A 54670-nucleotide genomic window follows, 5' to 3' on the forward strand; every position below is an offset into this window, starting at 1 on the left:
CCGCCGCGTCGAAGCCCGTGGACCGCGCCCAGCTCGCCTCGACCTCGGACAGCGAGGCGAGAACACGGTCGAGATCATCCGACGTCACGGCAAGAATCGGAACGGCGGCAGCAGAACTTTCGATCAGGCTTTCGATCAAGTCGAGGATCCTCGGCGGCGGTGAAACGGCGGGGATCATGGACCGTCGCGAGAGCGTCCGCAATCCGCCATGTCCGGGATCAGACGCTCTTGAGAGGCAGGTTTTAACCATCTGTTAGGGTTAACCAAATATTGATGGAACTCGATATCCACCCTCGTCGGACCGCCGGATCGAGCCATGAATTCCTTCGTCGAGATCGCGCCCGCCCGTGCCATCCGAGGGAGCCTGTCGATCGCCGCGCTGCTCCTTTGCGCCGGTCTCGCGGGTTGCTCGACGAGTTCCAGCGGGCTCGACCACACCACGACCGGCTCCGTGGCAAAGCCCCTGACAGCCAGCGATTTCCAGCAATCCGAGAGCTATTGGAGCCAGCGCTATACCAAGAACCCCAACGACAAGACGACCGCGCTGAACTATGCAGCGGCGCTGCGACGCGTGGGCAACAATGATCAGGCCGTCGCCGTACTGCAGAAGACGGCGATCCGCTATTCGACCGATCGCGACGTTCTCGCCGCCTATGGCAAGGCGCTCGCGGCCGACGGACAATTGGAACAGGCCCTCGACGCCGTGCGCCGGGCGCAGACACCCGATCAGCCCGACTGGCGCCTGCTCTCCGCCGAGGGGGCAATCCTCGATCAGCTGGGCCAGAACGACGCCGCGCGGGATCTTTACACCAAGGCGCTCGCCATCAAGCCGAACGACCCGACCATCCTCTCCAATCTCGGCATGTCCTATGTGCTGACACGGCAATTGCCCGAGGCCGAGCGCGTCCTGCGCCAGGCCGTGGCGCAGCCCGGAGCCGACAGTCGCGTTCGTCAGAACCTCGCCCTCGCCGTCGGGCTTCAAGGTCGCTTCGGCGAAGCCGAGAGCATCGCGAAATCCGAGATCTCCCCGGAACAAGCCCAGGCCAACGTCGCCTATCTGCAGGCCATGCTGGCGCAGCAGCAAGGGCGGCAGAGGGCGCAGGCCGGCACGGCCCGGTCGGCCGGCTGATCCGGCGCCAATGGCAACAGGCTGCTGAAGACGGCGATTATTGCCGGACGTGGATCACCTGGATGATCGCCGGGCCGAGGATCACGGCAAAGAGCACGGGCAGGAAGAACAGGATCATCGGAACGGTGAGCTTCGGCGGCAGCGCGGCCGCCTTCTTCTCCGCCTCGTTCATGCGCTGGTCGCGGCTTTCCTGCGCCATCACGCGCAATGAATCGCCGAGCGGCGTTCCGTAGCGCTCGGCCTGGATCAGCGCCGTGACGACGGCCTTGACGCTGTCGATGCCGGTGCGCGACGCGAGATTCTCATAGGCCTGCCTGCGTTCGGGCAGATAGGAGAGTTCCGCCGTCGTCAGCATCAGTTCCTCGGCCAGCGGCCCGGACTGGGCGCCGATCTCTTCCGAAACCTTGCGGAAGGCCGTCTCCACCGACATGCCGGCCTCGACGCAGATCAGGATCAGGTCGAGAGCATCGGGCCAAGCCTGACGGATCGAAGATTGACGCTTGGAAACGACATTGGCGACATAGAGGATCGGCAGATAGAAGCCGCTGGCGCCGACGAGCAGCGAGGCCCCGAGCTTGAACAGGAAGGGCTGCTCGAACTTGCCGATCACGAAGAAATATAGAAGGGCTGCGGCAAAAACGCAGAATGGCAGGACGAAGCGGGCAAACAGGAAAACGATGATGGGCGCCTGTCCGCGGAAACCTGCCATGCGCAGCCGGTTCAGCGTCTGCTCGTCCACCAGCGCCTCGCGCAGATTGAGGCCTTCAACGAGGCGCTTCATATAAGCGCGCGGCTCGTGGCGAAGCGAGATCCGGCTCTGCTCGGAAAGCCGGGCCCGCTCCCGCGCCCGGATCCGCTCGCGCTCGATGGCCACGGTTTTCATGCGCGCCGGCAACCGGTCACGCTCCAGCAGCGGCAGCGTCAACGACAGGATCGTAGCGATGACCGCAACGGCCGAGAAGACGGCGATCAGAAGCTGCGGATCGACCAGGCCCATGATCAACTGGAGCATCTTTCCCGCCTCAATATTTGAAATCGATCATGCGGCGCATGACGACAATGCCGATCGACATCCATAGGGCGGCGCCGCCCAGGATGACGTTGCCGAGCGGGTCGGTGAAAAGCAGCGTGATGTACTTCGGATTGGTGAAATAGGTGATCGTCACGACGAGCGGCGGCAGCGCGCCGATGATCCAGGCCGATGCCTTCGCCTCCATGCTCATCGCCTGGATCTTGCCCTTCATCTTGGCGCGCTCGCGCAGAATACGGGAGAGATTGCCAAGCGCCTCGCCGAGATTGCCGCCGGCCTTCTGCTGGATGGCGATGACGATGGCGAAGAAATTGGCCTCCGGCAGCGGCACGCGTTCCGGCAGTCGGGCCACCGCGTCGGTCAGCGGAAGGCCGAGGCCCTGCTGCTGATCGACGATCTTGCGGAACTCGGATCGCACCGGTTCGCGCGCTTCCGCCGCGATAATGCGCAGGCAGTCGCCCACGGGAAGGCCGGCACGGATGCCGCGGACGATGACGTCGACGGCATTCGGGAATTCGCTGGTGAACTGGCGGAAGCGGCGCTTGCGGAAATGGCTGACCACCCAGCGCGGCAACCCGAGCGCGCCCGCGACGCCAGCCGCCAAGACGGCATAAAGCGGCAGGCCGAAGAGCAGGGCGATCAGAAGCGCACCACCGCCACAGCCAGCGCTGATCAGCAGAAACTTGCGGTGGCTCCATTCAAGCCCCGCCTGCTGCAACCGCAGTACCAGCGGCGGAGATTTCGACTGCTTGGCCCTCGCCTTCTGCTTCTGCTCGATCTCCTTCAGCGTTTCCTGGATGGTCTTGCGGCGCTTGCCGGCATCCGTCTGGCGGACCTGCGTGAGCGCGCTCGCCTTGTTATTCAGCTGGGTCAGCCGCAGTTCCATCTGGCCTTCCTCGCGGATCCGATCGCGAAGAAAGGCATAGGCGAGCGCGCCCGCGCTGAAGGCGGCGAGAAGGACGATGGCGAAGAAAAGACCCGTCGACCCCAGCATGTCCGCTATCCCGGCTGAAGGGCGGCCTCGCCCTTGTCGGCAGCATCAAGCGCCGCGGCCAGACGATTTTCCTCGTTGAAATAGCGCGCCCGCTCCCAGAAGCGCGGACGGCCGATGCCGGTCGAGCGATGCCGGCCGAGGATCCGGCCATTGGCGTCTTCGCCGAGCATGTCGAACACGAAGATGTCCTGCATGGTGACGACGTCGCCCTCCATGCCCAGGATCTCGGTGACATGGGTTATGCGGCGCGATCCGTCGCGGAGCCGCATGACCTGGACCACGACGTCGACGGAATTGACGATCATTTCCTTGAGCGTCTTCGACGGCAGGTTGAAGCCACCCATGGTGATCATCGATTCGAGGCGTGAGATCGCCTCGCGCGGGCTGTTGGCGTGCAGCGTGCCCATCGAGCCGTCATGGCCCGTGTTCATCGCCTGCAACAGGTCGAACGCTTCCGGTCCGCGCACTTCGCCGACGATGATCCGCTCCGGCCGCATGCGCAGGCAATTGCGGACCAGATCGCGCATCGTGATCTCGCCCTCGCCCTCGAGATTGGGCGGCCGCGTCTCGAGGCGCACGACATGCGGCTGCTGCAATTGCAGCTCGGCCGCATCCTCGCAGGTGATGATGCGCTCCTGCTGCTCGATGAAGGCGGTGAGGCAGTTGAGCAGCGTCGTCTTGCCGGAGCCGGTGCCGCCGGAGATCACAACATTGCAGCGCGAGCGGCCGATGATCTCCAGCACGGTCGCGCCTTCCGCCGTGATCGTCCCGTATTTGACCAGTTGCCCCAGCGTCAGCTTGTCCTTGCGGAACTTGCGGATCGTCAGCGTCGGCCCGTCGATCGCCAGCGGCGGCGCAATGACGTTGACGCGGCTGCCGTCTGGAAGACGCGCGTCGCAGATCGGCGAGGATTCGTCGACCCGGCGGCCTACTTGGCTGACAATGCGCTGGCAGATGTTCATCAGCTGCGTGTTGTCGCGAAAATGGACGCCTGTGGCCTGCATCCGGCCCTGCACCTCGATGTAAGTCGAGTGGGCGCCGTTGACCATGATGTCGGTGATGTCGTCGCGCGCCAGCAGGGGCTCGAGCGGGCCATAGCCGAGCACGTCGTTGCAGATGTCGTCGAGCATGTCTTCCTGCTCGGCGATCGACATGACGATCGACTTCAGCGAGACGATATCGCCGACGATGTCACGAATTTCCTCACGCGCGGTTTCGACGTCGAGCTTGGAGAGCTGCGCCAGATCGATCGTCTCGATCAGCGCCGAGAAGATGCTTGCCTTGACCTCATAGAACTCCGTGGAGCGACGGATCGAACCGCCATCCTGGCTGACGAGCGAGGGCACAGCGGACGGGGCTGCCCGTCGCTCTGGCTGCGGGTTCGCCCGCACGGGAGCCGGGGCGATGGGCTTCGCCTCGGGTCTGGCGTCCAGGGTACCGCGCTTGCCGAACATCACGCCGCTCCGCTTTTGCGGCTCCGCAGACGTGCCAGCAGCGGCGCCAGAGCCGACGTTCTCTTCGGCTTCACGTCGACCCGCCCGGTGAGAATCTGCGCGATGTGATCGAAGGCCGCGGCAGCCGCGCTCTTCGGGTCGGTCTCGGCGATCATCTGCCCATTATTGGCGGCGGTGCCGAAAAGCTGAGGCTCGAAGCCGATGACGGCGATCGGCTCGATCGCCAGCGCGGCCGTGAAATCAGCAACCTTGATCTCGGGCCGCTTGGCCATGCCCTGTTTGTTGATGACGAGCCGCGGCGGCGCGTCGCCCTGCCGCAGCGTGCGGAGCATATCGAGAAGGTTCTTCGCGTTGCGCAGATTGGCAAGATCCGGCTCGGCGGTCAGCACGATCTCGTCGGCGGCGATGAGCACGCGGCGCGCCCAGGCCGTCCAGACATGCGGAATATCGAGGATCACCGCCGGGACGCCGTTCTGGGCGACTTCGATCATCGCCTCGAAGGTCGTCTCGTCATAGTCGCAGGTGCGATCGAGCGTCGCCGGCGCCGCGAGAAGGCTGAGATGGTCCGAGCAGCGCGCGAGAAGCCGGTCGAGAAAAGTATCGTCGAGACGCTCGGGCGAATGGATCGCATCGGAAATGCCCTGAGCCGGGTCCTGGTTGAAATCGAGCCCGGCCGTGCCGAACGCGACGTCCAGATCGGCGATCACGACTTCGTTCTGGAGGTTCCGGGCAATCGACCAGGCGACATTGTGCGCCACCATGGACGAGCCCGCGCCACCCTTGGCGCCGACAAAGGCGATCGAGCGGCCGAGCGGCGCCTTGCCGGTATCGAGATAGAGATCGGCGATCGACTTGATGATGTCGGGGGCGCTGACCGGGCCGACCAGATATTCGCTGACGCCGCGGCGGATCAGCAGGCGGTAGAGCTCGACATCGTTGGCGCGGCCAACAATGACGATCTTGGTGCCGGCGTCGCAGACTTCGGCCAGATGGTCGAGTTCGGCGATCAGCCTTTCGCCGGCCAGATGCGTCTCGGCGAGGATCAGGTTCGGCGTCGGCGCAGCGTGATAGAATTCAGCCGCCGCGGCGAGCCCACCCATCTGCACCTTGACATGGGCGCGGCTCATACGGCGATCGGTTGCCGCCTTCTCGACGATAGCCGCGAAATCGGCGCCCTCGCAGAAGGCCTGGATCGAGATGCGCGGGATCGGCCGCACATGGCCGAGATCGGCAGATCCGAGGCTGCCGGCTCGGGGAGTTGGAGCCTCCTGAAGCGCCAGCTGGATCATCACTGGCCTCCTACGCCGGTCGCGATATCGACCTTGTCGAGCCCCTTGTACTCGCCCGAGGGGTTCGTCCCCTTTTCGTAGTTGCCGAGCACCACCATGCGGCGCGTGGCATCGGCCGACGACATTCCCCGCGGATAGAGCAGGTCGAGCGGATTGGTGACCTGCGCGGCGAGGTTCTGCTGCGTGGCGCAGCCGAAATTGTAATAGCTGCGGTTCTCGGTCTTCATCCACATCTTGCCGTCTTCCATCGGCCACTGACCGCAGCCATCGACATGGGCGCCGATCCGCGCGAAGGCGAGGCGGACCGGCGCCTCCGCCTCTTCGGCGCCGGCGGGATAGCTGCGCACGTCGATCTGCTTGCGCGGGACACCGGCCGCGACGAGCGCATCCGCTGCCTGCCGGGCGATGCCGGTCGCGGCTCTGGCATTGGCAGAATTGCTCGGCACGATGATCGCCATCGCCGACGCATCCGCGATGGCATATTGCTGGGCGAAGCCAGTGATGTTGCCACGCATGCGCGTCGAGAGCTTCGGCACATCCGGGCCGACCGGCAGATCCATCGTTGCAATCTGCTGGTTGATCAGGATCGGATGGCGGACCCGATAATCGTCGGGACCGAGCGTCGCTCCCGTGACATCGTATTTCGTGTTCACGCAGCCGCCGAGCACCGTCAGGGCCAGCAGCGAGACGAGGATGCCGAGCGGTTTGCGGGCGCGGGGCGGATGCATGGCGGTTTCCTGAGTGGCGCGCGATGTCATGGAATGGGCTCCGCCCGTCCTAGTCGTAGATGAAGCCGTAGTAGCCGGCGTAAGAGCCGCGCGGCACCGGATGTCCGACCGTGCCGTAGATCCGGTTGAGCCGGCCGAGGAACGTCACCGACGCATCGCTCGGCGTCTCGAAGCCGTCATCGGGACGAGCCAGCGCCGTGCGGGCCGTGGGACGCGCCATATAGGGCGTCACGATGATGACGAGTTCGGTCTGGTTGCGCTTGAAGTCGCGGCTCTTGAACAACGAACCGAGGATCGGCACGTCCATCAGCACGGGAAACCCGGTTAGCGCCTGCTGGATATTGTCCTGCAGCAGCCCGCCAAGGACGAGCGAGCCGCCCGAGGGAAGCTCGAGGGTGCTCTCGGCACGGCGAACCTTGAGGCTCGGGATCTTGTAGTCGCCCATCGAGACCGCACCCTCGTTGGAGATGTCGGAGGCCTCGGTCTTGACCTTGAGGCTGATCCGTCCCTCCGACAGCACGATCGGGGTGAAGGCGAGCGACACGCCATAGGATTTGTAGGTGACGGTGAGCTGGTTGTTGGTCGCGTCATAGCTGGTCGGCACCGGGAACTCGCCGCCGGCCAGGAAGGTCGCGGGCTCGCCGGAAATCGCCGTCAGCGTCGGCTCGGCGAGGACGCGGACGACACCGTCCTGCTCCATGGCCTGAAGCTGCGCGGTGATCGAGGAATTGCCGCTGGTCGCACGTCCGACGGCCTGGTTGATCGGGTCGAACAGCGGGCCGGCGATGGCAAAGGGATTGTTGGTGGCCAGCGCCGCGATGCTGCCGCCGACGGCGTGGAGATTGACACCGAGCTGCTTGGCGACGTTGCGATCGATCTCGGCGACCGTGACCTTGAGCTGGACCTGGTCCTCGCCCTCGATCGTCAGGAGGTTGACGACATTACTGTTGCGGATCCCGCCAGGGCTGGTCGACACACCGCTTCCCGCGTCGTTTTCGCCGCTGGCACCGCCAGCGGTGCTGCTATTCGAGACGCCGGTATTCTGGCTGCCATTGGCGAACATGTTGGCAAGCTGCTGCGCCTTGTTCGAGTCGCCGGCGTTCTTCACCGTACCGGTCAGCACCAGATTGTCGTTGAGCACCTCGACCTTTATCCGGCCTTCCGGGATCATCCGGCGCAGAGCGCTCTCCAGCGCCGCCATGTCGCGCTCGACGAGCAGTGAAAGATGCAGGATCTGCTGGCCGGACTGGTCGAGCACGAAAAGGTCGGCTTGGCCGATGGTGACGCCGGTCAGGAAAATGCGCCGCGAATTACGCAGCACGGCGGTCGCGATCCTCGGATCGGACACGACGACGTCGCGCGCATTGCGCGGCAAATCGATGATCTTGGACTTGTGGTAGCCGAGCGACAGCGTCTCGGAGGCCCCCATCGGCAGGGAGACGGCATTATCTCCGGCGCTGGCTGCCGCCGGCATCGCGGCGACCAGCCCTAATCCGATAGCAATCGCCGCCGAGCGCCGGACAAGCTGGTTTCGCCACGAGGCGACGATGCGCGACCCGAGCGCCCTCAACTTCATGCTTCTTGTTCCCACGGTGATCATTGCAGCTCGACCTGCCTGGCGACGCCGTTGCGAACCAGCATGACGCCGTTGCCGGTTCGCTGATTGTTGAGAAGATGGCTCGCATCCGGGCTCGCCGTGTCGGAGGCATCGGCGAGGCTGCGCAGAGCGAGCGTGAGCTTCTGGCTCATCTGCTGGGCGATGGTGAGGATTTGCGCCTGCTCGGCGCTCAGCTCGAGCGTCGCGGTCTGTCCGACAACGACCTTCTCGCCGTCCTTCTCGCCGATGGTCTGGTCGATCGCCAGCACGCGGACATTGCCCAGCACGGTTTCGGTGACGTAGCGACCGCCCGGTTCGGAGCCGTTCTGGAGCTGGCGGGTCATGATCACGTCGACATGATCGTTGGGAAGGATGAAGCCGCCGGCCGAAGTATCGGCGCTGATCGCCGTGGCGACCGCGCGCTTGCCGGCCGGCAGTATTGCCGACATGAAGCCGCGATCCGATCGGATCAGCTTCGCCTCGTTGATCGGTTCCCCGGCGACGAAACTGGTACGAGCGATGGATCCCGCCAGCTCATCGGCGGCGTTGGGCTTGGCAGCCTGCGTGACATAGGCAGGAGCGACGCCGGCCTTCGGCCAGGATTGCCACTGGAAGGCGGCGGCATCGAGCGTCGTCCCCATCGGCAGGTCCCGCGTTGCAACCAGCACATTCGCGGTCTCGGTGACGGGCGCCGGAGCCGCGTCCTGCGTGACGACAACCTTCGGTGCCGTCAGATTGCGCGCCAGCATGGCAGCGGCAAGGCCAGCCACGAGGGCGACACCGATCACGACGACGCGCGCCGTCTTCATTGTATTTCCCCTGAGTGCTGACGATCCGAAACCCCGGACCCATCTCGCCACGCAAACGTGTAAGTATGGTTAACGAGACGTGAGAATACGTAGCTAACGATTTATGAACGCGGCGCTTTCAGCCGCCCAAGGCGAGTTGAACGAACGGCGTCGCCGGGAAGACGAAGAGGCCGCCGGCCGCGATCGCGACGCCGTAGGGGACGCCTTCGCTGCGGTCATGCAGCCGTGTCAGCCAGTCCTGCTGCAGGGCGAAGGCCGGAAGCGTCTGTCGGCGCAGGATCAGGATCATCAGCGTCAGGACGCCACCGAACACTGCCGAGGCGACGACGAACGGCATGAGCTGGTCGAATCCGAGCCAGATCGCGGCCGCCGCTGCCATCTTGGCATCGCCGCCACCGATCCAGCCGCGGGAGAAGAAGACGATCCCGACGCCAAGGACCAGAAGCCCGGCAAGAAGATGCGTGCCGAGCGCCTCAAGCGGAAATCCGTAGATCGGCGCGATGACGAAGAAGGACGCGGCGAGCAACAGAGAGACCCGGTTCGATATCGTCATCGTCGCGATGTCGGATATCGCGGTCCAGGCCATGATCGCCGGGAAAACCAGATAGAGCATCGATTGCAGTAGAGACGTCATCGCCGATCCCTGTCGCTGTGCTGGCGAAGCATCGCGTCCGCAGGAGATCGCGATGCTTCGATCTGTTCTTCAGCGGCGCCAGGGCGCCGCCGGGGAGTGCGTGCTGCGCGGACTACGGAACGACCGTGCCCGCCAGCTTGGTGCCGACCGTCGTGAAGAACGTCGAGATGTCGGTACCGAGCGTCGTCGCCGCGACGATGATGCCGCAGCCGACGAGCGAGGCGAGCATGCCGTATTCGATCGCGGTGGCGCCGGACTCATTCGCCGCGAAGCGGAGGAGAACAGTCTTCATGTCGAGCTTTCCAGTTCTGGTGGAAAAGGACGCAAAGTCGTCGCGGCGCTGGCTGCGTCCTTAGACGGCGGTGCCGGAGAGCTTGGTGCCGATATTGGTGAACAGCGTCGAGATGTCGGTGGCGAGCGTCGTGGCGGCGACGATGATGCCGCAGCCGACAAGCGCGGCCAGCAGGCCGTATTCGATCGCGGTGGCGCCGGACTCGTTGTTGGCGAAGCGGACGAGAAGCGTCTTCATGGCAGGTTTCCTGATGCGAATGAGGATGGATTGGGAGATGTGTCGGGTCCGCGGCGCCGCAAGGGCGCCGCGCTTCCTGAGCAGTTGCGCTTAGACGGCGGTGCCGGAAAGCTTGGTGCCGATGTTGGTGAACAGCGTCGAGATGTCGGTGGCGAGCGTCGTCGCGGCAACGATGATGCCGCAGCCGACCAGCGCGGCCAGCAGGCCGTACTCGATCGCGGTGGCGCCGGACTCGTTGTTGGCGAAGCGGACGAGGAGCATCTTCATGGCAGGTTTCCTGATGTGGATGGATTGGATTGGGAGGGTTGTCGGATCGGCGGCGCTACCAAAGCGCCGCGTCGCCGGTGCGGCCTTCGCTTAGACGGCGGTGCCGGAAAGCTTGGTGCCGATGTTGGTGAACAGCGTCGAGATGTCGGTGGCGAGCGTCGTCGCGGCGACGATGATGCCGCAGCCGACGAGCGCGGCCAGCAAGCCGTATTCGATCGCGGTGGCGCCGGACTCGTTGTTCACGAAACGGGTGACGAAAGACTTCATCATACTCTCCTGGATGCCAAGGAACAAAGGCGTTGACTTAGTTGAACTTTCCCGAGGTCCACTTCGTCTTTGCTTCGTGGCCCCAACGAGGATCAACGTAGCAGCCGGCTCCTGCGTCTTTATTAAATAAAATTCGAGTAAATCATGCATCGTTTTTCGATTTATTAACTATAAATCGGCGGTCCACTTCGATACAATTGTAAGATAACGTCTTTTCAAATCGCTATAGTATTTTTAACCTGAAATTAACCGCGTCCATTAGGATGGCATTCAGCATGCCCGCAAGAGCCACTGCAGGCGGGCCCATACGAAACGGCGAAAACACTCCGAATCGACGGTTCTGAACGAGGCGCGAGCGGGTCCAGCGGCACCGGCCGCCGCGGATTGAGGGCAATCGTTAACGCCGACCGGCCGTTTAAGCCTTCATTCACCATCGCACGGCACTATTGGTCCGGCGAAAAGGCCGGGATCGGGGTGTTTCATGGTGATGAACGGAAGCGACGCGCTGAGCAGGGCGCCCAGCCGTCTGGCTTGCCGGCGTCTCGCGCTTCTGGCCTTCGCGGTTCCGGCAGCGATCCTGATCGCGAACGGAATGGCGCATGCGAGCGAGGCGATCGACGTCCGGCTCGACCGCGCCAAGGTCATGCGCATCGCGCGCCCGGCGGCGACAGTGATCCTCGGCAATCCGGCGATCGCCGACGCCACTATTCAGGATCGCCTGACGCTCATCATCACCGGACGCAGCTTCGGCACGACCAATTTGATCGTGCTCGACCAGGCCGGCGAGCCGATCGCTGACCAGTTGATTACCGTTTCCTCCCCCAATGATGATGTCGTCACCGTCTATAGCGGCGACACGCGCCGCAGTTTCTCCTGTTCGCCGGATTGTCAGCCCACCCTCTCCATGGGCGATTCACCGCAGACCTTCGACATCGTGAAGGGCCAGTTCCAGAGCCGGTCGGATATCGTCCAGAATGCGACCAGCGGCGGACAGCCGGCGGCGGCCAACTGAGCGTTGGTTAGCGGAGCGTTACCCGGACCTCTCCGATTTTCGACAAAGCCAACAAACATTCCTCAATGCCTGTTTGCTAGCGGTTAACTCGGATGTGCGGCCGATCGGTTTCGGCGCCCAGGGACCCGCTTCATGCGACGCATAGAGGATGACAATCTGCCGACCCGGCGCGCGAGGCGGGGCTTCCGCAAGGACAGCAGCGGCGCCACGGCCGTGGAATTCGCGCTGATCGCGCTTCCCTTCATCGCGATGATGGGGGCGATCATCGAGACAGGCATTCTTTATTTCGCCGACAGCGCCCTCGACAATGCCACCAGCGAAGCCTCGCGGCTCATTCGAACCGGCCAGGCGCAGCAAAGCGGGTTCGATGCGGCGGCGTTCCGGCAGAAGGTCTGCGACGGCGTGACGCCTCTGTTTACCTGCTCGGGGATCAAGGTCGATGTCCGCACGACAACCGATTTTTCGAGCGCCGATGTCGGGACGCCGGTGAAGGCGGACGGAAGCTTCGATGATTCGAAGTTTAAATATGATGCCGGGCATGGCACCGACATCGTCGTCGTTCGCGTCTACTACGAGTGGCCCGCCATGCTGAATCTCCTGGCGAAGGACAGTTCGCTCAACGGCAACCACCTCCTCGCCGCCGTCACCGCCTTCCGCAACGAACCATTCTCCTGGTGAGATTTCCGATGCTCAACACGGCGCTGTCGGCCCGCCCCCCCTTCGCCTCCGTCCGGCGCTTTGCCCGCGCCGAATCCGGCATGGCAGCGCTGGAATTCGCGCTCATTCTTCCGGTCATGCTCGTGCTCTATGTCGGCGGCGTCGAGGTCACGGAGGGGCTTTCGGCCAAGCGCAAGGTCTCGCATGCCGCGAGCGCCATCTCCGATCTCGTCGCTCAGGATACGGCCATCGCCAACACAGCTGAAATGCAGGACATCTTCGAGGCGGGCTCAGCCATCCTGACGCCCTTCAGCGACACGCCGCTGAAGGTAACCGTCACCGCCATCACCATGGACGCCAACAAGAAGGCGACGGTGAGCTGGGCCCAGACCCTGCACGGCGCAACCTGCCCCGCCAAGGGAACCGCGGTCGCCGTGCCGGCCGCGCTCCAGGCGGCCAACGGGTTCCTCGTGCTCGTGAAGGCCGAATATGCCTACAAGCCGATGATCGGCTACGTGCTGCCGAAGTCGATCACCATCCACGACCAGCTCTACCAGGCGCCCCGCTCGGGCAAGGCGATCACCGGCCCGTCCTGCGGCTGATCTTCGGACGCCGATCCTCACGCACCATGCGGCCGCGCGAAGATCTCGGCCAGCATCTCGACAAAGCCGCGCGCATCGGCATGGAGCCCCAGATCGACGTTCGGCTTGCCGCCGGTGCGGAACTGGGTGTCGACATAGGTCGTACCGACCGAGAGCGGGCTTGCCGTCTCCACCTCGACGAAATAGGGCGTGGTCGAGACTATGGCGCGATCAACGAGATAGGCGACGCAGACGGCGTCATGTACCGGCGCCGCGCCGCCATGCTCGCCCATCTTCTGATAGGCGTCGTGGACGCCGATGCGGAAGCGCACGATATCGGCGGTCGCCTGGCCGGCCGGGGTACCGAGCGCGGCGAGACGGTCGCAATCGGCATTGGTCATCAGCGCCTCATGCGTGGCGTCGAGCGTGACCAGCGTGACCTTGGCAAAGCCCGCATTCAGAACACGCGCCGCCGCCTCGGCATCGGCCCAGATGTTGAACTCCGCCGTTGCCGTCACATTGCCGAAGGCATAGCCGCCGCCCATGATGATGAGCTCGGGCACGCGCCTGACGAAGTCCGGATCGGCGGCCAGCGCAGCGGCGACATTGGTGAGCGGGCCGACAGCCATCAGCGTGATCGGATCGGTCGCCTTGCGATAGGTCTCGATCAGGAACTCGGCCGCCGTCTTGTCGGCCTTCGTCGAGCGCGCCGGCGCGATCGGCAGCTCCTCAGGATGATACTTCTCGCCGCCCTCGTCATAGCGGTTGATCACCGGGTGGCCGGTGCGCACCAGCGGCCGATCCGCGCCCTGATAGACGGGGATGTCGGAGCGGCCGATGTGATCCAGCACGCGCAGCGAATTGTCGGTGCAATATTGAACCGCGACATTGCCGTTCACCGTCGTGACGCCGATCAGCTCGATCTCGGGATGCAGCGCCGCCAGCATGATCGCCACGGCATCGTCCGTGCCGGTATCGACGTCGAGAATGAGCTTCTTGGCCATGGCGGGCTTCCTTGCGGGCGCTGCGGAAAAATCGCCTCGAGCGAGGCGGCCGCAAGGTAGAAGCGCCTCGCGCGCGGCGTCAAGAAGCCATGCCGTGCAAAAGCGCAAGCAGCCCTTTCGGAGCGCCGGTCGTCATGCTTCCTTGCATGGCATGGCCTTCAAGTTCCGCCAGCTGCAATATTTCGTCGCCGTCGCCGATACGGGCTCGATCTCGGGCGCGGCACAGCAGCTTTCCGTGTCGCAATCGACCGTGACCGAGGCGGTCAAGGAACTGGAGGCCGATCTCGGCGTCGTGCTGATCGAGCGTTCGGGGCGTGGCATGGCGCTGACGCGGCCGGGCCAGATCTTCCTCCGGCGCGCCGAACGCGTCCTGGAGGCCGTTGCCGATGCCCGCCGATCGCTGGGCGACGAGGCAGATATATCGGGGCGGCTGATGATCGGCGTCACCGCGCTCGTCGCCGGTTATGTGCTCTCCGACCTTCTCGCCCGCTTCCGCCGCGCCCACCCTGCCGTCGACGTCGCGGCGATCGAGGATACGAGCGACTATCTGGAGCATCTGCTCATCAATGGCGAACTGGACGTCGCCGTGATGATCATGCCCGACCGTCCGGTCGACCCTGCCCTCAGAATGGAGATTCTCGGCGAAACGCCCTATCGAATCTGGCTGCCGCAGGGACATCGGCTCGCCGCGATGCGCGAGGTGCCGCTCAGCGAACTCGCCGAAGAGACACATGTGGTGCTTTCTATCGACGAGATCGAGGAGACCACCCGAGGCTTCTGGCGCGAACACGGCTTCCGGCCGCGCGTCGCCTTTCGCACGCGCTCGGTCGAGGCGGTGCGCAGCCTCGTGGGAACCGGCGCCGGCATCGCGATCCTGCCCGACCTCGTCTACCGGCCCTGGTCGCTGGAGGGAGACCGCATCGAGGCGCGCCCGGCGGTCGAGGCGCTGCCCATGGTCAAGAGCGGTATCGTCTGGCGCCGCGGCTCCGATGCCGGCCTCGCAACCACCGATTTTATCGCCTTGAGCCGCGCCCAGCGGCCGGATCGCCGCAGTTTCGGAATTTCCGATAATTAGGTTCTGTATTTTATATTGGCGAATACCGCGCGATTGACGCCATTCTGGCATCACCCCGGAGCAGGACGCCGCGACGAAGAGCTGCCGCCCGGACAACTCGCAGGGAGTTCAACATGCGCAGCATCGCTAGGATGGCCGCCGGTGTCGCCACGGCCGCATTGATCGTCTCGCAGACCGGAGCCGCCTTCTCGCAGGATGCGCTGAAGGCTGTCGGAGCCGGCGAGGGCGAAGTCGCCATCGTCGCCTGGGCCGGCTACATCGAGCGCGGCGAGACCGACAAGGCCTATGACTGGGTCACCGATTTCGAGAAGGAGACCGGCTGCAAGGTCACAGTGAAGACGGCCGGCACCTCCGACGAGATGGTGGCGCTGATGAACGAGGGCGGCTTCGACCTCGTCACCGCGTCGGGCGACGCCTCGCTCCGCCTCATCGCCGGCAAGACCGTGCAGCCGATCAATACCGACCTCGTGCCGAGCTGGAAGGAAGTCGATCCGCGCCTCCAGTCCGCGCCGTGGCACACGGTCGGCGGCGTCCATTATGGCGTGCCCTATCAGTGGGGCTCCAATGTGCTCATGTACAACAAGGACGTCTTCAAGAAGCCTCCGACAAGCTGGTCGGTCGTATTCGAGGAGCAGAACCTCCCCGACGGCAAGACCAACAAGGGCCGCGTGCAGGCCTTTGACGGACCGATCTACATCGCCGATGCCGCGCTCTACCTGATGACCCACAAGCCAGAGCTCGGCATCAAGGACCCCTATGAGCTGAACGAGGACCAGTACAAGGCTGCTCTGGAGCTTCTCCGCGCCCAGCGCCAGATCGTGCCGCGCTATTGGCACGACGCCATGGTCCAGGTCGACGATTTCACCAATGAGGGCTTCGTCGCCTCGTCGAGCTGGCCGTTCCAGGTCAATCTGCTCGTCGCCAATGGCAAGCCGATCGCCTCGACGATCCCCGAGGAAGGCGCCACCGGCTGGGCCGATACGACGATGATGCATGCCAACGCGCCGCATCCGAACTGCGCCTATAAGTGGATGGAACACTCCATCTCGCCGAAGGTTCAGGGCGACCTCGCGGCCTGGTTCGGCTCGGTGCCGTCCGTCCCCGCCGCTTGCAAGGGCAATGCGCTTCTCGGCGATTCCGGCTGCACCACCAACGGCGCCGACGAATTCGCCAAGATCCACTTCTGGCGCACGCCCGTCTCGAAATGCGAAAGCCAGGGCACCTGCGTTCCCTATTACCGCTGGGCGACGGATTACATCGCCATCCTCGGCGGAAGATAAGCGGGGCCGGCCCCAACGGGCGGAGTGCCGGACGGCGTTGATTGGCCCCAGCCCCTGTCATTGCCGGGCTTGACCCGGCAATCCAGTTCGTTGGCGGGGCCAGCAGCCGTCCGAAGCAAAAGGAAGGAAAGTCTGGATTGCCGGGTCAAGCCCGGCAATGACAGGACGAACGACACCCAATGACCGACACCACTGCCATCCCCGCCGTCCGCTTCCGCTCCGTTTCCCGCCATTTCGGCGAGACGCGGGCGGTGGACGGCGTCGATCTCGATATCGCGGCGGGTGAATTCTTCGCCATGCTCGGACCGTCCGGCTCGGGCAAGACGACGTGCCTGCGCCTCGTCGCCGGCTTCGAGCAACCCTCCTCCGGCACGATCGAGATCTTCGGCGAGCATGCCGAGGGCGTCCCGCCCTATCGGCGCAGCGTCAATACGGTGTTCCAGGACTACGCCCTCTTCCCGCATATGACGGTAGCCCAGAACGTCGCCTATGGGCTGATGGTCAAGGGCATCGATAGGGCGGAGCGGCTGGCGCGCGCCGCCGAGATGCTCGATCTCGTTCAGCTCTCCGGCTTCGGCGGCCGCAAGCCATCGCAGCTTTCCGGTGGCCAGCGCCAGCGCGTCGCGCTCGCGCGCGCCCTCATCAACCATCCGAAGGTGCTGCTGCTCGACGAGCCGCTCGGCGCGCTCGATTTGAAGCTGCGCGAGCAGATGCAGGTCGAACTGAAGACACTGCAGCGTCGGATCGGCATCACCTTCGTCTTCGTCACCCATGACCAGGGCGAGGCGCTGTCGATGGCCGACCGCGTCGCCGTGTTCAATGCCGGCAAGATCGTGCAGGTCGGACGGCCCGAGGAGGTCTATGAGCGGCCGGCAACGCGTTTCGTTGCCGATTTCGTCGGCGGATCGAATGTCATTGAGCCGGAGATGGCCGGACGTCTCGGCCTTCCCACCCGGCTGTGGAGCCTGCGTCCGGAAAAGATCCGGCTGGCGGTGGACGGCGCGGGCATCGAGGGGCGGATCGAAAGCCTGCAGTATCAAGGCGCCAACCGCCGCTATCAGATCGCCATTGGCAAGGACCGGCTCTCCGTGGTCACGCCAGCGAGTGAAGTGGCCCTTCCTGCAAATGCGGTCGTTCGCCTCGATTGGCCGGCCGACGCCGCCCAACCGCTGGAGGGCTGAGGCATGAGCCTCGCTCTGCCCAGCCCCGACGAAAAAGGCGGCTTGCTCCGCCGGCTGTCCGATCTGTTCATGCGGCGGCCGAAGCTCTTTCTCGCGCTCCTGCTGGCACCGCCGCTCGCCTGGCTCGGCATCGCCTATCTCGGATCGCTCGCGGCGCTGCTGGCGCAGAGCTTCTTCTCGATCGACGAATTCTCAGGGCTGATTGTCCGCGAATTCACGCTGAAGACCTATGGCGAACTGCTGGCCCCGGCCAATCTCGACATCATCATCCGCACGGTGACGATGGCGGCACTGGTCACGCTTCTGGGCGCGGTGATCGCCTTCCCGATCGCCTATTTCGCGGCCCGCTACGCCAGGGGCCGGCTGAAGGCCGTCTTCTACCTGCTGATCATGCTGCCGCTCTGGTCGAGCTATCTGGTGCGCGTCTATGCCTGGAAGCTGATCCTCGCCAAGGAAGGCGTCGTCACCTACCTCGCCGATCACACCGGCACGCGCGCCTTGCTCGATGCCTGGCTATCGCTGCCGATCGTCGGCGGCCCGTCGCTGTCGATCAGCTACACCGGCACCTTCCTCGTCTTCCTCTATCTCTGGCTACCCTTCATGATCCTGCCGATCCAGGCCTCGCTGGAGCGCGTGCCGAAATCACTGATCGAGGCGGCCGGAGACCTGGGCGCCGACCCGCGCAAAACCTTCACGACGGTGATCTTCCCTCTGGCGCTGCCCGGTATCGTCGCCGGATCGATCTTCACCTTCTCGCTGACGCTGGGCGACTACATCACGCCGCAGATCGTCGGCTCGTCGACACTCTTCCTCGGCCAGGCCGTCTACACGCAGCAGGGCGTCGCCGGAAACATCCCGCTCGCCGCCGCCTTCTCGGTCGTGCCGATCGTCATCATGGGAATCTACCTGACGGTCGCCAAGCGCATGGGAGCGTTCGATGCGCTCTAGGCCGCCCCTTTCCGTCACGATCGCCGCGATCGCGGGCCTCTTGTTCCTGCATCTGCCGCTGGCCTTCATCTTCCTCTACGCCTTCACGACGGAGGAGAAGAGCTACCAGTTCCCGCCGCCGGGCTTCACGCTCAACTGGTTCGCCGTCGCCTGGAACCGGCCGGACATCTGGCAGGCACTCGGCCTGTCGCTGCGTGTCGCCACGGTCGCGACCGGGATCGCCATCGTACTTGGGACGCTCGCTGCCGCGGCCGTCGCCCGCTACCGCTTTTTCGGCCGCGAAGCCGTGTCGCTGCTCATCACCTTGCCGATCGCCCTTCCCGGCATCGTCACCGGCATCGCGCTGCGCGCCGCGCTCAACCTCGCCGATATACCGTTCTCGTTCTGGACGATCGTCATCGGCCACGCGACCTTCTGCATCGTCGTCGTCTACAACAATGCCGTGGCGCGGCTGCGCCGCACGCAGGGTTCGCTGATCGAAGCGTCGATGGATCTCGGCGCCGACGGCTTCCAGACCTTTCGCTATGTCGTGCTTCCACAGCTCGGCACCGCGCTGCTCGCCGGCGGCATGCTGGCCTTCGCTCTGTCCTTCGACGAAGTGATCGTCACCACCTTCACCGCCGGCCAGCAGCAGACGCTGCCGATCTGGATGTTCTCCGAGCTGATCCGCCCGCGCCAGCGCCCGGTCACCAATGTCGTCGCCGTCATGGTCATCGCCGTGACGCTCATCCCCATCCTCGCAGCCTATTACCTGACCCGCGACGGCGATGCCGTCGAGGGCTCCAGCAAGTGAGACCCTAAGGGAGGTCACCATGACCGTCGATCTATCCATCGTCACTGAGCGGGACATGCTCATCGGCTCGTCCTTTGAGGGCGGGACCGAGACCGCCGAACGCGTGCTGGCGCCGAAGACCGGCGAGACGATCCTCGACCTGCCCGAAGCATCGCCCTCGCAGATCGACGCTGCCGTCGCCGCGGCAGACAAGGCCTTCGCAACGTGGTCGCGCACGCCGCCCGGAGTCCGCGCCGGCCTGCTGCTGAAGCTCGCCGACGCCATCGAGGCCGATGCCGCCTCCTTCGCCGCCCTCGAAGCGCTCAACTGCGGCAAGCCCTATCCGGCGGTGCTGCGCGACGAACTGCCGGCCGTCGTCGACTGCTTCCGCTTTTTTGCGGGCGCAGCCCGTGTCCAGACGGGAAGCGCGGCCGGCGAATATCTCCCCGGCCATACCTCGATGATCCGCCGCGATCCCATCGGCGTCGTCGCCTCGATCGCGCCGTGGAACTATCCGCTGATGATGGCCGCCTGGAAGCTGGCGCCGGCACTTGCCGCTGGCAATACCGTCGTCATCAAGCCTTCGGAGCAGACGCCGCTGACGACGCTGAAGCTGGCGAAGCTGGCCGCATCGATCCTGCCCGAGGGCGTCCTCAACGTCGTTGTCGGCCGCGGCGAGAGCGTCGGCAATGCGCTGATCCATCATCCGAAAGTGTCGATGATCTCGCTCACCGGCGATATCGCGACGGGCAAAAAAGTGCTGGCGGCCGCGACCAAGTCGATCAAGCGCACCCATCTGGAGCTCGGCGGCAAGGCGCCGGTCATCGTCTTCGACGATGCCGATCTGGACGCCGTCGTCGAGGGCGTGAAAATCTTCGGCTATTACAATGCCGGCCAGGATTGCACCGCCGCCTGCCGCATCTATGCCGGCGCCAAGATCTACGACAAACTCGTCGCCGACCTTTCCTCCGCCGTCGCCTCGCTCGGCTATGGCCATGAAGACGACGAGAAAAACGATATCGGCCCGCTGATCTCAGCCCGCCAGCGCGACCGCGTCGCGAGTTTCGTCGCGAGAGCCGCCGAGAACCAGCATGTCGAGGTCACGACGGGCGGCAGGCCCGCCCCAGGCTCGGGCTTCTTCTACGAGCCGACGGTCGTCGCCGGCGCGCTGCAATCCGACGAGATCGTCCGCCGCGAGGTGTTCGGCCCCGTCGTCTCGGTCACGCGTTTCGATGACGTCGACGACGCCGTGAGATGGGCCAATGATTCCGACTATGGCCTCGCTTCGTCGGTCTGGACCCGTGACGTCTCCAAGGCCATGGCCGCCGCCGCCGAGCTCCAATATGGCTGCACCTGGATCAATTGCCATTTCATGCTGGCCAACGAGATGCCGCATGGCGGGCTGAAGCAGTCGGGCTACGGCAAGGACCTGTCAGCCTATGCGCTGGAGGACTATTCGGTCGTCCGCCACGTCATGGTGAAATACGCCTGAACGAAAAGAGGCCGCCCCAAGCCGGGCGGCCCCTTCCACAACAAGTCGGTCAGCCTATTCGGCTTCGTCGGCCGGCGCCGACTGCAGCAGCGCGTAGCGCTCGGGGCCGAGGCTGGCGAGAAGGCCCAATTGGGTTTCGAGGAAGTCGATATGATCTTCCTCGTCCTTCATCAGTTCCTCGAACAGCGACATGGACACATAGTCGCCCGCCTCGTGGCAGATGTCGCGACCGTCCTTGTAATAATTGCGCGCCGTGTACTCGCCGCGCAGATCCGCCTCAAGAATTTCCTTGATGTTCTGCCCGATCTCCAGCGGGTCGAGCACCTGCATGTTCGGGAAGCCGTCGAGGAAGATGATGCGCGTCACCAACTTGTCGGCGTGCTGCATCTCCTCGATCGATTCGGCCCGCTCCTTCTTCGCGAGCTTCTTGAAGCCCATATCGTCGAGCAGACGAAAATGCAGCCAGTACTGGCTGACCGCCGTCAATTCGAGACGGAGGGCGCGGTTCAGATACTCGATGACCTTGGGGTCGCCCTTCATGAAATCCCTCGTTTTTGGAAATGTTCCAGACAGCAAACTAGGGAAGCATCGGGGCTCCGTCAAACCTGAATATGACGCTCATCAACCGAAAGCAGCGGGGTCGTACTCATCCTCGCTGCCGCTGCCGAGCGGTTCCGGGCAGGTGACCAGCAATCCGGATTCGGCGATCAGCTTGCGCACCAGCGCGAAGCAGAGCGTGCATTGCGCCTTGGTGCCGAGGGCGCGGTAGATGCGCGCCGGCGTGATCGGACGACCCGGCTGCTCCATGGCGAGCCGTTCGGCAACGTCGAGAATGTTGCGTTTGGTGAGGACGTTGCAGGAACAGACGATCATCGGGCCGATCAGACCAACGGGGCGGTGAGGAAGCAACATAGGGTCGGCCGCGCCGTATCGCCAGCCTCGACGGACAGTTGCGCTATGCCAGCAGGTCCGCGACGGCACGTTTCGCCATCACCTTGACGAGATTGGCGCGATAGGCGGCCGAGCCATGAAGATCCGATAGCATGGTCGCAGGGTCGACGACGATCGCCTCGATCTCGGCCGGATTGAGCTCGGCCGAAAGCGCGTCCTCCATCTCGCTGGCGCGGAAGACGCCGTCCTGTCCAGCGCCGGTCACGGCGACACGCACCTCGCCATCGCCGAGCATCGCGACGAAGACGCCTGCCATCGCATAGCGCGAAGCCGGGTTGGAGAACTTGCGATAGGCCGCCCGCTCGGGGATCGGGAAGCGGATACGCGTGACGATCTCGCCCTCTTCCAGAGCGGTCGAGAACATTCCCTGGAAGAATTCCTCTGCCGGGAGCGTCCGGCGGGAGGTCTCGATCGTCGCGCCAAGCGCCAGCACGGCGGCGGGATAGTCGGCAGCCGGATCATTGTTGGCAATGGACCCGCCGATCGTGCCGCGATGGCGCACATGGGGATCGCCGATCTGTCCGGCGAGATCGGCGAGCGCCGGAATGGCGTCCGCGACGATCGGCGAGGTCTGGACTTCGGTATGCGTGGTCGCTGCGCCGACGACGAGATAGCCGTCCTCGACAAGAAGCATCTTGAGTTCCGGCAGCCGCCCGAGGTCGACAAGATCGACCGGCGTCGCCAGTCCCTGCTTCATCGTTGGGATCAGCGTCATCCCGCCCGAAAGATAGCGCCCTTCGGCGGAAGCGGCGAAGAGGCGCTCGGCCTCCGCGAGGCTCAAAGGGCGGTGATAGACGAACTCACGCATCGACCTGGACCCCTTGCGACTTCGACGCCGCGATCGCGTCCGAGGCGGCCTGGATCGCCTTGACGATGTTGTGATAGCCGGTGCAGCGGCAGAGATTGCCCTCCAGCTCATGGCGGATCGTCGCCTCGTCGAGGCGCGCATCGTGGCGTTCGATCATGTCGACCGTGGCCATGATCATTCCCGGCGTGCAGAAGCCGCATTGCAGGGCATGATGCTCGTGGAACGCCGCCTGGATCGGGTGAAGCGCATCGCCGCTCGCCAGCCCCTCGATCGTGGTGACACTCTCGCCATCCGCCTGCACCGCCAGCAGCGTGCACGACTTCACCGCCTTGCCGGCCACGATCACGACGCAGGCACCGCATTGCGACGTATCACAGCCGACATGCGTGCCGGTGAGGCCGAGGCCATCGCGCAACAGTTCCACCAGCAAGGTCCGGCCTTCGACTTCGGCGCGGCGCGGCGTGCCGTTCACGGTCAACTCGATGTTCGGCATCTATTCCTCCGCGTCTCTTCGGATCTCAGTGCAGGACGGCCAGGATGACGATCACGATGAGCAACGCGATCAGACCCCAGACATAGGGTCCACCGAGAATGCCGCGGCCCGCCGCGACTTCCAGCTCCTCCTCGACCTCCTCCGCCACCTCCGCCAGATCCCCGGCGCGGTCCTCGACCCGGTGTTCGATGCGGTCGACCAACTCCTCATCCGCAGCTGCCTCGCCGCCAAGCGGCGCCAGCGGCGGCGCCGTGCCGATGGCAGGGACCTCGCCGCCGAAGGGAGCCGCGAGGGCGCCGAAGAACTCGTCGGCCATCTTCTTGGCAGTGGTATCAATCAGCCGCGAGCCGAGCTGCGCCAGCTTGCCGCCGACCTGGGCGTTCACGGCATAGGTCAGAAGCGTGCCGGCCGGATCATCGGCGAGCCTGACATCGGCCGCGCCCTTGGCAAAGCCGGCAGCGCCGCCCTTGCCCTCGCCGGAAATCGTGTAGCTCTCGGCCTCGACCACATTGGAGAACGCGACATTCCCGTCGAACGTAGCCTTGACCGGGCCGACCTTGACCACGACCTTCGCCGACATCGTGCCGTCGTCGTTGCGAACGAGTTCCTCACAGCCTGGGATCGCGGCCCTCAGGGTCTCTGGATCGTTGAGCGCGTTCCAGACCGCGGCGCGATCCGCCGGGATGCGATATTCGCCGGTCATTTCCATGGGCGTGCCTTCCATGAGCCGGACAGCCGACGTTCGCCGCCGGTCCGTCTTGTTGCCGAAACGCGTTGTTCCGCGCGGATGAATCTCTGCCGGGCCGGTGAGCGAAGCGCCCGAAACCTGCCTCCGAAGCCTTGCCATGGTCGCACGTCGGCGCGGGCGACGGCAAGCGGCCAAGCGAGCGGCGTTCTGCCATACGCGCCGATTGGCTTTCGCCGCGCCGAAGGCTATGTAGCGCGCATGCAGAACGCATCTTCCGAACCCGGCAACCGAACCGTCAACAGCGCACAGCCTGCCTCCGTCTGGCCGGTTATGCTGGAGACGGAAGGCTGGCGCGATTATGCGCTGATCGATTCCGGCCATGGCCGCAAGCTCGAACGCTACGGTCCCTATCGCATCGTTCGCCCGGAAGAACAGGCGCTGTGGGCGCCGCGCCGGTCCGAGGCCGAGTGGGAACGGGCCGACGCCGTCTTCACCGGCGCAAGGGATGAGGATTCCGACGGCCGCTGGCGCTATCCCCGCCCGCTCGGCGAGACATGGCCGATGAGTTGGCCGCTGCCGATCCACGTCAGCACCGGCGATGTACGCTTCCTTGGCCGCTTCACCGCCTTCCGCCATGTCGGCTTCTTCCCCGAGCAGGAAATGCACTGGGCCTGGTTCGCGTCGATCTGCCGGCAGGCGAAGAAGCCGCCCAAGGTCCTGAACCTCTTCGGCTATACCGGCATCGCCTCCTTCGTCGCCGCCATGGCCGGCGCGCAGGTGACCCATGTCGATGCGTCGAAAAAGGCGATCGGCTGGGCGCGCGAAAACCAGGAAATGTCCGGCATCGCCGACCTCCCCGTGCGCTGGATCGTCGAGGATGCCGTGAAGTTCGTACAGCGCGAGATCCGCCGCGGCTCGCGCTATGACGGCATCATCCTCGATCCGCCCAAGTTCGGCCGCGGCCCGAATGGCGAGGTCTGGGACCTGTTCGAGCGGCTGCCCGAGATGATGCGCCTCTGCCGGCAGCTTCTCGCTGACGACGCGCTGTTCCTCTGCCTTTCCGCCTATTCGATCCGCGCCTCTTTCATGGCGATTCACGAATTGACGGCCGAGGCGCTCGCCGGCCTGCCGGGCAAGCTCGAATCGGGCGAATTGCTGCTGCGCGAGGAAGGCGGCGGGCGATATCTTTCAACCTCCCTCTTCTCCCGGTGGTCGCGCCATGGCTGATGATTCCCCGATTGCGGCGCCCGGCGCGGTGCGCAGCGTCACCAGCCTCTCCAATCCGACGATCAAGGAGATCCGCTCGCTCGCCTTGCCGAAATATCGCAAGGAGAGCGGCCTCTTCGTCACCGAGGGCATGAAGCTGGTCGCCGACGCGGTCGAGGAAGACTGGCCGATCAAGATCCTCGTCTATGGCGCCAAGGTGGCCTCGCACCCGGTCGTGCGGCGCGTCGCGGTCCGAGCCCATGCGCGGGGCGGCGAAGTACTCGAAGTCTCGGACGCCGTGCTCTCCAAGATGACGCGCCGCGATAATCCGCAAATGGTCGTCGGCGTGTTCGAACAGCGCCTGACGCCCGCCGCCTCGATCCGCCCGAGCCCGCGCGGCGTCTGGGTGGCGCTGGAGGGTATCAAGGATCCTGGCAATCTCGGCACCATCATCCGCACCGTCGATGCTGTTGGCGCCGAGGGCGTGATCCTGGTCGGCGACACGGTCGACCCGTTCGGCATCGAGGCGGTACGAGCTACCATGGGTTCGATCTTCCACGTGCCGCTCGCGCGGCTTTCGGTGGCCGAATTCGCCGCCTGGCGGAAAAATTGGCCCGGCATAGTCGTCGGCACGCATCTATCCGGCCAGGAAGACTATCGCGAGGTTCCCTATGACCGGCCGGTACTGCTGCTCATGGGCAATGAGCAATCCGGCATCGACGACAGCTTCGCGGCGCTCTGCGACCATCTGGTCAAGATCCCGCAAGCGGGGCGCGCCGACTCGCTGAACCTAGCCATCGCCACCGGGGTCATGCTGTTCGAGATTCGGCGGACGGAGCTGAAGCTGGCATGACCGACACCGCCGCGCCCACCGCCGTTCCCGGCCCGATCTCCGCCTTCGGCCTGTCGATCATCGGCGCGGTGTTGGTGCTCGATCAGGCGAGCAAGTTCATCGCCGACCAGACACTCGAATTCGGCCGCTATATCGATCTGCTACCGATCCTGGCGCTGCTTCGCGTCAACAATACCGGCGTCGCCTTTTCCGTCGGCCATGGCCTCGGCAGCCTCGTTCTGGTTGCGGCGACGGCGATCATCACGCTGTTCGTATTCTATCTCTGGCATTCGGCCAAGGAAGGCGGACGGCTCGTCGCGGCGGGCTTCGCACTCATCATCGGCGGCGCGCTCGGCAATCTGATCGACCGCGTGCGGCTCGGCCACGTGATCGATTTCCTCTATCTCCATATCGGCGACCGCGGCTTCTTCGTCTTCAACCTCGCCGACGTGGCGCTCACGATCGGCCCGGTATTGCTCGCCTGGTTCTACCTCCTCGGCGGCCGGAAGGTCTGAACCTCAGAATACGGTGCCGTCGCTTTCGAGGCGAAGCGGCGGACCGCCACCGACGCGCTTCTCCCTGGCGATGCGGCGCCCGGCCGCCCAGGTCCCGCCTTCCAGCACCTTGGCGAGCGGCAGGGAGTTCGCATCGAGACCGAGGCGGGCGCGGATCAGTTCCGCCGTCCGGTCGAGCAAGGCCACGGTGAGCGCGCGCCACTCGACGATGAACTCGTCTCCCGCCTTCCAGACCTTCAGGAATGCATTCGGATCCTTCGGCGCCAGCACGCCGAAATCGATGAACAGCCCGCCATTGCGATATTCCGGCAGTCCGGTCAGCCCATCGAGGTCGACCACCTCGATGCCAGTCCAGATCAGCGGCTCCAGCAGCGAATAGGTCAGCCATTGCGATAGCTTGTGGAACGGCATGAGCCCGCTCGTCGCATCATCGGTGACGAGCTTGCCATGACGCCACGTATCGCCGAGCGACACGCCGTCGACGACGAGACGGCTCGGCCAGATCGGCCCCAGCCCCTCCAGCACCAACTCTAGCACGACGGGCGCCGCCACCTTGCCGTCAACGGCACGCCCGACGACAGTATCGAACAATCCGCCCGGCCGAGCCTCGTCCTCGCCGAAAATATCCGGCCGATCGGCGACCGCGAGACCCAGCGCGTTTAACAGCTTCACCCGGCCTTCGAGGCCGACGATCGGGTTGTCGGGCCCGACCTGAAATCCCTCCGCGAGTTCTTCTGTGCCGAGGGCTGCAAGCGCCGAAGCATCGGCGCGCAGTGGATCGGCCGGATCGGCGGAGAAGAGCCCCGAGGCGAACATCGCGAAGCTCGCGACGGCGAGCCCTTCCGAGCGGACGAACGTCTCGCCGGTCGCCGCCTCGACATATTTCCAGTCCGGCCCAGCGCCTGCATCGAGCAGGACGCTCAGGATCGCCAGATCATAGGCGGCGCGCCCGAAAACCATCGGATCCGTGATCCCCGCCGCATCGACGAGCCCGCCCCAACGATCGATCCCGCCAGCCTCGAAATGCCGCCAGCGCGAGTGGAACGGAATGTCGCCATCCGGATAGGCCGACTGCATGGTGTCGATCACATAATCGGCAACGGCGGGCAGGCGCGACAGGTCGACGCCGAAATGCTCCAGCTTTCCCTGGGACCCCAGATCGAGCAGCCGGTGCGCCCGTTCGCGAACGGCGGCGGAGGTGAGGAGGGAAGGTATATCCAAGATCAACTCCGTCTGGCACAGAGCCCCTTCTTCTTCCTCCCCCTTGCTGGGAGGACCGAGGAGGGGGTTCGCAAAATCGCTGGGGTGGAGGGCGGAAAAGCTGCGTATCCGGCGATATCTCGCCAGTATCTCCTCCCTGGCCCTCCCCGCAAGGGGGAGGGAATCGCCTGGACATTCGGCGCCAACCAGCAAGATCAGTCCGGCTAGTACTTCTCCAGCGACCGGCCGACGGTCTTCGTCAGATCTTCCGCCGTCGGCGGCGCGGCGGCCGAGAAATAGCCCGCGGCCTTCTTGGCGTCCATTTCCACCCGTGCATCGATCGGGATCAGATCCTCCGGGATCGGCACCCGTTCGACGATCTCGATTCCGGACCCCGTGATCGCGTCGTATTTCATGTCGGACATCGAGATGAACCGGTCGATCCGGCGAATTCCGAGCCAGTGCAATATGTCGGGCATTAATTGCTGGAAGCGCGCATCCTGCACGCCGGCGACGCATTCGGTGCGCTCGAAATAAGTCGCGGCCTGGTCGCCGCCCTCCTGGCGCTTGCGGGCGTTGTAGACGAGGAACTTCGTCACCTCGCCGAGCGCCCGACCCTCCTTGCGATTGTAAACGACGAGCCCGGCGCCGCCCTTCTGTGCTTCCTTGACCGCTTCCTCGATGCCCTGGATCAGATAGGGCCGGCAGGTGCAGATATCGGAGCCGAACACGTCCGAGCCGTTGCATTCGTCATGGACGCGGCAGGCCAGCGTGCGCTTCGGATCGGACAGCGCCGCGGGATCGCCGAATATATAGATCGTGATGCCGCCGATCGGCGGCAGAAACACGTCGAGATCGGGCCGCGTCACCAGTTCGGGATACATGCCGCCGGTCTGCTCGAACAGGGTCCGCCGAAGCTGATCCTCGGAGACGCTGAATCGCGCCGCGATGCCCGGCAGATACCAGACCGGATCGATCGCGGCCTTGGTCACCGACACATCGCCATTCTCGCGCACGATCTCGCCATCGATCGGAAGTCGCCCGCGGCGGATCGCGTCATGCAATTCGGCCATGGTGAGCCGCGCCTTGGTGATGGCGATCGTCGGCCGGATGTCGACGCCCTCGGCAATTTCCTTGGCGAAGATATCCGCCGCCAGATGCCCGAACGGATCCAGAGAGATGATCTTGCCGGGCTCCGACCATTGCGGATGCGGGCCGATCGAAACAACCGGCGAGGTGTTGCGCAGATCCGGCCGCTGGATGGGATTGAGTGCTCCCGAGGAAACGGCGAGCGCGCGATAGAGCGAATAGGAACCGCCATGCGTGCCGATCGTATTGCGGTCGGCCGGATGGACGACCGTGCCGATGATCGGGCCGCGCTTCAGCGGGTCGGCGTCTCCCCAGCGGATCGGAAAGCGGACGGGCGCCTGGGCGCCCGGATGGGAGGTCAGGCGAATATGGGTGGAGCGATTGCTGCTCATGGGTCCGAAGCCTTCTGCCGGGTTCATCCCGACAATTTATTCGAATGCGAAGAATGCGGCGCTCTGACGCGGAAAGGAAGCAGATTGTTGCAACATCGCCGCCATAGCCTGCTAGGAGCATGTCGCGAAAATCGCCGTTCGGGGACTGCGATCAGGGGAATGGAAATGGATGCCGAACCGCAGCGGCGGAGGCGGATACTCGTCGTCGGGGGCTATGGCCTCATAGGTGCGTATGTTCTGGCGCGCCTGCAAGCGCGGAACCTCGACATTGTCGGCTTCGGGCGGGAGATCGAGGTCGCCGCGCGGCGCTTTCCCTATGCGAAATGGATCGCCGGGGACATGGCGACCATGACCACGCCCGACGCCTGGCAGGAGGCACTGTCCGGCGTGGACGCGGTGGTGAACTGCGCCGGCGCGCTGCAGAACGGACCGCGGGACCATCTCGCTGTCGCGCATGTCGAGGGAACGCTCGCGCTGTATCGGGCCTGCGTCACCGCCGGGGTCCGCCGCGTCGTTCACGTCTCGGCGGCTGGCGTCGTCCCGGGCCGGCCAACCGCCTTCAACCGCACCAAGCAGGAGGCCGAGGACGGCCTCAAGGCCCTCGATCTCGACTGGCTGATCCTGCGGCCGGGCTTTGTTATCGCCCCATCCGCCTATGGCGGATCGGCGCTCCTGCGCGGCCTTGCGGCCTTCCCCCTGGTCATTCCGGTCGTGCATAGCCGCAGCATCGTGCAGCCCGTCTCGGTCGAGGACGTCGCCGAGGCAGTCATACGCGCGACGGAGCCATGGCGGCATGCCCGCCTGTCGATCGATATCGTCAGCACCGATACGCCGACATTTGCCGATATTCTGACGCGCATGCGCGGCTGGCTCGGTCTCGCACCGGCGCCCGTCCTGCGGATTCCGGCCTTTCTCGCCTGGCCCTTCGTGCTCATCGCCGATCTGGTCGGCGGGCTCGGCTGGCGCAGCCCGATGCGCTCGACGGCCATGCGCCAGCTGAAGGCCGGGATCACAGGCGATGGCGAGGCGGCGCAGCGCGTTCTTGGCATCAAGCCGCGCGATTTCACCTCGATGCTGGCCGCCTGGCCCTCCGGCGTGCAGGAGCGGTGGTTCGCGCGGCTCTATTTCCTGAAGCCGCTGGCGATCCTGACGCTGGCGCTGTTCTGGCTGGCGTCCGGCGCCATCGGCCTCGCGCGGCTCGACCTGGCGACAAGCACGCTGGACGTCATCGGATGGCCGCCGCTGGTCGCCACCGGCGCGATCGCTGTGGGCTCGCTGGCAGCGATCGCCCTCGGGCTGGCCGCCTGCGTACGCAGCCAAAGCCGAAGGGCGCTCAAGCTGATGGCCGTGCTGCCGGTCCTGTTCGGAGCGGCCGCGACAGCCATGCAGCCCGGGCTCTGGCTCAATCCGCTTGGCCCCCTCGTCAAGCTGGTACCGGCCGTCGTTCTGGCGCTGGTCGCGTCGGCGCTGATGGACGAGCGCTGATCAGATCCGGCCGAAGCTGAACAGCGTCTCCTGGCGATATTCCTCGCCGGGGCGTAGCAGCGCGCTCGGGAAATCGGCGTGGTTCGGCGCGTCGGGAAAGAGTTGCGCCTCGAGGCAGAGGCCGGCATTCGGCCCGTAGACCTCGCCATTGATGCCGGCGTCGCGGCAGCCGATCATCTGTCCGCCATAGAACTGCACACCCGGCTCGGTCGAGGTGACGTCGAGGAAGACGCCGCTCTTCGCCGAGACGAGACGGGCGAGCGGATGGATCTCGCCGGTCTTCGTGCGCTCGACGACGAGATTGTGGTCATAGAGATCGACGACGTCGTCGAAGCCCTCGCCAATCCGCCGCCCAGCTCGGAAGTCGAACGGCGTGCCTGAGACCGGCGCGAAGGCGCCTGTCGGGATTTTCCCTGAATCGACCGGAAGATAGGTCTCGGCTGGGATTGTCAGTTCGTGGTCGCGGATCGTGCCGGTGCCGTCGAGATTGAAATAGGAATGCTGCGCCAGATTGACGATCGTGGCCTTGTCGGTGGTCGCGCGGAGGCTGGTACACAGCGTCGCCGGCGCCTCGACGCTATAGGTCAGTTCGACCTCGACCCGGCCCGGATAGCCGTTCTCGCCATCCTCGCCGACGATCCCGAGCGTGACGCTCGACGGCGTCGATCCAACCAGCTTCCAGGAGCGGGTACCGAAGCCAGCGGCGCCGCCATGAAGATGATTGTCGCCATCATTGGTCGAAAGTTGCCAGGTCGCGCCGTCCAGCGTGAAGCGACCCTTGCCGATCCGGTTGGCGAAGCGGCCGGCGACAGCACCGAAATAGGAGGGATTGCGCAAATAGCCTTCGATCGAATCGAAACCCAACACCAGCGGATGCGGGACGCCGTCGAGGCGGATATCCTGGACCACGGCGCCATAGGTCAGGATCGTCGCCCGGAGGCCGCCATGGGCGATATCGACGGCGCGAATCGGGGTGCCGTCGGCGAGGGTGCCGAAAGGACGGTCGGTCATGGTCGGGGCGTCTCCATAGTCTCTTTTCGTCGGACGATAGAGCGTCCGGGAGCGCCCCGCCAGTGCCTCGATCAGATCGTCTGGTTGTAGGCGCCAACCTCGGGGTTTTCGCGCAGCACGTCGTCGACCGCATGGAACATCTCGTGCATGCGCGCCTCGGAGACGGGGCTCTCGACCACGACCACCATCTCCGGCTTGTTGGAGGATGCCCGCACCAGACCCCAGGTGCCGTCCTCGTTGACGACACGCACGCCGTTGACGGTGATCAGGTCGATGATCTTCTGACCGGCGACCGGCTCGCCCTTGGCCTTCATCGCTTCGAAGCGGGCGACGACCTTGTCGATGACGCCATATTTCTTCTCGTCGTCACAATGCGGCGACATGGTCGGCGAGCCCCAGGTCTTCGGCAGGGCCAGCTTCAGCTCCGACATCTTCTTCCCAGGATTGCGGTCAAGCATGTCGAGAATGGCGAGCGCCGAGACCAAGCCATCATCATAGCCGCGGCCGATCGGGGCGTTGAAGAAATAATGGCCCGACTTCTCGAAGCCGGCGAGCGCGTTCAGCGAATTGACCCGGCGCTTGATATAGGAATGGCCGGTCTTCCAGTAATCCGCCTTAACGCCATTGGCGATCAGCACGGGATCGGTGGCGAACAGGCCGGTCGACTTCACGTCAACGACGAAGGTCGCGCCGGGATGAAGAGCGGAAAGATCGCGTGCCAGCATGACGCCGACCTTGTCGGCGAAAATCTCGTCGCCCGTATCGTCAACCACGCCGCAACGATCGCCGTCGCCGTCGAAGCCAAGGCCGACCTCGGCGCCGTGCTCCAGCACCGCATCGCGGATCGCGTGCAGCATCTTCATGTCTTCGGGGTTGGGATTGTAGCGCGGGAAGGTGTAGTCGAGCTCGGCATCCATCGGGATGACGTCGGCGCCTATCATCTCCAGTGCCTTCGGCGCGAAGGCGCCAGCGGTGCCATTGCCGCAGGCGGCGATGACCTTGATCGGCCGGGAGAGCTTCGGCCGGTTGGTCATCTCGGCCATGTAGCGGGCCGGGAAATTCTCGTGGAACACATAGGAACCGCCACCGGAGAGGTCGAACGCCGCCGCCAGCACGATCTCCTTGAGCCGGCTCATCTCATCCGGCCCGAAGGTCAGCGGCCGCGCCGCGCCCATCTTGACGCCGGTCCAGCCATTCTCGTTGTGCGAGGCCGTGACCATCGCAACCGCCGGCACGTCGAGATCGAACTGCGCGAAATAGGCCATCGGCGTCACCGCGAGACCGATATCGTGCACCTTGACGCCGGCCGCCATCAGGCCGGTGATCAACGCCAGCTTGATCGCGGACGAATAGGACCGATAGTCGTGGCCGGTGACCAGTTCGCGCTTGACGCCCAGTTCGCCGAGCAAGGTGCCGAGGCCCATGCCGAGGGCCTGAACGCCCATCAGGTTGATTTCGTCACCGAACAGCCAGCGCGCGTCATATTCGCGAAAGCCCGTCGGCTTCACCATCGGCTTCGATTCGAAGTCATAGGTGTTGCGGAGGAGCTTGGGGACCGGCGTCGGAAACATAGGCAATACTCGCGTTTCAAATTTCATTCGGTTGGGATTTGCGCGGAAGCGGGCGTCAAAAGCAACAGCGGCTTTTCGCTTCCCTAGAAGACGCACATGTCGTGCCAAAGACGCGGCTCAAGGCGAAAGCGTCATCTGCCGGCCGCTCGACTGGAAGCTGCGCAGCCGCTTCAGGAAGCTCATGCCCAGCAGATCGACCGCGCTTGCCCCCTCGGGCAGCACGGCCGCATCGACGTCCCGAAGCCGGATCGATCCGATGCGGATTTCGTCAAGGCGCACCGGCGCGATCGCGACGATCCCATTCGCGGTCTGGCTGGCACCGCTGAAATCACCCGCCGCCGGGCGAATACCGATGCGTCGGGCCGTTTCGCCGGAAAGCACGACGACACTGGCCCCCGTATCGATCATGAAGCGAACCGGGCGGCCCGATACGCTGGCATCGACGAAGAAATGTCCGCTATCACCAGCCTGCAGCACGACCGGGCCGGTCGGCACCGTGCCAGCGGACGACACGGCCGGTGCGCCCGTCATGGCGACGAACCGGTCAAAGAAACCGTATTGGGCGGCCGCACCGGCGATGATCATCGTGACGGCGGCCAGGAGGATGAGGCGCATCAGCATCGAAACGACCTGCACAAGAAGGTCGCAGCCTGCCGCCGACGCGATAACATCGCGTCAAGCCGGAAGGCCGACATGAAACTATCGTCAACGCCGGCTTAATCCCCATGTGGGGCGGTGACGGTCATCACAGGTGGACCGCCCGGAATGCGCTAGACGCCACGGCTTGCCGAGACGAGGTATCGCCATGCATCCCCTGCCCCCCATTCTGCTGCTGATCGCTATCCTGGTTTCAGCTCCGGCGCTGCAGGCGCGCGCCGAGCCGCCGTCGAGCAAGACGATCCGCCAATGGACAGGATCTTGCGACAACCATCGCGCCTGCAGCGCCTTCGGCTTCGCCACGACGGTCGACGAGACGATGATCGGGGCCTGGATCCGGCTGGACCGCCAGGGCGATGCGGACGCGTTTCCGAGCCTCAGCCTCGGCTTCAGCCTGGCAGACGGCGGCGACGATACGCCGAAGACCCTGGTCCTCGCCGCGAAGGGCGGGCCGTCCTTCGGGCCATTTGCGATCGAGGAAGGTGACAATTTCTTCCGCGCGCCGGTCCCGGCCGACAATGTTCCGGCGATCCTCGCGCTCCTTCGCAAGGTGGATTTTCTCACGCTTGCAGTCACCAAAGCCGAGGGGTCTCCGATCGAGGCGACGCTGTCGCTCGATGGGGCCAGCGCCGCCATGCTGTGGCTTGATGACGAGCAGCAGCGGATCGGGACGAAGACGGCGCTGGTCAAGCGCGGCGCCAAGCCGGCATCGGCCATTCCCCCCGTCCCGGCGCTACCGGTGATCCAGGCGGCCGCATCCACCGCCGAAGTTCCACAAACCCTCCCGAACTCGGTCCTGGAACTCGCCAAGACCGGCGACTGCGCCGATGCGATGGACCAGATCGAGCCGATCGTCGCCGATCTGGGCGGCGGAAGGCGCCTCTATGGGGCGCTCTGCGGATCGGGCGCCTATAGTTTCAGCGCCCAATTCTGGATCGCAGGCTCGGACGGCGTCCCTGCAAAGGCCAGCTTCGTGCTTCCGCCGGCTCTGGCATCCAGCGACGATGAGGGCGGCGGTCTGGAGGAGCAGGGAATTCTCATTAACCCCTCCTTCGACGAAAAGACCATGACGCTCTCGGCCTTCGCCAAGGGCCGCGGCATCGCCGATTGCGGCGAAACCGAAGACTGGGTTTGGGACGGCGAGGCGTTTCGTCTGTCGAGCTACACCGCGATGACCGATTGCCAGGGCGTCCCGCCCGGCGAATGGCCGGTGATGTACCGGGCGGAGGTGAGATAGACCGAAGCCGCAGCCGCAGAGTCACGCCGGGCTTGCGCCGAACTCAGTTCTCCCGCATCGCCACGAAACGCGCGGCCTCGATCAGCGTCTCGGCCCGGCTCCCGAAAGGCTGCAGCACCGCCTCCGCCTCGCCAACCAGTTGGGCGAGCCGCTCGCGCGTGGCATCGATGCCATGGAGCGAGACCAGCGTGCCCTTGCCTCTCGCCGCGTCCTTGGCTGTCGCCTTGCCGACGGCTTCCGGGGTTGCGGTCACGTCGAGGAGATCGTCGGCAAGTTGGAAGGCGAGGCCGATGATCTCGCCGAAACGGCGGAGCGCGGCCCGTTCCCCGGCGTCGGCGCGGCCGAGAATGGCGCCGGCCTCGCAGGAGAAGCGGATGAGCGCGCCGGTCTTCATCGCCTGCAGCCGCCGAATACCGGCTTCGTCGGGCGCGACGCGCTCGGCATCAAGGTCGAGCATCTGCCCGCCGGCCATGCCGCCGAGGCCCGAGGCGCGGGCGAGATGGAGCACGAGATCGGCGCGGATCGCCGGATCGGGGTCGGTCGCGGGGTCGGCGAGGATGTCGAAGGCCAAGGTCTGCAAGGCATCGCCGGCCAGGATCGCCGTCGCCTCGTCATAGGCCTTGTGCACGGTCGGGCGGCCGCGGCGCAGATCATCATCGTCCATGGCCGGCAGATCGTCATGGACGAGACTGTAGCCGTGGAGGCATTCCACCGCCGCGCCGGCTCGCAGCACGCCGTCATCCTCGCGGCCCAGAAGCCTCGACGTCTCGACGATCAGCGCGGGACGCAGCCGCTTGCCGCCACCGAGAACGGCATGGCGCATGGCCGCGAGCAATCGAGCCGGACGGGCGATCTCGCCGTCCCGCAGTTCGGGCGACAGCAGGCTGTCGAGAAGGGCCTCGACCGCGTCGGCGGTCTCGGCAAGGCGGGTGGTGAAATCGGGCACGATGCGAACTCCGGCGCGCCGGTCCGAGTTCGCAGCTTGGCGGACGATCGTCAAGCGGCCTCAGCCGCCTCCAGAGCGATCGCGGCAGACTGGATGATGGCCGCGAAGCGCACAGCGGCCTGGATCGCCTCGACGGGAACATTGCCCTTGCGAACCACGGCCTCATGGCTGTCCATGCAGGCGCCGCAGCCATTGATGGCGGAGACAGCCAGCGCCCAGAGCTCGAAATCGATCTTGTCGACGCCCGGATTGCCGATCACGTTCATTCGGAGCTTGGCCGGCAGCGTGCGGTATTCGTCGTTCGAGACGAGATGGGTGAAGCGGTAGTAGATATTGTTCATGCCCATGATCGTCGCGGCGGCCTTGGCAGCAGCGAGCGCGACCGGGGTCAGATGCGGCGCTGCCTCGAGTTCGAGCGCGGCGCGCACCTCAGGATTGCGGCTGGCAATGCCGCAGGCGACCATTAGCCCGTATTTCTGTTGCTCGGTCAGCGTCTCGTCGGACGCGAGCGCAGATAGATTGAGCCGGACGTCCTTGGCAAAATCCGGAATGCGGGACTTCAGGCTATCGATCGACATGGGTGCCTCGGGCTTTTCACCTCCCCCCTGAGGGGGAGTCGACGGCGAAGCCGTCGGGAGAGGGTTTTGGGGGACCATCCGGAAAGGCTGCAAACCCTCTCCCGGCCTTGCGGCCGACCTCTCCCTCAGGGAGAGGTCGAGAAGGAATACGGCCCCCGGACGGGATCACGCCGCCAGCGTCTGGCCGCCGACTTCGCGGTTGCAGGCGCAGAGTTCGTCCGTCTGCAGCGCGTCGAGGACGCGGAGCGTGTCCTTCGGGTTGCGGCCGACATTGAGGTTGGTCGCATAGACGTGCTGGATGACATTGTCGGGATCGACGACGAAGGTCACGCGGTAGGCGACGCCGGCCGGCGAACGGACGCCCAGGCCATCGACCAGCGAGCCATTGGTATCGGCGAACGACCAGATCGGCAGCCGATCGAGATCCTTGTGGTCGCGGCGCCAGGCGAGCTTGACGAATTCATTGTCGGTCGAGCCGCCGAGCACGACCGCGTCGCGATCCTCGAACTCGCTGGCCAGCCGGGCGAATTCGGCGATCTCGGTCGGGCAGACGAAAGTGAAGTCCTTCGGATAGAAGAAGATGACCTTCCACTTGCCGGGGAAGCTGGCCTCGGTCACCGTCTCGAAGGCGCTCTCGCCATTTTCTTCATGGTTGTTGAAGCCCGGCTTGACGCCGGTTACGGAAAACGCAGGCAGCTTCTCGCCGATGCCGAACATGGTCGTCTCCATTCAGGTTGAATTCGAAAGAGGCCGTTGGCGCAACGCACACGGACAGGCCGCATGGCTGCTGCATATGCGAAGAGATCGCACGACGAACCCCATCGGTCAAACCGTAATATCCGAAGAAACCGATCGGATTTACCGATTGCGGCGTGATGCCGCGCCGTTTATGGCTTGAGCATGCAATTGCCCACGCTCCGACAGATGCAGTACTTCGTCGCCCTCGCCGATCAGGGATCGTTCAGCCGGGCAGCGGCCGTCTGCCATGTCACGCAGTCGACGCTTTCCGACGCGATCCGGCAGATCGAGGACATTATCGGCGTTGCACTCGTCGACCGATCCAACCGCATGACAAGCCTGACGCCGGCTGGCGAGCTGGCGCTTGTTCGGATGAAGACGCTGCTGGTCGATGCGCGCGATATGGTCGATGCCGCGCGCGCCGGCCATGCACCGCTGGCCGGGCGGCTGCGGCTCGGCGTCATCCCTTCGATCGCGCCCTATTTCCTGCCGCGCGCGCTGCCGCATCTGCGCCGCGCCTATCCGGAACTCCGGCTGCATCTTCGCGAGGACCTGACGCGGACCATGCTGGAAGATCTGCGCGCCGGGCGGCTCGACACCGTCCTCATCGCCTTTCCGATCGCGACCGAGGGGCTCGTGCACGAGATCGTGGCCGAGGACAGCCTGCTGCTCGCCGTCGATGGCGGCCATCGCCTCGCCGGTCGGCGCACCGTGAAGCCGGCCGAGCTTGCCGGCGAAACGCTGCTGCTGCTGGAGGACGGCCACTGCCTCTCCGATCACGTCCGCGCCGCCGCGCCTGAACTCGTCGATCGACAAAGCGAGGAGATCCGAGCCTCCAGCCTGTCGACGCTGGTCCAGATGGTCGACAACCGTCTCGGCATCACTTTCGTACCGCGCATCGCCGTCGAGGCGGGCCTCCTCGCCGGCACCGATATCTCGCTTTCCGAGATCGAGGCGCGACCGGCGCGCCGCTTGCTCGGTCTTGTCTGGCGCAAGGGCTCCAGCCGGGAAACCGATTTCCGTCTGCTCGCTCACTATCTGCGCCGCTTTGCTCTTGAGCCGGCGGCGGAGGCGGCATGAGCCTGTCCTGGCCCACGGCATGGACCAGCCGGCTCGCGGATCGCCGCGGCCTCGCGAAGGCGGCACTGAAAGTGCTGGTCGTCATTGCGGCGCTGCCGCTGGTGCTGACGCCGGTCTATGCGTTCATCCCGCCGGTCTCCACGCTGATGCTCTGGTCGGCTTTGACCTTCCAGGGCATGGACCGCGACTGGGTGTCGTTCGACCAGATCGCGCCGGCAATGGTCGCCTCGGTGGTGATGTCAGAGGATGGCCGCTTCTGCCAGCATTCGGGCGTCGACTGGCAGCAATTGAACCTCGTGCTCGATTCAAAGAAGGGCCCGTCGCGCGGCGCCAGCACGATCCCTATGCAGACGGTGAAGAACCTTTTCCTCTGGCAATCGCGCAGCTATGTGCGCAAGGGGCTCGAAATCCCCCTCGCCTATTATGCCGACTTCGTGCTGACCAAGCGGCGAATCCTGACGATCTATCTGAACATTGCAGAATGGGGCCCCGGCATCTTCGGCGTCGAGGCGGCCTCGCGGCACTATTTCAACAAATCGGCCAAGGACCTGACGGCCAGGCAGGCGGCGCTGCTGACCGCCGCCCTCCCTAACCCGATCGACCGGAACCCGGCCAAGCCGACTCGCTTCCTGCAATCGCGCGCCCGCACGATCGAAGGCATGGCCCGCCAGGCCGGCGATTATCTCGGCTGTCTGTAGATCAATAGCGCCGGACCGCGCCGCTGCGCCTAACGGTGTTGCCGTGCGGGCCGGTAACGGCACGGGTGCCGGCGCAGCCGCGCTGGCCGCAGGCGACGGCGCCGCTGGTCGTGACGCCACGCCCGTAATAGGAATTCCAGCTGCCATACCACGGCCGGCCGGCATAATAGCGGTCCCAATAGGCGCGGTTATACGCAACGACGCCAATGCCGACCGCGGTCGCAACCCCGGCGGTGACCACCACCGGGTTCCCGCGATAGACCGTCTGCATGTAGGAGGCGGCGATCCAGCCGCGCGCCGCGCCCCAGCCGACATCGCACCAGCTGTAGTCGGGCAGGCAGCCATAGGCCGTGATCCCGGCCCCCGCCGGCAGGACCGTAACGGCCGGGTAGTTGGTGCCCGGACCGGCCCGAAGGTTGACCTTGGTCGTGGTCACGGCTGTCGTCGCCGCGGCGGCAAGGCCCGGCACCAGCAAGGCGGCGCCGAACGCGAGAAGGGCAAGGATCCGGTTTCGCAAAGTTCTATCTCCGGGTGGCAGGTTGAATCAGCTGGAAGCTCGGCGGGAGTATAGCATCGCCCTCAACCTCGCGGTCGATCCTGATCGTGCGTCCGGCGGGCCCGATCAGCGTCGCGGTGATGGTGGTCTTGTCGCCGGAACGCCTGGCGAGGCCCGTGCCGGTCCATTTGTTGCCGAGCGGACCGACGCCGCTGCCGGAAAGATCGCAGCTGCGGGTTTCGGGGCGGCAGGTGCCGGATAGCGCATAGGCACCCTCTCGGCCATTCGGCAGCGTGAAGGTGCCGGATGTCTTGAACGTGCCGTCCGCCGGATCGAAGCTGGTCTTGAAGGTCTGAACGATCCTGCGGCCATCAATATCGATGGTCGTCGTGCCGCTGCGCTCGGCGGCGAAAGCAGTGCCCGCGTCCAGCGCGGCGACGAAGGCAAGTCCGAGGATAATGGAACGCATGAAGGTCTCCTGAAGGCGGTTGGTACAACGCCCCTTCCCGAGATCGAACATGGCCATTCGACGTTGCCCGCCGATTTCCGCCCAGCGGATTGTTGTTACGATTTGTATCAGGCGGAGATCGACCGAAGCACGCCGTCACCTCTGCGTGGAAGAATACAACAACCCGTGGGCATATTGCCTCTATCGGCCTTCGATATAGCGGTCGAAGGCTTCCTTGACGGTGCCAATATGGTCGCGCATCTCTCGAGTCGCGCCGTCGCGGTCGCCGGCCAGGATGGCGCGCACGATCCGGTCATGCTCATGGAACGAGTCGGCGACGCGGCCGCTCTGGCGGAACTGGGCGCGGCGGAAGGGCGCGAGGCGGGCGCGCGTGCCGAGCGTCAATTCGGCCAGATAGGCGTTGTGCGAGCCGGTATAGATGGCGCCGTGGAAGCGCTCATTGGCGAGGGCGTAACGTGTCGTATCGCCGATCTCGACCAGTTCGCCGAGCTGGCGATGCAGCTTGTCGAGTTCGCGCCGCTCCAGGATCGACATCGCCTCGGCCGCGAGCCCGGCGCAAAGGCCTTCGAGCTCGGCCATGACGATGAACATTTCAAGCAGGCGCGTCTCGGAGGGGCGCGTGACGATGGCGCCGCGATGCGGGCGAATCTCGACCAGGCCACTGGCGGAAAGCTGGCGCAGAGCCTCGCGCACCGGCGTGCGCGAAACGCCATAGCGTGTCGCCAGCCCGATCTCGTCCAGCGGATCGCCAGGCGCGAAGATGCCGCGCACGATGTCGTCCGCGAGTTGCAGCCGCAGATCTTCCGTCCGCGTCCGGCGAACCGGCGCCTGTCGTGGCTCGCTCTCGCGGACGGTCACGCCGGCCCTCCTCCGCTATCGGGATCTGCGATCACCGAGACATGGGCGGCGGCGACGCGCCAGCCCGCCTCCGTGCGCACCCAGCTCTGCATCTGCCGGCCGATCTTTCCCGGCGCATTGGAACGCCGGAACAAGGTCGAGGCGACGCCGAAATCCCGTCCATAGGTGGTGATGACCGTTCGCTCCAGGCTGCGCATCAATCCGGCTGGCGAGCGGCCGGCACGAAAGGCGGCGATCTCGGAATAGCCATAGAGGTTCTCCCCGCCGCCATAGCGGATCGTCGTCGGCTGATCGAGAAAGAGGCTGTCGAGCGCGTCGACGTCATTGTTGACCAACGCTTCTTCATAGACGCTGAAGGCCGCCTCAAGTTCCGCCTTCACCTCGGGAATATCGATTTCGTTCATCAGCGTTTCTCAGAAAGGGGCGCGACCGGCGCGGCCGTGACGCCGTCCGCATGGAGCATTTCGGCGACCCGTAGCGCGATATCCTCGCGCCAGGCCGGCGCGATGACCTGGACGCCGATCGGCAGCTTCGAACCCGGCAGCCAGACGGGCACGGCCACGACCGGCAGGCCTACAAAGGAGATCGGCTGCGTGAAAATGCCGATATTGGCCCGCGCCGGCAGGCTGACGCCGTCGAGTTCGACGGTCTTGGTGCCGGAGGGCAGCGCGAAGAACGGCGTCGCCGGCGCCAGAATGACGTCGACCGTCTCGAACAGGCGCCGCATTTCATCGCGGAAGAGGGAGCGGAAGCGCTGAGCCGCGATATACCAGGCCGCCGGCACCATGGCGCCGGAAAGGAAGCGGTCGCGCGTATCCGGATCGAAATCGGCGGCGCGCTGCCGGAGCCGGCCGAAATGCTGCGTCGACGATTCCGACGTCGTGATCAGATAGGCCGCCGCGCGGGCGCGGTGGGCCTCGAACAGCTCGACCTCGCGATCGGCGCCGAGCGCCTTCGCCACATGATCCACCGCCGCCAGCGCTTCCGGCTTGGCCTGCCGGCGGAAATAGCCGCCAGCGACGGCAACGCGGAGCCCGTCGACCCCCTGCGCGATCGCTTCCATGCCGGCGATCGACGGCCTTGCGATCTGCGCCGGATCATCGGGATCGGCACCCTGCAACGCATCCAGCACCAGTGCCAGATCGCGCGGCGAGCGCGCGAGCGGCCCCAGATGATCGAGGCTGCCGACGAAGGGGAAGGTGCGCGAGCGCGTCAGCCTTCCATAGGTCGGCTTCAGCCCGTAGAGGCCGCAGAACGACGAAGGCACGCGGATCGAGCCGTTGGTATCGGAGCCGAGCGAGACCGCGACCATGCCGGCGGCGACCGAGGTTCCCGATCCGCCCGACGAGCCGCCCGACATGCGCGATGGATCGTGTGGATTGAGCGAGGCACCGTCATGGGCGTTCTCGCCGGTGAAATCATAGGCATATTCGCCCATATTGACCGCGCCGAGCAGCACGCCGCCCGCAGCGCCCATGCGCTCGACCAGGCCGGCATCGCGGCCGGCCGGCGCATTGTCGCGGTTGATCTTCGAGCCGGCGCGGGTCGTGACGCCTTCGACGTCGAAGAGGTTCTTGACCGAATAGGGCAGCCCCGCCAGCGGCGGCGCCGCACCGCGCTTGACGAGATCGTCGACGCGGTCGGCTTCCAGCGTGGCGCGTTCATGGGTGATGTCGGTGAAGGCGTTCAGCGCCGGGTTAGTCGCCTCGATCGCATCGAGCGCGGCCTCCGCGACCTCGCGAGCGGAAAGCCGGCGCGCGGCGACATCGGCGACGATTTCGTGACCGGGGCGGAAGAGAATGTCGGCGAAATGGGTCACGGCTCGAACACCGGCGCTGGCTCGATGGCTTCTTCCAGCGGGAAATCGACGACAAGCGACGCAGCCCGCGCCGTGGCCGCCATATTGGCGACGACGCTCGCGCGCCATTCCGGCTGGATCTCCAGCCCCATCACACTTGCCATATGCGCGACATGCGCCTCGGCATCGAAGTCCTGCATTGCCATTTCCGCCCGCATCAGCCTGCCGCCGCCTTCAACGCCGCCAGCGGCGCGGTCCAGCCGACGATTCCGCCCTGCGCGCGGATCATGTCGAGCGTAGCCTGCTTGAAGGCCGGGAAGTAGCTCTCGGTTGCATCTTCCACCAAAAGGCACTCATAGCCGCGATCATTCGCCTCCCGCAAAGTCGTCTGCACGCAGACCTCGGTGGTGACGCCGGCCACGACGAGATGGGTGATGCCATTGGCTTCGAGATGGCCGGCAAGTCCCGTATTGTAGAACGATCCCTTGCCAGGCTTGTCGATCACCAGTTCGCCGGGAAGAGGATAGTTTTCGGGGATGATGTCATGGCCCGGCTCGCCCTGGATCAGGATACGGCCCATCGGGCCGGGATCGCCGATCTTCAGCGTCGGGCTGCCGCGATCGCGCTTGGCGAGGTGCAGGTCGGAAAGGTCCGCCTTGTGGCCCTCGCGCGTATGGATGACCATCCAGCCCTTGTCGCGGAACAGTGCCAGCAGATCGGCGACGGTTGGAATGATCGCCCGGAGCAGGCCGACATCATTGCCGAGCGTCTCACCGAAGCCGCCCGGCTCGACGAAGTCGCGCTGCATGTCGATGACGATCAGCGCCGTCCTATCTGGCGGAAAGGCATAGGCGAACGGCTTCGCTTCGACGGTGATCATCTTGGCACTCCTCTCCAGCGCTCCCGGAGGGAGAGGTCGAGCACGCAACGGGTGGGCGCAATTTCCTCCATCATCAATGCCCCGCCATCGCCTTGCCGATCGAATTGCGATCGGCCTCGGCGATCGGCACCACATAATGGATACCGCCGCCCGACATGACCGCGACGCGGTCGGAAAGCTCCAGGATCTCGTCCAGATCCTCGGAAACCAGCAGCACGGCGGCGCCGCGGTTGCGCTGGTCCATGATCTGCGAACGGATTTCGGAGACCGAGGCGAAGTCCAGGCCGAAACAGGGATTGGCCACGATCAGCACCTCGACCTCGCCCGAGAGTTCGCGCGCCAGGATCGCGCGCTGGACATTGCCGCCGGAGAGATTCTCGATCGGCTCCTCGGTCGACGGCGTCTTGATGCGATATTGCGCGATCAGTTCGCGTGCCTTCTTGCGCATCGGCTTCGGCGACATGAAGCCGAACTTGCCGGCGATCGGCGGCTCGTCGAAGGAGCGGAAGGCGATGTTCTCGGCCACCGTCATGCGCCGCACGGCCGCGTTCTTCAGCGGTTCCTCGGGAAGGCCGAACACCTTGAACTTGGCCATCTTCTGCCGGGTCGGCTCAAAATCCTTGCCGTCGATGAAGAGCTGGCCGTCGGTCATGTCGCGCTGGCCCGAAAGCACCTCGATCAACGTCGATTGTCCATTGCCCGAGACCCCGGCAATGCCGACGATCTCGCCGGCATGGACCTTCAGATTGACGCCCTCGACGGCCGGGAGCCCGCCATCGTCCTCGGCGAAGATGCCCGCGAGTTCCAGCACGACGGGCTGTTCCTCGAAGGTCTTTCGGGCGGCGCGCTCGCGGATCTTGGTGTCGCCGATCATCATGTGGCTCATGTCGTCGATGCTGAGCTCGCCGACGCGGCCGCCGCCGATCATCCGCCCGCGCCGAAGCACGCTGACGTCGTCGGCATAGGCCATGACCTCGCGGAACTTGTGGCTGATCATCAGAATGGTGAGATCGCCGGCCTGCGTCATGCCGCGCAAGAGCCCCAGCATCTCGTCGGCCTCGCCCGGCGTCAGCACGGAGGTCGGTTCGTCAAGGATCAGGAAGCGCTGGTCGAGATAGAGCTGCTTCAGGATTTCGAGCTTCTGCTTCTCGCCGGCCGAGAGATTGGCGATCGGAACCGTCAGTGGCACCTTGAACGGCATCTTGTCGAGAAACGCCTCGAGGCCCGCGATTTCCTTCTTCCAGTCGATCACCGCCGGGGGACGAGCGCGGGAGATGACGAGGTTCTCGGCGGCGGTGAGCGAGGGCACCAGCGTGAAGTGCTGGTAAACCATGCCGATTCCATGCGCATGCGCATCGCGCGGCGTCGCGATCACCGCTTCCTTGCCGTCGACGAGCACGGAACCCCGCGTCGGCTGGTAGAAGCCCATGATGCACTTGACCAGCGTCGACTTGCCGGCGCCGTTCTCGCCGAGCAGCGCATGCAGCGTGCCCGGCCGGACATGGATCGAAACATCCTCCAGCGCGATCAGCGGGCCGAAAATCTTGGTCATGCCGATCGTCTGCAACTCGACGGCGCGGCGGGGATGCGTCGGTGTGGCGGGAACGGCACTCATGGGTTCGTCCTCTTCGCTTCGATACGAATGGTATTCAGGATGGATCGAGCCAGTGTCGCCTTCCCCCTCATGATGGCAGCCTCGACCGATCGGCGATGAGGGCGACGGGGCCGCCGCCATCCGGGCCCTGGTGCTCGGCGCCGCCGGAAACGAAGATCTCGGCATGGCCGACGAGCGAGGCGAGCGCGCCGGCGACGAAGGCGCGGGCATGGCGGGTCGAGGCGATGTCGGAATCGTCGAGCATGGTGTGGCGCCGGCCGCGCAGCCTGCCGGTCGTGCCGGCCTCGGCCTTGGCAAGCAGACCGACGAGCGCCGGTCGCTCCTCCGGGTAGAGCTGGCCGGGTGCCTGGAAGCCGAGCCGCTTCAGCGCCAGGCGCACGGGCTCGACGTCGATCGCATCGTTCATGACGGCATGATCGATCACGAGCGGGCCGCTCCAGGCGCTGCTCATGCCCATGACCACGATCTCATGGTTTTCGAGCTCGACGCCGGCCGATGTGGAGGCGCGGCCGGACCAGAGCGAGGGATCGCGGCCGATCACGGCATCATCAATGGCGTCGATCGCGATCTCGCCAAGCGCCACGGCGACGCCGAGCGCCGAGGCGCCGCGCGAATAGCCCATGGATTTCAGCGTGTCGCGGATGGCGACGGACTTGCCCCGCGCCTCGACAGCGGCGATGCGCTCGGCCGTCAGTAGCGGGCACTTGATCTGCACGAAATGGACGTCGTCCGGATGGTCGATGCCGGCGTCATACATGGCCGCGCGCACGGCATCGGCAACGAGGCGGACCTGGCCGATGCGGCCGAGATCCTCGCCCGGCATCTTGGCGGTATGGGCGCCGCCGATCGCCAGCGCGGGCGAGGCGCCACTATCGCCGGCCGCCGTCCGGCCGAGCACCAGGAAATGCGGCGCGAGCGCGCCCTCCGTGCCACCCGACATCACATAGGAGATGCGCTCCACCGCGGCTTCATCGAGATGCGCGCGCATCAGATCCTTGAGCGCGCGAACGGCGAAGGCGCGGGTGAAGTCGTTGACATTGCCATTGCCCTCGGTCTTGCCGAGGATCGCGACGATGCCGTCCGCCGGCAGCGAGCCATCGGCGATCGACGCGGCGATCGGCTCGACATCGTCCGGCGCCCGCGCGGCGAAGCGATGCACAAAGGCGCTGCGAACCATCATGCAAGCCCCGCGATCAGGGCCGCTGAGGTGGCGACCGCGCCGAAGACGCCGCCCTGCATCTTCACCATGTCGATGGCGGCGAGATGGTTCTCGATCTTCGTCGCAGCCGTGCAATCCTCCAGCAGCAGGCACTCATAGCCCATGTCGTTGGCGTCGCGCATCGTCGTGTGCACGCACACATCCGTGGTGACGCCGGCCAGCACGATGTTGCGGATGCCCTTGCCGCGCAGCACGAGTTCGAGATCGGTCGCGACGAAGGAGCCCTTGCCGGGCTTGTCGATGATCGCCTCGCCCGCGATCGGCTGCAATTCCGGGATGATCTCCCAGCCCGGCTCGCCGCGAACGAGGATGCGCCCGCACGGGCCCTGGTCGCCGATGCCGGCACCGATCCGCTGCGAGCGCCAGCGCTTGTTAGCCGGCAGGTCGGAGAGATCCGGCTTGTGGCCCTCGCGCGTATGGATCACGGGGTAGCCCTTGGCGCGCATGACGTCCAGCAGGGCGGCGATCGGCTCGATGGGCTTTCGGGTCAGCGAAATGTCGTAGCCCATCGAATCGACATAGCCGCCGGGGGCACAGAAATCGACCTGCATGTCGATGACAATCAGCGCCGTATTGGCAGGGCGCAGGTCGCCATCGAACGGCCAGGGATAGGGATCGGATGCGATGGTGCGCCCGCCCTTGACCATGGCCGACGCGACGCGCTCGTCGAGAATTGCCGAACTCATTCCATGCCTCACTTGGTGATCGAGAGTTCGCCCGGCGCGCCCTTCAGCGAACGCTTCGGCGAGACGGACGCGATCATGATGAAGAGCGTCAGCAAATAGGGCGCGGCGTTGAAAAAGTAGTAGCCCTGCGTGATGCCGACCGATTGGAGCGCCGGCCCGAGCGCGCCAGCCGCGCCGAAGAGCAGCGCCGCGCCGAAACAGGCGAGCGGGTTCCAGCGCGAGAAGATGACGAGCGCCACAGCCATCAGGCCCTGGCCGGAGGAAAGCCCCTCGCTCCAGGCCCCCGGATAATAGAGCGACAGGAAGGCGCCGCCGATACCGGCGAAGAAGCCGCCGACCGTCGTCGCCAGGAAGCGCACGAGGTCGACCGAATAACCCATCGCCAGCGCCGCCGGGGCGCTGTCGCCGGTCATGCGGATGATCAGGCCCCAGCGCGTGTTCTTGAACGCCCACCACATTGCGATCGCCAGCAGGAAGCCGAGGAAGAACAGCGGGTTGATTTCCAGCGCCGAGCGGACCTGCGGCAGGCTCGACCAGCCGCCGAGTTCGATCGAGGGCAGATGCGGCGCCTGCGGCTGGATGAAGGGTTTGCCGAAGAAGAAGGCGAGGCCGGTGCCGAACAGCATCATCGCGATGCCGATCGCGATGTCGTTGACCTTGGGCAGCTTGCAGATATAGCCGTGGATCGCGCCGAACACCGAGCCTGACAGGCCGGCGCAAAGGACACCGAGCCAGGGCGAGCCGGTCAGATAGGCGATGGCGTAGCCGGACATGGCGCCGAAGACGAGTGTGCCCTCCAGCCCAAGGTTGATACGGCCGGACTTCTCGGTGAGGCACTCGCCGAGCGAGACGAACAGGAACGGCGTCGAAACGCGGATCGCGCCGGCAAACATCGCAAGGGGAACGCCCCAGAAGCCGATGTCGGTCTCGTTCATCGCTTGTCTCCTCTCGGACGGAAGAAGGGAATGCGGCCATAGAGCGTCTCGCTGACCAGCAGCACGACGAACATCAGCCCCTGCAGCACCTGCACGGTGGCATCCGGCATGCCCATGCGACGCTGGATCAGGCCACCAGCCGCCGCGATGCCGCCAAGGAAAATGGCGACCGGCACGATGGCAAGCGGGTTCTGGCGGGCCAGAAAGGCAACGAGGATGCCAGTGAAGCCATAGCCGGCAGCGAGCGAGGCATTGGCCTTGCCCTGGATCGCCGCGACCTCGAAGAAGCCGGCAAGTCCGGCGCAGGCACCGGCAATGGCGCAGGCGATCACCATAAGCCTGCCGACCGGCAGACCCTGCGCCCGCGCGGCGCGGACATTGCCGCCGGTGACCCGAGCCGCGAAGCCGAAGGTCGTCCGATTCATCAAAATCCAGAGCACGATCGCGACGGCAATGCCGACGAGAAGACCCCAATGGACACCGACGCCGGGGATCTGGCCGATCATGTTGGCTTCGCCGATCGGCAGCGTCGACGGCTTGTTCGGGTTGCCGGGGTCGCGCAGCGCGCCCTCGACGAAGAAGTTCATGATCGCGATCGCGATATAGGACATGAGCAGGCTGGCGATCGTCTCGTTGATGCCGCGATAATGGCGCAGCACGCCGACGAGACCGATCCAGAAGGCGCCGACGAGCATGCCGCAGACGAGCATGGCGGGCAGCACGATATAGTTCGGCGCGCCGGCCTGGACGAAGGGTATCGCCGCCACCGCCGACGCGAAGCCGCCCAGCACCAGCGCGCCTTCGCCGCCGATGATGACAAGGCCGAGCCGGGCCGGAATGGCGACGCAAAGCGCGGTGAGGATCAGCGGCGCCGATCGCACCAGCGTGTTCTGCCAGGAGAAGGCCGTACCGAAGCCGCCCTTCCACAGCAACGAGAAGAACGTCGCCGGCGACTGGCCCAGCGCCAGCAGGAAGATCGAGAACAGGAGCCCCGCCGCCACCAGCGCGAAGAGCGGGATCAGGACATATTCCGAGGAGCGCCGGACCCGCTCGATCAAATCGGCAAGGCCCGAGCCGATCGGTACGGCGACTGTATCCTGGTTGACGGTATCGGCCATCACGACTCTCCGATCGAACGGGTGGCAGGCTCGAATGCATGGATCGGCAGCCATCGGCTGCCGATTGTTCTTGTGGTTTCAGGCCCCGGATGCTGCCGCGCGCTGGGTGCAGGCCAGCGCCAGGCCGGGACCAGCCATCCTCAGGTGATGGAGCCGGAAACGCCCTCGACGAGGAAGCCGATATTGTCGATCCAGGGATCATACGGCGCGTGCTCGACGCCGGCCGCGATCACCTCGTTGCCCTTGTTGTCCTTGAGCGGCCCGACATAGATCGCCTTCTTGGCCTTGATGTCGGCCTTGGCCGCATCGGCCGCTGCGATGGCTTCCGGCGTGGCGCCGGCGCCATAGGGCGTGTTCTGCACGAAGTCGACGTCATAGCCGCCGGAGATGAAGTTCGGCAGCGTGCCGCCCTTGGCGAGCGTGTCGGCAAACTGCTTGTAGATCGTCTCCCACTTGTATTCGGCGCCAGTGATGAAGCCCTTCGGCGCGAGGTCGGCCTGCGAGGCGTTGTGGCCGCAGGTCTTGGCTCCCTTGGCCTCGGCGTTCTGGATTACGGTCTTCGGGCTGTCGACGTGACAGGTGATGACATCGCAGCCGGCATCGATCAGCGCGTTCGTTGCCTCGGCCTCGCGCACCGGCATCGACCACTCGCCGGTGAAGATCACCTGGACGGTGGCGTTCGGATTGACCTTGCGGGCGCCGATGGTGAACGAGTTGATGTTGGAGAGAACCGACGAGATCGGCTTGGCAGCAACGAAACCGAGCTTGTTCGACTTGGTCGAAAGGCCGGCGGCGACGCCGTTGATGTAGTGGGCCTGGTCGAGATAGCCGAAATAGGAGCCGGCATTCTTCGGGTCGCCCTCCTTCCAGAGCGGCGCCGCATGGCGGAACTGCACGTCGGGATATTTCTTGGCCTCGTCGACCATGAAGGGGGAATAATAGCCGAAGGAGGTCGCGAAGATCAGGTTCGCGCCATCGAGCTCGATCATCGATTCCATGGTCTTCGAAACGGCAACGGTCTCGGGGACGTTCTCTTCCTCAACCACCTTGACGCCGGGAACCTGGGCCAGCGCCTTGGCCGCGACCGCATGCGCCTGGTTCCAGCCATAGTCGTCGCGCGGGCCGACATAGATGAGGCCGATGGTGAGGCCGTCGGCGCGCGCAGCCCGGCTGGTCATGAGGCCGGTCGTCAGGCCGAGCGAGCCGATCGCGGCGCTCTTCAGAAGGGTTCTGCGGGAAAGCGTGAAGGACATGGACAATTACCTCGCAAGACGGTCATCGGCGCGACGCTTGGCCGCCGCCGGGGTGCTCCCGAGGGCCTTGTTCGCAACGCCCGTGCCAGTTGCGGCGCGGGCGGCTCAAAAATCGCACATCCGTCCGCCAGCCTCCTGAAATCGCTTCGCTTTTAAGTGATGTGCCACGCCAGCCCGGCAGGGCTCCCGCTCAGCTCCTGCACGAGCGACAGACCCTCGAATGTGGTCATGCATACAATTCGGATGAATTGCATACATTTTGGCCGACCGCTGACCGATTTACCGTCTTCGCAGGCCAAGGAGTGCCCCTCAGGCGATCATTCCAGGCGCATAGGTGCGCGTGAGCCGCTCGCGCAGATATTCCGCGCCGGTAGTCGGCGGGTACCGCGACGGCCGCTCCGGGCTCACGCAGCTGGGAATGGAGACGACCGGCGCGTCCGGATTGGGATCGAGGAAGAACGGGATCGAATAGCGCTCCCGGCCCGACCGGTTGACGACGCGATGCGGCGTCGAGACATAGACGTCATTGGTCCAGCGCATCAGGCAGTCGCCGATGTTGCACACGAAGACATCAGCGATCGGCGGTGCCGCCAGCCAGGCCCCGTCGCGCCGACGCACCTCGAGGCCGCCGACATCATCGGTCATCAGCAAGGTGAGGCAGCCATAATCGGTGTGCTCGCCCGCGCCGAGCTGGCCCGGCTCGATGGAAGCCGGCTGTGGCGGATAATGCAGCAGACGCAGCGTCGACAACGACTGATCGAGCTTGTCCTCGAAAAAGTCCTCCGGCAGGCCGACATCGACCGCCACGGCCCGCTGGAGGCATTGGCCGACTTTCAGCACGCCGCCGAAATAGTCGAGCATCGTCTCGCGAAAGCCCGGCATGTCCGGCCAGAGATTAGCGCCGCGGAACGGTTCTCCCGCGAGAATGCGCGGATCGTCGGGCGCCAGGTCCAGCCCGATATTGAACCCCTCCTTGAGATCGGCCGGCTTGGAGGGATCGAGCGATTCGCCCTTCATGGCGATGAAGCCGCGATTGTGCTTCGACTTGGCGAAGGCGACTTCCTGCTTCTTGTCGAGCGGCAGCGCGAAAAAGCGTCGCGCCGTCTCGAACAGGTGCTCGAAGCGCTCGCCGGAAATTCCGTGGCCGGCAACATAGAAGAATCCGATCTCGCGCGCTGCCTGGCCGATCTCCGCCGCCACAGCCGTGACGGCGCCCGGCTTTCCGGCCACAAGACCGCTGATGTCGATGATGGGAAGCGACTGCGTCATGACGATCCGCCTTTTGCGATGAGACGCTCCGATAACAGCAATATGCGTGCCGGCTGTCCTTGCGATAACCGGTTGGCGCCGGACGCCATCAAGGTTAGCCTGCGCGCCCGCGAATGCGGCGATGCCCGCCGCCCGAATCCGAAAAACTGCCGGAGGATCCCATGCCGCTCGACACCGCCCCCGCCTTCGCCCTGCCGGACGACGCCGATGGAGCGACACTGGTCGGCCGCGTGTTCCGCCCGGATCTCGACGGCCCTTCGGTCGTGGTGCTGCGGGACGGCGAACTCTTCGACATTTCCGCCGAGACGATCACCATGCGCGACCTTTGCGAGCGCGACGATCCGGCCCGGGTCGCCCGGCTTGCGGATGGCGAACGGATCGGCAGCTTCAAGGAAGTCCTGGCCAACACGCCACGCGCGACCCGCGACACGACGAAGCCCTGGCTGATCTCGCCGATCGACCTTCAGGCAGTGAAGGCCGCCGGCGTGACCTTTGCTGTCTCGATGCTGGAGCGAGTGATCGAAGAGCAGGCCCGCGGTCTGCCCGAGCGCGCCGTGGCGATCCGGGCCGAGATCACGGCGACGATCGGCGACGACCTCGCGGGGCTCAAGCCCGGCTCCGAGCCGGCCATGGCGCTCAAGGCGCTGCTCATCGAAAAGGGCATGTGGTCGCAATATCTCGAGGTCGGCATCGGCCCCGACGCGGAGATTTTCTCCAAGGCGCAGCCCATGTCGACGGTCGGCCATCTCGCCGAGGTCGGCATCCATCCGATCTCGACCTGGAACAATCCGGAGCCGGAAGTCGTGCTGGTCGTCAGCTCGCACGGGCAGATCGTCGGCGCCACGCTCGGCAATGACGTCAATCTGCGCGACGTCGAGGGCCGCTCGGCGCTCCTTCTGTCGAAGGCCAAGGACAACAATGCCAGCGCCTCGCTCGGCCCGCTGATCCGCCTCTTCGACGAGAAATTCTCGCTCGACGACGTACGGGCGACCGACGTGCGCCTCACGGTCGACGGCGAGGATGGCTTCCGCCTCGACGGATCGAGCGCAATGTCGAAGATCAGCCGCGACCCGGCCGATCTGGTCAAGCAGACCGTCGGCAAGAACCATCAATATCCGGACGGCTTCGTGCTCTATCTGGGCACGATGTTCGCGCCGGTGCAGGATCGCGGCGGCCCCGGCCAGGGCTTCACGCACAAGATCGGCGACATCGTCACCATCGCCGCCCCGAAGCTCGGCAAGCTATCCAACCGCGTGGTGCTGACGCACGACGCCGAACCCTGGACCTTCGGCACGGCCGCTCTGATGCGCAATCTGGCGGGCCGCGGGCTGCTGTAGGAAAGTCCCGCGAGGCCCCTCACTGGCGGTCGGCGCCGACCCCGACTTCCGTCCTGCTGCCATTGCCGGGGAGATTGAGCATCGTGCCGCCGTTTCAGCGCCTTTGCGCGCCCGCCCTGATCGCCGTCGGCCTCTTGGCGGGGCCGGTCAATGGCGCGAGCGCAGAGGGGCGAGCTTGCCCCATTGTCAACACGCTGACGGGTCGGCCCGATCCGGCGCACTTTGTATCGCCGCCCGAGGCCAACAACGATGACAAGGCGCCCATTCCTTGCAATAGCTGCGCGGACCCGGCCAATATTTCGCAGAAGACCTGCGGCGTCTATCGCTTCCTCAACTCGGAAGCCTGCGCGATCGGCCATTGCGCCGACGGTCAGGGCGAGTTCGTCTTCCATAAGGAGGACGGGCGCGACTTTGCCCTGCAATATGACACGCGCTACCGAAATCCCGCGCGCTTTCCGAAGGCGCGCGGCGAGAACTGCCGCTTCCTCGTCTGGGCGACGCAGCCCGTCGTCGGGATCGAGGATACGAACACGTTTGCGGGGCGCAACTATTGGCTGGACGCCTATCTCGCGTCCCAGACCCTGGTCGAGCCGCCCTTCCCGCGCGACGACCTGGCGCTCGCCATCCAGCCGGCGACGACGCGCGGACAGCACCAGTTCCACATCCATATCGGCACGCTGCTGCCGGCCTATCGAACCGCTCTGGCCGGGCTGGATCCGACTTCCACGCGCCTCAGCGTCAACGGCTACGATTTCCGCGTCCGCTTCCTCAAGGTCGGCTCCGGAAAGACGCCGTTCGAGGGCGTCGACCTATTCTCCATCGTCCGCGATATGCTGCCGGCCCGGGCCACCGATCTGCCTGACTATGGCGTGCTGGCCGCGGTGACGGACGGCGGGACCGGGATCTGGGTGCTTGCGGCCAGACGCTTCGACCGCATCCAGCTCAACTACCGGCAGAAAGAGGAATGCCGCCTGCGCTGACCGATACGAGCGCCTCAGCGTCCCGACGCCGCGATCGGGGGCCGTCCATCGGAAAGGCCAGACCTGCCAAGACGATCAAGGCTTGGCAGGGTTTGTCGGATGAACCTTACCGGAAGTGCGCGGCTGCGTTCGTATCCCGCGTCCAGATCCGAAGCAGTCTGGCGTTCGTGCGGGCGTGAGAGCCGCCGAGCACCAGCGGTTCGTAGTGATGTCCAACCGGACCGAACAATTCGGGGTGCAGCAGATAGATCGCGGCGCTCTGATCCCACATCAGTGATTCTCCGCCGGGACCTCCCGCTGAGGCTGGAACCTTCGTCGGGTTCCACGTGTGCTGATTGGCCAACAGCGCTGCCTTGAGAGAGCCCGGCAAGCCATCCGCGCGCAGACGCTCGACCATGTTAAGCGAAGGCTCGTAGAGAGGATCGCTTCCGCGCGGAACGTCGACCCAGTTCGTCTTGACGTTGGCGAGCAACTCCATCGCCGTCTTGCAGGCCGGCAGGTCGTAACCGCAATTGAACGAATATTTGCCCGGCTTCAGCGTCGGGTCGCCGATCGGCTTTCCCATCACCACGACGCGCTCCAGCTTCGACGCCAGAGCGGCGCTGTAGCGGATGAACGAAGTGTAGGTTCCGATGATGAGAACGTCGATCTTCCGGCAGTTCGCCGTTGCGCGGGAAAGCTCCGGCACAAAATTGTGGAACGGCCGGCGGGCCGGCGTCAGCGGCGCGGCGAGCCAGTCATTGGCCCGGTTCATGGCAGCACGGAAATAGGGGAGCCACGGCCAGTTCTTGCGGAGTTCGGTTTCGGTGCGGTGCGTGTCGGCGCCGATGATGATCGGTATCTGGCGCTCGTT

General features: G+C 65.2%; 61 protein-coding genes (2 of these 61 running past the window's edge). 19 read left to right on the plus strand and 42 right to left on the minus strand.

Going from position 1 to position 54670, the window contains the following annotated elements; translation table 11 throughout:
- Positions 1–139, minus strand: partial view of a leucyl aminopeptidase family protein gene (locus OSH05_RS24230; protein WP_266353054.1) — the 5' end (the start) only. 1286 nt of this gene lie to the left of the window's left edge; the window shows 139 of its 1425 coding nt (coding positions 1–139); it begins with the start codon at positions 137–139; its stop codon lies off the left edge, out of view.
- A gap of 177 nt (positions 140–316) precedes the next feature.
- Here OSH05_RS24230 and OSH05_RS24235 point away from each other — a divergent pair, with 177 nt between their 5' ends.
- On the plus strand, positions 317–1129 hold the full coding sequence (locus OSH05_RS24235) for a tetratricopeptide repeat protein (RefSeq protein WP_104221574.1): 813 nt from the start codon (positions 317–319) through the stop codon (positions 1127–1129).
- 37 nt (positions 1130–1166) lie between these two features.
- Here the strand turns inward: OSH05_RS24235 and OSH05_RS24240 are convergent, their stop codons facing one another.
- The 12 genes from OSH05_RS24240 to OSH05_RS24295 all read right to left on the minus strand — a co-directional run bounded on the left by OSH05_RS24240 (position 1167) and on the right by OSH05_RS24295 (position 10727).
- On the minus strand, positions 1167–2141 hold the full coding sequence (locus tag OSH05_RS24240) for a type II secretion system F family protein (protein ID WP_104221573.1): 975 nt from the start codon (positions 2139–2141) through the stop codon (positions 1167–1169).
- Positions 2142–2151: 10 nt separating this feature from the next.
- Positions 2152–3153, minus strand: coding sequence for a type II secretion system F family protein (locus OSH05_RS24245; RefSeq protein WP_104221572.1), 1002 nt, complete (start codon positions 3151–3153; stop codon positions 2152–2154).
- Between the two features lie 5 nt (positions 3154–3158).
- A complete protein-coding gene (locus tag OSH05_RS24250) occupies positions 3159–4607 on the minus strand; it encodes a CpaF family protein (RefSeq protein WP_104221571.1) in 1449 nt (482 codons plus the stop codon).
- A complete protein-coding gene (locus OSH05_RS24255; RefSeq protein WP_104221570.1) occupies positions 4607–5896 on the minus strand; it encodes an AAA family ATPase in 1290 nt (429 codons plus the stop codon). Before OSH05_RS24255 ends, OSH05_RS24250 begins: the two co-directional genes overlap by 1 nt.
- Positions 5896–6624: a CpaD family pilus assembly protein gene (locus OSH05_RS24260; protein WP_165801752.1), complete on the minus strand. Its 729-nt coding sequence runs from the start codon at positions 6622–6624 to the stop codon at positions 5896–5898. Before OSH05_RS24260 ends, OSH05_RS24255 begins: the two co-directional genes overlap by 1 nt.
- Before the next feature lie 49 nt (positions 6625–6673).
- Complete coding sequence (locus tag OSH05_RS24265; protein WP_165801751.1) at positions 6674–8200, minus strand: type II and III secretion system protein family protein; 1527 nt, start codon at positions 8198–8200, stop codon at positions 6674–6676.
- 20 nt (positions 8201–8220) lie between these two features.
- Positions 8221–9030 (minus strand): Flp pilus assembly protein CpaB, encoded by an 810-nt coding sequence (cpaB, locus tag OSH05_RS24270; RefSeq protein ID WP_104221567.1) that lies wholly within the window; start codon positions 9028–9030, stop codon positions 8221–8223.
- A gap of 118 nt (positions 9031–9148) precedes the next feature.
- Positions 9149–9664 carry an A24 family peptidase gene (locus tag OSH05_RS24275; RefSeq protein ID WP_266353057.1) on the minus strand — a complete coding sequence of 172 codons (516 nt, stop codon included), beginning with the start codon at positions 9662–9664 and terminating at the stop codon, positions 9149–9151.
- A gap of 112 nt (positions 9665–9776) precedes the next feature.
- A complete protein-coding gene (locus OSH05_RS24280; RefSeq protein WP_104221565.1) occupies positions 9777–9956 on the minus strand; it encodes a Flp family type IVb pilin in 180 nt (59 codons plus the stop codon).
- Between the two features lie 60 nt (positions 9957–10016).
- Positions 10017–10193, minus strand: a complete 177-nt coding sequence (locus OSH05_RS24285; protein ID WP_266353058.1) for a Flp family type IVb pilin — start codon at positions 10191–10193, stop codon at positions 10017–10019.
- 90 nt (positions 10194–10283) lie between these two features.
- Positions 10284–10460 (minus strand): Flp family type IVb pilin, encoded by a 177-nt coding sequence (locus OSH05_RS24290; protein WP_266353060.1) that lies wholly within the window; start codon positions 10458–10460, stop codon positions 10284–10286.
- Positions 10461–10550: 90 nt separating this feature from the next.
- Positions 10551–10727: a Flp family type IVb pilin gene (locus OSH05_RS24295; protein ID WP_104220190.1), complete on the minus strand. Its 177-nt coding sequence runs from the start codon at positions 10725–10727 to the stop codon at positions 10551–10553.
- Between the two features lie 481 nt (positions 10728–11208).
- On the opposite strand from OSH05_RS24295, the gene OSH05_RS24300 reads away from it, so the two are divergent.
- From OSH05_RS24300 to OSH05_RS24310, 3 genes are all read left to right on the plus strand, one after another.
- A complete protein-coding gene (locus tag OSH05_RS24300; protein ID WP_104220191.1) occupies positions 11209–11739 on the plus strand; it encodes a pilus assembly protein N-terminal domain-containing protein in 531 nt (176 codons plus the stop codon).
- A gap of 132 nt (positions 11740–11871) precedes the next feature.
- Positions 11872–12417 (plus strand): TadE/TadG family type IV pilus assembly protein, encoded by a 546-nt coding sequence (locus OSH05_RS24305; RefSeq protein WP_104220192.1) that lies wholly within the window; start codon positions 11872–11874, stop codon positions 12415–12417.
- A gap of 8 nt (positions 12418–12425) precedes the next feature.
- Positions 12426–12998: a TadE/TadG family type IV pilus assembly protein gene (locus OSH05_RS24310; protein WP_104220193.1), complete on the plus strand. Its 573-nt coding sequence runs from the start codon at positions 12426–12428 to the stop codon at positions 12996–12998.
- A gap of 17 nt (positions 12999–13015) precedes the next feature.
- Here OSH05_RS24310 and OSH05_RS24315 read toward each other — a convergent pair whose 3' ends face one another.
- Positions 13016–13981 carry a nucleoside hydrolase gene (locus OSH05_RS24315; protein WP_104220194.1) on the minus strand — a complete coding sequence of 322 codons (966 nt, stop codon included), beginning with the start codon at positions 13979–13981 and terminating at the stop codon, positions 13016–13018.
- Between the two features lie 151 nt (positions 13982–14132).
- On the opposite strand from OSH05_RS24315, the gene OSH05_RS24320 reads away from it, so the two are divergent.
- The 6 genes from OSH05_RS24320 to OSH05_RS24345 all read left to right on the plus strand — a co-directional run bounded on the left by OSH05_RS24320 (position 14133) and on the right by OSH05_RS24345 (position 20729).
- Positions 14133–15056 (plus strand): LysR family transcriptional regulator, encoded by a 924-nt coding sequence (locus tag OSH05_RS24320; RefSeq protein ID WP_104220195.1) that lies wholly within the window; start codon positions 14133–14135, stop codon positions 15054–15056.
- A gap of 131 nt (positions 15057–15187) precedes the next feature.
- The gene (locus OSH05_RS24325) at positions 15188–16336 is read left to right on the plus strand and encodes an ABC transporter substrate-binding protein (protein WP_104220196.1); all 1149 of its coding nucleotides are present in this window, start codon (positions 15188–15190) and stop codon (positions 16334–16336) included.
- A gap of 179 nt (positions 16337–16515) precedes the next feature.
- Positions 16516–17517 carry an ABC transporter ATP-binding protein gene (locus OSH05_RS24330; RefSeq protein WP_104220197.1) on the plus strand — a complete coding sequence of 334 codons (1002 nt, stop codon included), beginning with the start codon at positions 16516–16518 and terminating at the stop codon, positions 17515–17517.
- A 3-nt stretch (positions 17518–17520) separates the two neighbouring features.
- Positions 17521–18465 (plus strand): ABC transporter permease, encoded by a 945-nt coding sequence (locus OSH05_RS24335; protein ID WP_104220198.1) that lies wholly within the window; start codon positions 17521–17523, stop codon positions 18463–18465.
- Positions 18455–19258, plus strand: a complete 804-nt coding sequence (locus OSH05_RS24340; protein WP_104220199.1) for an ABC transporter permease — start codon at positions 18455–18457, stop codon at positions 19256–19258. Before OSH05_RS24335 ends, OSH05_RS24340 begins: the two co-directional genes overlap by 11 nt.
- A gap of 19 nt (positions 19259–19277) precedes the next feature.
- Positions 19278–20729 carry a gamma-aminobutyraldehyde dehydrogenase gene (locus OSH05_RS24345; protein WP_165801649.1) on the plus strand — a complete coding sequence of 484 codons (1452 nt, stop codon included), beginning with the start codon at positions 19278–19280 and terminating at the stop codon, positions 20727–20729.
- Positions 20730–20783: 54 nt separating this feature from the next.
- Here the strand turns inward: OSH05_RS24345 and bfr are convergent, their stop codons facing one another.
- The 5 genes from bfr to OSH05_RS24370 all read right to left on the minus strand — a co-directional run bounded on the left by bfr (position 20784) and on the right by OSH05_RS24370 (position 23690).
- Complete coding sequence (bfr, locus tag OSH05_RS24350) at positions 20784–21269, minus strand: bacterioferritin (protein WP_104220200.1); 486 nt, start codon at positions 21267–21269, stop codon at positions 20784–20786.
- Between the two features lie 81 nt (positions 21270–21350).
- On the minus strand, positions 21351–21602 hold the full coding sequence (locus OSH05_RS24355) for a (2Fe-2S)-binding protein (protein WP_266353065.1): 252 nt from the start codon (positions 21600–21602) through the stop codon (positions 21351–21353).
- Between the two features lie 82 nt (positions 21603–21684).
- Complete coding sequence (locus OSH05_RS24360) at positions 21685–22488, minus strand: FAD binding domain-containing protein (protein ID WP_104220202.1); 804 nt, start codon at positions 22486–22488, stop codon at positions 21685–21687.
- Positions 22481–22981, minus strand: coding sequence for a (2Fe-2S)-binding protein (locus OSH05_RS24365; protein WP_104220203.1), 501 nt, complete (start codon positions 22979–22981; stop codon positions 22481–22483). The genes OSH05_RS24360 and OSH05_RS24365 overlap by 8 nt, the downstream gene beginning before the upstream one ends.
- Positions 22982–23006: 25 nt before the next feature.
- The gene (locus OSH05_RS24370; RefSeq protein WP_104220204.1) at positions 23007–23690 is read right to left on the minus strand and encodes an SRPBCC family protein; all 684 of its coding nucleotides are present in this window, start codon (positions 23688–23690) and stop codon (positions 23007–23009) included.
- Positions 23691–23927: 237 nt separating this feature from the next.
- Between OSH05_RS24370 and OSH05_RS24375 the strand changes: the two genes are divergently transcribed.
- The 3 genes from OSH05_RS24375 to lspA are packed head-to-tail and all read left to right on the plus strand — an operon-like array spanning position 23928 to position 26222.
- Positions 23928–24896, plus strand: coding sequence for a class I SAM-dependent methyltransferase (locus OSH05_RS24375; RefSeq protein ID WP_104220287.1), 969 nt, complete (start codon positions 23928–23930; stop codon positions 24894–24896).
- A complete protein-coding gene (locus tag OSH05_RS24380; RefSeq protein ID WP_104220205.1) occupies positions 24889–25728 on the plus strand; it encodes a TrmH family RNA methyltransferase in 840 nt (279 codons plus the stop codon). The genes OSH05_RS24375 and OSH05_RS24380 overlap by 8 nt, the downstream gene beginning before the upstream one ends.
- On the plus strand, positions 25725–26222 hold the full coding sequence (gene lspA / locus OSH05_RS24385) for a signal peptidase II (protein ID WP_104220206.1): 498 nt from the start codon (positions 25725–25727) through the stop codon (positions 26220–26222). Before OSH05_RS24380 ends, lspA begins: the two co-directional genes overlap by 4 nt.
- Positions 26223–26225: 3 nt before the next feature.
- Here lspA and OSH05_RS24390 read toward each other — a convergent pair whose 3' ends face one another.
- Together OSH05_RS24390 and OSH05_RS24395 are read right to left on the minus strand one after the other, a co-directional pair.
- On the minus strand, positions 26226–27446 hold the full coding sequence (locus OSH05_RS24390; RefSeq protein ID WP_104220288.1) for a URC4/urg3 family protein: 1221 nt from the start codon (positions 27444–27446) through the stop codon (positions 26226–26228).
- A 200-nt stretch (positions 27447–27646) separates the two neighbouring features.
- Positions 27647–28903 (minus strand): GTP cyclohydrolase II, encoded by a 1257-nt coding sequence (locus OSH05_RS24395; RefSeq protein WP_104220289.1) that lies wholly within the window; start codon positions 28901–28903, stop codon positions 27647–27649.
- Positions 28904–29068: 165 nt separating this feature from the next.
- On the opposite strand from OSH05_RS24395, the gene OSH05_RS24400 reads away from it, so the two are divergent.
- On the plus strand, positions 29069–30388 hold the full coding sequence (locus OSH05_RS24400; RefSeq protein WP_104220207.1) for an NAD(P)H-binding protein: 1320 nt from the start codon (positions 29069–29071) through the stop codon (positions 30386–30388).
- Here OSH05_RS24400 and OSH05_RS24405 read toward each other — a convergent pair whose 3' ends face one another.
- From OSH05_RS24405 to OSH05_RS24415, 3 genes are all read right to left on the minus strand, one after another.
- Positions 30389–31399, minus strand: coding sequence for an aldose epimerase family protein (locus OSH05_RS24405; protein ID WP_104220208.1), 1011 nt, complete (start codon positions 31397–31399; stop codon positions 30389–30391).
- 71 nt (positions 31400–31470) lie between these two features.
- Positions 31471–32970, minus strand: coding sequence for a phosphomannomutase/phosphoglucomutase (locus OSH05_RS24410; protein WP_104220209.1), 1500 nt, complete (start codon positions 32968–32970; stop codon positions 31471–31473).
- A gap of 117 nt (positions 32971–33087) precedes the next feature.
- Positions 33088–33591 carry a retropepsin-like aspartic protease family protein gene (locus tag OSH05_RS24415; protein WP_133163129.1) on the minus strand — a complete coding sequence of 168 codons (504 nt, stop codon included), beginning with the start codon at positions 33589–33591 and terminating at the stop codon, positions 33088–33090.
- 184 nt (positions 33592–33775) lie between these two features.
- On the opposite strand from OSH05_RS24415, the gene OSH05_RS24420 reads away from it, so the two are divergent.
- On the plus strand, positions 33776–34864 hold the full coding sequence (locus tag OSH05_RS24420) for a DUF1176 domain-containing protein (protein WP_104220211.1): 1089 nt from the start codon (positions 33776–33778) through the stop codon (positions 34862–34864).
- A 43-nt stretch (positions 34865–34907) separates the two neighbouring features.
- On the opposite strand, the gene OSH05_RS24425 is transcribed toward OSH05_RS24420, so the two are convergent.
- The 3 genes from OSH05_RS24425 to OSH05_RS24435 form a co-directional block, all read right to left on the minus strand.
- Positions 34908–35813 carry a polyprenyl synthetase family protein gene (locus tag OSH05_RS24425; protein ID WP_407660480.1) on the minus strand — a complete coding sequence of 302 codons (906 nt, stop codon included), beginning with the start codon at positions 35811–35813 and terminating at the stop codon, positions 34908–34910.
- Between the two features lie 47 nt (positions 35814–35860).
- The gene (locus OSH05_RS24430) at positions 35861–36388 is read right to left on the minus strand and encodes a carboxymuconolactone decarboxylase family protein (RefSeq protein WP_104220212.1); all 528 of its coding nucleotides are present in this window, start codon (positions 36386–36388) and stop codon (positions 35861–35863) included.
- Positions 36389–36553: 165 nt separating this feature from the next.
- Positions 36554–37105 carry a peroxiredoxin gene (locus OSH05_RS24435; RefSeq protein WP_104220291.1) on the minus strand — a complete coding sequence of 184 codons (552 nt, stop codon included), beginning with the start codon at positions 37103–37105 and terminating at the stop codon, positions 36554–36556.
- 183 nt (positions 37106–37288) lie between these two features.
- Here OSH05_RS24435 and OSH05_RS24440 point away from each other — a divergent pair, with 183 nt between their 5' ends.
- Both OSH05_RS24440 and mtgA read left to right on the plus strand, forming a co-directional pair.
- Positions 37289–38206: a hydrogen peroxide-inducible genes activator gene (locus OSH05_RS24440; protein WP_104220213.1), complete on the plus strand. Its 918-nt coding sequence runs from the start codon at positions 37289–37291 to the stop codon at positions 38204–38206.
- Positions 38203–38904: a monofunctional biosynthetic peptidoglycan transglycosylase gene (gene mtgA, locus OSH05_RS24445; protein WP_104220214.1), complete on the plus strand. Its 702-nt coding sequence runs from the start codon at positions 38203–38205 to the stop codon at positions 38902–38904. The genes OSH05_RS24440 and mtgA overlap by 4 nt, the downstream gene beginning before the upstream one ends.
- Position 38905: 1 nt before the next feature.
- On the opposite strand, the gene OSH05_RS24450 is transcribed toward mtgA, so the two are convergent.
- The 14 genes from OSH05_RS24450 to OSH05_RS24515 form a co-directional block, all read right to left on the minus strand.
- Positions 38906–39421 (minus strand): SH3 domain-containing protein, encoded by a 516-nt coding sequence (locus OSH05_RS24450; protein WP_266353073.1) that lies wholly within the window; start codon positions 39419–39421, stop codon positions 38906–38908.
- Between the two features lie 4 nt (positions 39422–39425).
- Positions 39426–39869, minus strand: a complete 444-nt coding sequence (locus OSH05_RS24455; RefSeq protein WP_133163130.1) for a hypothetical protein — start codon at positions 39867–39869, stop codon at positions 39426–39428.
- A 180-nt stretch (positions 39870–40049) separates the two neighbouring features.
- Positions 40050–40727 (minus strand): GntR family transcriptional regulator, encoded by a 678-nt coding sequence (locus OSH05_RS24460; RefSeq protein ID WP_266353074.1) that lies wholly within the window; start codon positions 40725–40727, stop codon positions 40050–40052.
- Positions 40724–41131: an oxalurate catabolism protein HpxZ gene (gene hpxZ / locus OSH05_RS24465; RefSeq protein WP_104220216.1), complete on the minus strand. Its 408-nt coding sequence runs from the start codon at positions 41129–41131 to the stop codon at positions 40724–40726. The genes OSH05_RS24460 and hpxZ overlap by 4 nt, the downstream gene beginning before the upstream one ends.
- Complete coding sequence (locus OSH05_RS24470; protein ID WP_165801648.1) at positions 41131–42546, minus strand: AtzE family amidohydrolase; 1416 nt, start codon at positions 42544–42546, stop codon at positions 41131–41133. The genes hpxZ and OSH05_RS24470 overlap by 1 nt, the downstream gene beginning before the upstream one ends.
- Positions 42543–42725 carry a DUF4089 domain-containing protein gene (locus OSH05_RS24475; protein WP_266353076.1) on the minus strand — a complete coding sequence of 61 codons (183 nt, stop codon included), beginning with the start codon at positions 42723–42725 and terminating at the stop codon, positions 42543–42545. Before OSH05_RS24475 ends, OSH05_RS24470 begins: the two co-directional genes overlap by 4 nt.
- Before the next feature lie 17 nt (positions 42726–42742).
- Positions 42743–43405, minus strand: coding sequence for a cysteine hydrolase family protein (locus OSH05_RS24480; RefSeq protein WP_104220218.1), 663 nt, complete (start codon positions 43403–43405; stop codon positions 42743–42745).
- 73 nt (positions 43406–43478) lie between these two features.
- Positions 43479–45020, minus strand: a complete 1542-nt coding sequence (locus OSH05_RS24485) for an ABC transporter ATP-binding protein (protein ID WP_207778790.1) — start codon at positions 45018–45020, stop codon at positions 43479–43481.
- 67 nt (positions 45021–45087) lie between these two features.
- Positions 45088–46197 (minus strand): cyanuric acid amidohydrolase, encoded by a 1110-nt coding sequence (gene atzD / locus OSH05_RS24490; RefSeq protein WP_104220219.1) that lies wholly within the window; start codon positions 46195–46197, stop codon positions 45088–45090.
- Positions 46197–46925, minus strand: a complete 729-nt coding sequence (gene biuH / locus OSH05_RS24495) for a biuret amidohydrolase (protein WP_266353077.1) — start codon at positions 46923–46925, stop codon at positions 46197–46199. The genes atzD and biuH overlap by 1 nt, the downstream gene beginning before the upstream one ends.
- An 8-nt stretch (positions 46926–46933) precedes the next feature.
- The gene (locus tag OSH05_RS24500; RefSeq protein WP_104220220.1) at positions 46934–47860 is read right to left on the minus strand and encodes an ABC transporter permease; all 927 of its coding nucleotides are present in this window, start codon (positions 47858–47860) and stop codon (positions 46934–46936) included.
- Positions 47857–48978 (minus strand): ABC transporter permease, encoded by a 1122-nt coding sequence (locus OSH05_RS24505; RefSeq protein WP_104220221.1) that lies wholly within the window; start codon positions 48976–48978, stop codon positions 47857–47859. Before OSH05_RS24505 ends, OSH05_RS24500 begins: the two co-directional genes overlap by 4 nt.
- A gap of 140 nt (positions 48979–49118) precedes the next feature.
- Positions 49119–50231 (minus strand): BMP family ABC transporter substrate-binding protein, encoded by a 1113-nt coding sequence (locus OSH05_RS24510; protein WP_104220222.1) that lies wholly within the window; start codon positions 50229–50231, stop codon positions 49119–49121.
- A gap of 309 nt (positions 50232–50540) precedes the next feature.
- Positions 50541–51500 (minus strand): isopenicillin N synthase family dioxygenase, encoded by a 960-nt coding sequence (locus OSH05_RS24515; protein WP_104220223.1) that lies wholly within the window; start codon positions 51498–51500, stop codon positions 50541–50543.
- Positions 51501–51661: 161 nt separating this feature from the next.
- Here OSH05_RS24515 and OSH05_RS24520 point away from each other — a divergent pair, with 161 nt between their 5' ends.
- The gene (locus tag OSH05_RS24520) at positions 51662–52837 is read left to right on the plus strand and encodes a fumarylacetoacetate hydrolase family protein (RefSeq protein WP_104220224.1); all 1176 of its coding nucleotides are present in this window, start codon (positions 51662–51664) and stop codon (positions 52835–52837) included.
- 83 nt (positions 52838–52920) lie between these two features.
- Entirely contained in the window at positions 52921–53817 is an 897-nt protein-coding gene (locus OSH05_RS24525; RefSeq protein ID WP_266353078.1) for a CDP-diacylglycerol diphosphatase, read from the plus strand.
- 106 nt (positions 53818–53923) lie between these two features.
- Here the strand turns inward: OSH05_RS24525 and OSH05_RS24530 are convergent, their stop codons facing one another.
- A protein-coding gene (locus OSH05_RS24530) for a nucleoside hydrolase (protein WP_165801651.1) crosses the window boundary here: on the minus strand, positions 53924–54670 show its 3' portion. It continues 282 nt past the right edge of the window; the window shows 747 of its 1029 coding nt (coding positions 283–1029); the start codon falls outside the window, past its right edge; the stop codon is at positions 53924–53926.

The sequence above is a fragment of the Kaistia algarum genome, assembly GCF_026343945.1.
GTDB classification, from domain to species: domain Bacteria; phylum Pseudomonadota; class Alphaproteobacteria; order Rhizobiales; family Kaistiaceae; genus Kaistia; species Kaistia algarum.

What these genes read in the sequence shown, in the direction of transcription:
- OSH05_RS24285 (WP_266353058.1), bottom strand. Translation starts at nt 10,193, where the DNA reads ATGAAGACGCTTCTCGTCCGCTTCGCCAACAACGAGTCCGGCGCCACC.
- OSH05_RS24455 (WP_133163130.1), bottom strand. Translation starts at nt 39,869, where the DNA reads ATGCGTTCCATTATCCTCGGACTTGCCTTCGTCGCCGCGCTGGACGCG.
- OSH05_RS24380 (WP_104220205.1), top strand. Translation starts at nt 24,889, where the DNA reads ATGGCTGATGATTCCCCGATTGCGGCGCCCGGCGCGGTGCGCAGCGTC.
- lspA (WP_104220206.1), top strand. Translation starts at nt 25,725, where the DNA reads ATGACCGACACCGCCGCGCCCACCGCCGTTCCCGGCCCGATCTCCGCC.
- bfr (WP_104220200.1), bottom strand. Translation starts at nt 21,269, where the DNA reads ATGAAGGGCGACCCCAAGGTCATCGAGTATCTGAACCGCGCCCTCCGT.
- OSH05_RS24250 (WP_104221571.1), bottom strand. Translation starts at nt 4,607, where the DNA reads ATGTTCGGCAAGCGCGGTACCCTGGACGCCAGACCCGAGGCGAAGCCC.
- OSH05_RS24280 (WP_104221565.1), bottom strand. Translation starts at nt 9,956, where the DNA reads ATGAAGACTGTTCTCCTCCGCTTCGCGGCGAATGAGTCCGGCGCCACC.
- OSH05_RS24310 (WP_104220193.1), top strand. Translation starts at nt 12,426, where the DNA reads ATGCTCAACACGGCGCTGTCGGCCCGCCCCCCCTTCGCCTCCGTCCGG.
- OSH05_RS24305 (WP_104220192.1), top strand. Translation starts at nt 11,872, where the DNA reads ATGCGACGCATAGAGGATGACAATCTGCCGACCCGGCGCGCGAGGCGG.
- OSH05_RS24435 (WP_104220291.1), bottom strand. Translation starts at nt 37,105, where the DNA reads ATGTTCGGCATCGGCGAGAAGCTGCCTGCGTTTTCCGTAACCGGCGTC.
- OSH05_RS24335 (WP_104220198.1), top strand. Translation starts at nt 17,521, where the DNA reads ATGAGCCTCGCTCTGCCCAGCCCCGACGAAAAAGGCGGCTTGCTCCGC.
- OSH05_RS24485 (WP_207778790.1), bottom strand. Translation starts at nt 45,020, where the DNA reads ATGAGTGCCGTTCCCGCCACACCGACGCATCCCCGCCGCGCCGTCGAG.
- OSH05_RS24235 (WP_104221574.1), top strand. Translation starts at nt 317, where the DNA reads ATGAATTCCTTCGTCGAGATCGCGCCCGCCCGTGCCATCCGAGGGAGC.
- OSH05_RS24255 (WP_104221570.1), bottom strand. Translation starts at nt 5,896, where the DNA reads ATGATCCAGCTGGCGCTTCAGGAGGCTCCAACTCCCCGAGCCGGCAGC.
- OSH05_RS24500 (WP_104220220.1), bottom strand. Translation starts at nt 47,860, where the DNA reads ATGAACGAGACCGACATCGGCTTCTGGGGCGTTCCCCTTGCGATGTTT.
- OSH05_RS24315 (WP_104220194.1), bottom strand. Translation starts at nt 13,981, where the DNA reads ATGGCCAAGAAGCTCATTCTCGACGTCGATACCGGCACGGACGATGCC.
- OSH05_RS24405 (WP_104220208.1), bottom strand. Translation starts at nt 31,399, where the DNA reads ATGACCGACCGTCCTTTCGGCACCCTCGCCGACGGCACCCCGATTCGC.
- OSH05_RS24410 (WP_104220209.1), bottom strand. Translation starts at nt 32,970, where the DNA reads ATGTTTCCGACGCCGGTCCCCAAGCTCCTCCGCAACACCTATGACTTC.
- hpxZ (WP_104220216.1), bottom strand. Translation starts at nt 41,131, where the DNA reads ATGAACGAAATCGATATTCCCGAGGTGAAGGCGGAACTTGAGGCGGCC.
- OSH05_RS24400 (WP_104220207.1), top strand. Translation starts at nt 29,069, where the DNA reads ATGGATGCCGAACCGCAGCGGCGGAGGCGGATACTCGTCGTCGGGGGC.
- OSH05_RS24355 (WP_266353065.1), bottom strand. Translation starts at nt 21,602, where the DNA reads ATGATCGTCTGTTCCTGCAACGTCCTCACCAAACGCAACATTCTCGAC.
- OSH05_RS24340 (WP_104220199.1), top strand. Translation starts at nt 18,455, where the DNA reads ATGCGCTCTAGGCCGCCCCTTTCCGTCACGATCGCCGCGATCGCGGGC.
- OSH05_RS24300 (WP_104220191.1), top strand. Translation starts at nt 11,209, where the DNA reads ATGGTGATGAACGGAAGCGACGCGCTGAGCAGGGCGCCCAGCCGTCTG.
- OSH05_RS24510 (WP_104220222.1), bottom strand. Translation starts at nt 50,231, where the DNA reads ATGTCCTTCACGCTTTCCCGCAGAACCCTTCTGAAGAGCGCCGCGATC.
- OSH05_RS24480 (WP_104220218.1), bottom strand. Translation starts at nt 43,405, where the DNA reads ATGATCACCGTCGAAGCGAAGCCGTTCGCCTATGCCTTTCCGCCAGAT.
- OSH05_RS24430 (WP_104220212.1), bottom strand. Translation starts at nt 36,388, where the DNA reads ATGTCGATCGATAGCCTGAAGTCCCGCATTCCGGATTTTGCCAAGGAC.
- OSH05_RS24395 (WP_104220289.1), bottom strand. Translation starts at nt 28,903, where the DNA reads ATGAGCAGCAATCGCTCCACCCATATTCGCCTGACCTCCCATCCGGGC.
- OSH05_RS24420 (WP_104220211.1), top strand. Translation starts at nt 33,776, where the DNA reads ATGCATCCCCTGCCCCCCATTCTGCTGCTGATCGCTATCCTGGTTTCA.
- OSH05_RS24290 (WP_266353060.1), bottom strand. Translation starts at nt 10,460, where the DNA reads ATGAAGATGCTCCTCGTCCGCTTCGCCAACAACGAGTCCGGCGCCACC.
- OSH05_RS24375 (WP_104220287.1), top strand. Translation starts at nt 23,928, where the DNA reads ATGCAGAACGCATCTTCCGAACCCGGCAACCGAACCGTCAACAGCGCA.
- OSH05_RS24520 (WP_104220224.1), top strand. Translation starts at nt 51,662, where the DNA reads ATGCCGCTCGACACCGCCCCCGCCTTCGCCCTGCCGGACGACGCCGAT.
- OSH05_RS24360 (WP_104220202.1), bottom strand. Translation starts at nt 22,488, where the DNA reads ATGCGTGAGTTCGTCTATCACCGCCCTTTGAGCCTCGCGGAGGCCGAG.
- OSH05_RS24330 (WP_104220197.1), top strand. Translation starts at nt 16,516, where the DNA reads ATGACCGACACCACTGCCATCCCCGCCGTCCGCTTCCGCTCCGTTTCC.
- OSH05_RS24240 (WP_104221573.1), bottom strand. Translation starts at nt 2,141, where the DNA reads ATGCTCCAGTTGATCATGGGCCTGGTCGATCCGCAGCTTCTGATCGCC.
- OSH05_RS24320 (WP_104220195.1), top strand. Translation starts at nt 14,133, where the DNA reads ATGGCCTTCAAGTTCCGCCAGCTGCAATATTTCGTCGCCGTCGCCGAT.
- OSH05_RS24295 (WP_104220190.1), bottom strand. Translation starts at nt 10,727, where the DNA reads ATGAAGTCTTTCGTCACCCGTTTCGTGAACAACGAGTCCGGCGCCACC.
- OSH05_RS24370 (WP_104220204.1), bottom strand. Translation starts at nt 23,690, where the DNA reads ATGGAAATGACCGGCGAATATCGCATCCCGGCGGATCGCGCCGCGGTC.
- OSH05_RS24265 (WP_165801751.1), bottom strand. Translation starts at nt 8,200, where the DNA reads ATGAAGTTGAGGGCGCTCGGGTCGCGCATCGTCGCCTCGTGGCGAAAC.
- OSH05_RS24245 (WP_104221572.1), bottom strand. Translation starts at nt 3,153, where the DNA reads ATGCTGGGGTCGACGGGTCTTTTCTTCGCCATCGTCCTTCTCGCCGCC.
- atzD (WP_104220219.1), bottom strand. Translation starts at nt 46,197, where the DNA reads ATGGTTCGCAGCGCCTTTGTGCATCGCTTCGCCGCGCGGGCGCCGGAC.
- OSH05_RS24325 (WP_104220196.1), top strand. Translation starts at nt 15,188, where the DNA reads ATGGCCGCCGGTGTCGCCACGGCCGCATTGATCGTCTCGCAGACCGGA.
- OSH05_RS24475 (WP_266353076.1), bottom strand. Translation starts at nt 42,725, where the DNA reads ATGCAGGACTTCGATGCCGAGGCGCATGTCGCGCATATGGCAAGTGTG.
- cpaB (WP_104221567.1), bottom strand. Translation starts at nt 9,030, where the DNA reads ATGAAGACGGCGCGCGTCGTCGTGATCGGTGTCGCCCTCGTGGCTGGC.
- biuH (WP_266353077.1), bottom strand. Translation starts at nt 46,925, where the DNA reads ATGAGTTCGGCAATTCTCGACGAGCGCGTCGCGTCGGCCATGGTCAAG.
- OSH05_RS24440 (WP_104220213.1), top strand. Translation starts at nt 37,289, where the DNA reads ATGCAATTGCCCACGCTCCGACAGATGCAGTACTTCGTCGCCCTCGCC.
- OSH05_RS24260 (WP_165801752.1), bottom strand. Translation starts at nt 6,624, where the DNA reads ATGCATCCGCCCCGCGCCCGCAAACCGCTCGGCATCCTCGTCTCGCTG.
- OSH05_RS24365 (WP_104220203.1), bottom strand. Translation starts at nt 22,981, where the DNA reads ATGCCGAACATCGAGTTGACCGTGAACGGCACGCCGCGCCGCGCCGAA.
- OSH05_RS24415 (WP_133163129.1), bottom strand. Translation starts at nt 33,591, where the DNA reads ATGCTGATGCGCCTCATCCTCCTGGCCGCCGTCACGATGATCATCGCC.
- OSH05_RS24345 (WP_165801649.1), top strand. Translation starts at nt 19,278, where the DNA reads ATGACCGTCGATCTATCCATCGTCACTGAGCGGGACATGCTCATCGGC.
- mtgA (WP_104220214.1), top strand. Translation starts at nt 38,203, where the DNA reads ATGAGCCTGTCCTGGCCCACGGCATGGACCAGCCGGCTCGCGGATCGC.
- OSH05_RS24505 (WP_104220221.1), bottom strand. Translation starts at nt 48,978, where the DNA reads ATGGCCGATACCGTCAACCAGGATACAGTCGCCGTACCGATCGGCTCG.
- OSH05_RS24515 (WP_104220223.1), bottom strand. Translation starts at nt 51,500, where the DNA reads ATGACGCAGTCGCTTCCCATCATCGACATCAGCGGTCTTGTGGCCGGA.
- OSH05_RS24275 (WP_266353057.1), bottom strand. Translation starts at nt 9,664, where the DNA reads ATGACGTCTCTACTGCAATCGATGCTCTATCTGGTTTTCCCGGCGATC.